Consider the following 55063-nt stretch of genomic DNA (forward strand, 5'->3'; position numbering starts at 1 on the left):
CCGGACGGCAATTCCGCCCTCATGCTGGTCTGTGCTCGGCTTCGCCATGTCGCTGACTCCCAGTGGAGCAATAAGAAATATATGAATATGAAGCACACGGAGACTTCCAACGAGGACGTTTCTATTGTCGGCTGACTTCTTCCTTCAAAATCTGCATACCTTTTTGCGCATAATTCTTGACACTACCGAACTTTTCTCCTGTGAAAATGCACCCTGTATAAAAATTATCAGCATTTGTCTAAGAAAAGCATCGAAACGTGTTTGTTTCGATGCTTTGTGCATTCTATATGGAGAAAACACTGAGTAAGTGAACTTTATAAAAAAGATTAATGATTCCTCTTAAAACTGGTTTAAAGAGACCCACTTGCTGTTTTGCTGGTTACTGGCGACAGCGGCATGAACGAATATTACGCCGTATAGGCCGTCTTCAACGCGTGGATATTTGTAATCGGCATCACATATTTCCCGTTTTTGATTTCGGTCACAAATATGACGGATAAATTCACGATAAAGATTTGCGGTTGCATCGTGATAACCTTCAATTTGTCCATTGGAAAGGCGGGTCATCTGCTGAACAGCGGGATACAAATAATCCCTGCCTGCTGTCAAGATTTGCACAGGCTGATCCAATGGGGCGAATTTTAATAGCTGCGGATGCAGGTGAGACCACTCCAGCGACCCTTTGGATCCATAGATTCGGACAAGGATATTACAATCCTCGCCGATTGCGGTTTTACAACCCCACATAGTACCTGTAGAGCCGTTTTCATATTGTACCAGCGCTGAAAAATCGGTCTCAAGTACACGGTTATCCGGATATCGGTCAAACAATGCGGAAAGCCTCTGAATATGCAGGCCGGTCATCGTCGAAACCAGATACTCAATATGGGTACCGATATTTGCCGCGCATGCTGACGGTCCTGCAATGGCGGGATTAAAATGCCACGGTTTAAAATTTTGTGCCCGGATGATCTGCCCGTCTTGTTTATATTCGCTTACCACTTTGAGGATATGGCCGATTTCCCCATGTTCAATCATTTTGCGGGCCTGATGAATCATGGGATAACCGGAATAGGAATAATTGACGCATAATAGCGTATTTGTTTCATGGACTAAGCGACATAGTGAACGAGCTTCTTCAACACTGTTTGTTAACGGTTTTTCGCAAAAGACATGAATGCCAAGGGATAAAAACGTGCGTGCAATTTCAAAGTGGCTACTATTTGGAGTGGCTATGACAACAAAATCAATTGGGTCGGGACGAGCAAGCTCGCGCTCGGCCATTTCCTCGAAAGAAGAATAGGTGCGATCATCAGGAACATGCCATGTGTCAGCCTGTGTACGGTTTTTTTCATCGTTACGCGAAAAACAACCAGCGCATAATTCCGCCAATCCATCGAAGCGAGCGGTACGATAGTGTACAAAAGCTATAGTGCCTCCACCAACAATTCCATAATGCAACATAGAGGTTCCGCCTTTCATAATTCTATCATTCTATCATAAAAGCATAGATTAAGATTAAAAAGTCATTATTTTGTTGAGGGATATCAGGATATTGCGAATATTGATCCTTTATATGCATTTTGTACAAAACACGATGTTGGTTTTTAGGGTTTAAAGATTGAATTCAAGATTGTTTTTAAATAAGAATTTTGCAATAATAGAATTAGAAAGTAAGAAAAGAAGGCGATTGGAATAAAAAGACACACTTTACAGCGTAGATTAGTAGTATATTTTATTCTGATTGCGCTATTGCCGGCAATATTTATTTTGACTTTTTATTTTCATACGACACGTGAACAAACGCGGAACTGGCTGGTTGCGGACAAGCAGCAACAGCTAAAACATTCTATGGATTTAGTGGAGCACCAAGTACAGCAGGTCAATGAATTTGCTATTTGGTTAGAGCAAAATGAGACGTTACAAAAGATACTCGCGCTATCCTCAGAGGAGGCGGCGAACTATACGGAGGATAATTATAGCTTTAAGAAACAGATCAGGACGCAAGTTTATGCCAGCCCTGTGGCCCAGAATATCTTATCACTATTTATTATTGGGGAGAATGGGCTCGATATCAGAAGCGGTTCAGAGGCCGCGTTGATCGATTTGAACGCACTCGTTGTATTAGCGCAGCCAGCGACAAATAGCACGAATGGCTGGTATATGCTGACGAACAATTTGACAGAGTTTTCGGAAAACGAATTAGTGATTGCTTATACGCGACGTTTGCCCAAACTGGAAAATGGGAAAGACAGCGGCACCTTGGTTATTCTATTCTCCGCAGATATGCTGTCAAATGCCATTTCAGAACTGGGTGATCCGGAAGAATATCAAATCATCTTGCGTAATACCTCAGGGAGTATATTGGCCGTGAAGGGAGGCGCACAAAAAGAAGAGACCTTTGAACTGAAGGCAAATTCGTTAGCCACAGGCTGGTCAATGACGGCAAAAATATCTTCGCGGATATTTGACCGCCAGTGGCAATCTTTGATGCAATCGGCAATGCTACTGATTTTAGTCGCCGTATGCGTTGTAGCTGGCTTTGCCGTATTTTTGTCGCGCGACTTTGCTCGACCAATCGAGCGTGTCATTGATACGGTGGATCATATTGCTCATGGAGAGTTTGTGCATGTAGAGCGTATATCCAGTAACAACGAAATCGCCCGGCTTGGCCGCCACATCAATACGATGACAGATAATATTCAAGAACTGATCAGGGAGCAGATACAGCATGAGCAGGAAAAAAAGCACATGGAAATGAAAATGCTGCAAACACAAATGAATCCGCACTTTCTCTACAATACGCTAAGCTCGATTAAGCTTATGGCAAATATGCAGGGCAAGAGCGGTATTAGTAAAATGATCGAAATGCTGGGACGAATGCTACGAGCCAATTTATCTATTGAGACGGAGTTGATCCCACTTCGGCAGGAGCTTGAGCTACTGGACAGCTATGTATATTTGCAGAATATTAGGTTAAACGGAAAGATAGACTATGCGCGAGACGATATCCCGACAGATGTCTTGGAGCTACCTGTTCTTAAATTCCTGCTGCAGCCGCTGGTTGAGAACGCAATACTGCATGGAATTAGCCCCCGCGCACAAAAAGGCAAGCTTTCCGTCTCAGCAAGAATGGTCGGGGGGGATCTGATCATTGGCATTGAAGATAATGGTGTAGGAATGAATACTGAAGAGCTGGAGCGTGCGCGGGGTATTTTGTGTGGTTCACTGAGCGAGTTGGTCGCAGAAGGCGGCGACGGCCACGGGATTGCACTGGGCAATGTCCTTGCACGTTTGCGACTACAGTACGGGCCGGATTGCGAAATCGTGTTGCATAGCATAAAAGATCAAGGAACGACAGTGATCCTGCGTCTGCCGATTGAAAAAGAAAGGGATAAAGATGCGTAGAATTGTGATTGTGGATGATGATGCGACACTTCGAATCGGCCTTAAAACGCTGGTGGATTGGCCGCAATATGGATACGAGATTGTGGGAGAGGCAACGGATGGGGCGCAGGGTTTAACGCTAATTCGAGAATTAAAACCGGATATTGTCATAACGGATATGAAGATGCCCAAAATGAATGGCGCTCAATTGATCCGCGCGTTAAAAAAGGAAGCCGAGCCCCCAGCGGTTATAGCACTCAGTGGTTACGATGAATATGCCCTTGTCAGAGAAGCAATGAAATATGGCGCGGCTGATTACTTATTAAAGTTGGAGCTTTCGCCACAATTACTTTTGGATACGTTATCCGATGCGGCGCCGGAGCACGCAAAAACGATAGATAGAACGCCTCAGGCAGACCAAGGGCTCTTGCGAACACGCGTATTACGCGATCTGGTGGCAAATTTCTATTTGCAGGAGACAGAGCTGCGAGATCATATGCAGGCGGCGGGCATTGTGATGAATACTGACCGATCTGTGTGTTTGCTCATAAAAGTTGGTGATGCGTTCCGCTTTGAGGAGGTCCCGGAGGAAGAATATCATACGCTGAAGTTTTCTGTGATCAATATTGTAGAAGAAATTGCCGGAGAAGCGCTGCAGGCATATTGCATAGAGAATAAAACAGGGGAGTTTTATGTACTTGGCTGTGTGCGGAAAGAACTAATGAATGTGGATCGGGAAGCATTAGTTACTGAAACCGCGGAACGGATCCGCGATATGTTACGGGAGTATCTCGATATTGTCTGCACGATTGGAATTGGGCTTGGCGATGGCGGTATCGCAGGACTGCAGGAGGCACGCAAACAGGCATTTGAGGCAGTACGCCTGCGTTTTAGCGTACAAGACAGTGATATCATCCTTCGCAGCCACTGTCCGGTACAAGAGATCCAGTCGAAAAATCTGACTGGGCAAATGTTTGAGATCAAACATAAATTGCTTAAGGGATTGTCGGGGTTAGATACGCATATTGCGCAAGAAGCGTTTGCAGATATGCGGGGTCATTTAAAATATTTGCGTGGGAGGGAAGAACTATTTGTAGCGGCGCTGGAAGTGATTGGCGCTTTACACGAATTCTGCGACCGTTGCGGAATCAAGGTCGATCAGGTCTTACAACAGTCTGGCGGTGAAGTGAAAACCGTGTTTTTATTAACGGGTTATAAAGACTTTACCGAATGGCTGAATACGCTGGAACAGGATATCCTCGCCTATTTAGAGAGGGAAAACAAAAAAGGATATCAGAGTATCGTCAATCGAGTACAGAAAATTGTGCAGGAACGGTTTAAAGACGAGCTAACGTTGCAGGAAGTTGCGGATGAATTGCACGTGACGCCTGGCTATTTGAGTACGCTTATGAAAAAGTACACTGGAAAGACATTTGTGGAGTGCATAACAGACACGCGACTAAAAATCGCAAAAGAAAAGCTGACGAAAACTGACTGGAAAGTGTATGAAATTGCAGAACAGGTCGGCTATCAAGATCAGTTTTATTTCAGTAGAATTTTTAAGCGCGTGACTGGCGTATCGCCGGCAGAATTCAGAAAACGGTATGGAGGCGAAGCATGAAGCGTATTTTAGCGGCGAGTCTGCTAGTATCAACTGTGTTCGTCAGTATACTGATATTTTGGTTTAGCCAAGAGGGAAAACAAACGCAAGCGAACGCCGAAAGCACGATTCGGGTTGTGCTTTGGAACTATGACGTTGTCGCCTATGACCGGAGAATGATTGAGGCTTTTGAAAAAACGCATCCCGAAGTCCATGTGGATGTGATTAGTTATAACTCCCTTTACTATAAAGATAGTTTACGAACATTGCTGGATAGCAATCAACGCGTAGACGTCATCTATGTCAATCAACTGGAGCAACTCAGTATGTTGACAGACCGGAATATCCCACTGCAACTCGATTCCTTAGCAAAACGTGATGGTGTTGATCTGAGCAGGTACCGGGCGCTTGATATGCTGCGAAATGCAGATACGGGAGAGCTCCTTGGTCTTCCTTACCGCAATGACCGGTTTTTGCTTTACTACAATAAGGATATGTTTGACTCGGTTGGATTGTCTTACCCATCGGCATCTATGACTTGGGAGGAGTATTATAATCTGGGTCAAACACTCTCTACACGGCTTGATGCCGGAGAAAAGGCGGTATTTTTGTTCAATACATCAGGACGGCTTATGGCGCAAACCTGCTCTCGGCCGTTTGATATTTGGCAGGATCCTTTTGAAAACCTAAAGCCGGGATTGACCATGCTTCGGAATTTACAGGAACATGGAATTTCCACGGATCTGACACAAATGGATAATCGGGAAGTGATGCAGAGGGAGTTTGATCGCGGCGGATACGCGATGTTTATCAATGGTGACTGGCAGATTAATCAACTGCATGAAGATACGAAAAACGGACTGGTCTCTTTCCGCTGGGGCGTCACCGAACTGCCTTATTGGTCAACGGATCATCCCAATCAAATCCCAATTTGGCAGACTCCGCTCTGTATTAATCGTAATACCACGGAAAAAGAGGCGTCATGGGAATTTGTTAAATTTGTCTGTGGTGCAGACGGCGCGAAAATGCTGGCGGAGGATTTGATCGTACCCGGATATGTTTCGCCAGAAGTTGAGTCGGTTTTTGAGAAAGCGGCGCGCCAATATGGAATTGACGCACAGCTGTGTTTAAATTCTTTTGATATGCCGCTCACGCCGCCGACCAGCAAAGAGCAGTTGTTAACGGAAAAGATATATGCCGAATACGAACGTATCCTGCTTGGCTTGGATACCATAGATTTGGGTTTGGCAAAAATGGAGCAAATTAGAGATACCTTTATGGAAGACTAGCATATGGGAAACGGGCTCGCTGATGCGAGGCCGTTTTTTTATGCACTATTTCAAACTGTCGGGAATAGTACATGAATTTCGAAATCCGTCCATGGTTTCTAAAAATAGAGAATGGTAGAATAACTACAACAAAAAGGGCTACACCCGCAAAGATATATGAAAGGAGAATGGTAAATGGGAAAGTACATCGGCAAACGGCTGCTGTCTATGATACCGGTATTGTTTGGCGTTGTTACCTTGGTGTTTTTTATGCTGCATTTTGCACCGGGTGATCCAGCGCGTACGGTTCTTGGAGAATCGGCAACAGAAGCGGATTTGGTACAGCAAAGGGAGGAAATGGGGCTTAACGACCCGATCTTGGTGCAGTACGGTCGTTTCCTTACAGAAATCGTACACGGTGATTTTGGCACATCTTATCTGACTGGCCGCCCTGTAGGGGACGAAATATTGCAGCGTTTTCCGACGACCATGCTGCTGACGATATTGCCGATTCTGGTCATGATTATCATCGGCATACCGACCGGGATTATATCGGCAATCAAACAATATTCTTGGATGGATAAAACCTGTATGGTGATCGCACTGACCGGTATCTCCATGCCAACATTTTGTACAGGCATGTTGCTTACCCTTGCGTTCTCGCTCAATCTACATATCTTTCCTCCATCCGGCTTTTATGGTCCTATCTACTGGGTGCTTCCGTCCATCACCATTGGTTTTGGCGCGGTCGCGCTGCTGACCCGTATGACACGGTCTTCAATGCTGGAAGTTATTCGGCAGGATTATATTCGCACCGCGCGGGCCAAGGGACAGACGGAAAACAAAATTATTATGCACCACGCGCTTAAAAATGCATTGATTCCAATCATAACAGTTATTGGTCTGCAGGCTGGCGTACAACTTGGCGGCGCAATGGTAACGGAATCGCTATTTGCAATTCCGGGACTCGGGAACTTTATGCTGGAGGCAATCAAGGGCCGTAATTATCCGGTTGTACAGGGCGGCGTTTTATTCATCGCATTTACGTTCTGTATTCTAAACTTGCTGATTGATGTGATTTATGCGTTTGTTGATCCGCGTATTAAGGCACAGTATAAAGCCGGCAAGAAAGTGAAGGTGAAAAAGCAATGAGCGCAGCTGCAGGAATGATGGATGCGAAAGGCGCATCTACCGCACATACGAAAAAGAGAAGTCAATGGGCAGATGTTTGGCGCCGCCTGAAACGTAACAAAATGGCGGTGGCAGGTTTGATAATCCTTACGCTTTTGGTGTTGCTTGCAATTTTTGCCGATGTGATAGCACCGTATGGATTTGATGAACAAGATCCGGTAAACCGGGCATTTCTCGCCCCTTGCGCTGAGTTTCCATTCGGTACTGATAATTTGGGACGTGACATCCTCAGCCGTGTGATTTATGGCGCGCGCGTTTCGCTGCAGGTCGGGTTGATCGCGGTTGGTATTTCGGCTGTTTTAGGGGGGCTGCTTGGGGCAATTGCTGGTTACTATGGTGGCCGCTGTGACAACCTGATCATGCGGTTTATGGATATTCTGCTTTCCATCCCCGGCATCCTGCTGGCGATCACGATTGCCGCGACGCTTGGGCCCGGGCTTGTCAACGCCATGATTGCCGTAGGTATTTCAGGTACACCGGGATTTGCACGCGTGGTACGAGCATCGGTTTTATCGGTGCGAGGTAATGAATATATCGAAGCTGCACGCGCGATCAACGCATCGGATGCCAGAATCATAGCAAAACATATTCTCCCTAACATTTTAGCGCCGGTTATCGTTCAAGCTACGCTTAGCGTGGCTACAGCAATCATGACAGCCGCGTCTCTTTCCTTTCTTGGTGTCGGCGTTCAGCCGCCGATTCCAGAATGGGGAGCCATGCTGTCTCAAGGCCGAACTTTCCTACGAGATAGCCCGCATGTCGTGCTGTTCCCCGGTCTTGCCATCATGATAACGGTGTTCGCGCTTAATCTGCTGGGCGACGGCTTGCGAGATGCGTTGGATCCGCGTATGAAACAGTAAAAAGGAGGTAATGAAATGAGCGAAAACTTGCTGGAAGTAAAAGACCTAACCGTTCACTACATTACCGACGAGGGAACGGTGCATGCTGCTAACAAGATCAGTTTTACATTGGGGCATGGAGAAACTTTGGGGCTGGTTGGTGAAACCGGCGCTGGAAAAACAACGATTGCACTCAGTCTGCTCGGTTTAATTCCTAATCCGCCAGGGAAAATTATAGAAGGATCTATTGCGTTTGAGAACGAGCAACTGATCGGCAAAAACGAGCGGTATATGCAAAAAGTGCGAGGGGAAAAAATCTCAATGATTTTTCAAGATCCTATGACCGCGCTAAACCCGATTGACAGCATTGGTGATCAAATATGTGAAACAATCCGATTGCACGAAAAGATTTCGCATGTAGATGCAATGAAACGCGCTTGCGATGTTTTAGAGCTAGTAGGTATTCCCGCAGAACGCTATGGAGATTATCCACATCAGTTTTCCGGCGGTATGAAACAACGTATTGTGATTGCGATTGCACTGGCGTGTCATCCTCAACTGTTAATCGCTGATGAGCCGACCACCGCATTAGATGTCACCATTCAGGCTCAGGTGCTTGAAATGATGAACGATCTCAAAAAAGAACTGGGTACCTCTATGCTGATGATTACGCATGACCTTGGGATTGTAGCTGAAATGTGCGAAAGAGTCGCCATAATCTATGCTGGGGAACTCGTGGAAGTTGGTACGGTAGAACAGATTTATGATAATCATAAGCATCCCTATACAGAAGGGCTGTTTGGCTCGCTGCCTGCAATTGATGATAGCCGTGCACGACTGAATCCAATCCCGGGATTAATGCCGGATCCTAATAATTTGCCAAGCGGCTGTAAATTCCATACGAGATGTCCGCACTGCACAAAAGAGTGTGAAACAATGGAGCAACAACTGAAAGAAATCGAGCCTGAACACTTTGTTCGTTGCTTTAAGCAGGCGCCGTAAGAAGGGAGGACGAAATGTCGACTTTATTAGAGGTCAAGGATTTAAAAAAGTATTTTCCTACACCAACCGGCGTGCTCCATGCGGTGGACGGTGTCTCTTTCAAAATTCAGCAAGGAGAGACCCTTGGTGTGGTTGGAGAATCGGGATGCGGCAAATCGACACTGGGGCGTTTGGTTTTACACTTACTTGATATTACGGGGGGACAGGTATTCTTTGAAGGAAACGATGTAACGAATGTAAATAAGAAAAAGCTTAGAGAGTTACGCGCCCAAATGCAGATTATCTTTCAAGATCCCTTTTCTTCATTAAATCCGCGTATGACGGTTAGTCAGGCAATCGCCGAACCGCTGCAAATTGAGGGAAAGCTCAGCAAACTCCAAATAGACGAGCGCGTTCGAGAACTGATGCAGACCGTGGGGCTGGCCGACCGCTTGACGAATACTTACCCGCATGAGCTGGATGGAGGACGCAGACAGCGTATCGGTATAGCGCGTGCGTTGGCGCTCGATCCGAAGTTTATTGTCTGTGACGAGCCGGTTTCCGCGCTGGATGTGTCTATTCAGGCACAGATTCTGAATCTGATGCAAGACCTGCAGGAAAAAATGGGTCTGACTTATATTTTCATCACGCATGATATGTCGGTGGTAAAGTACATTTCTCATCATATCTGTGTCATGTATTTGGGGCAGCTCATTGAAAAGTCTCCCTCAAAGGAACTTTTTGCAAAGCCTTATCACCCCTACACCAAAGCACTTCTCTCTGCTATTCCGTTACCCGATATTCATCATGAAAAAAAACGAATCATTTTAAAAGGCGAATTGACTTCGCCGATCGACCCCAAACCCGGCTGCCGCTTCTGCCAGCGTTGTAATTACGCAAAGGAGATTTGCGGGTCGCAGGAGCCGGAACTGCAAGAAGTAGAGTCTGGGCACTTTGTTGCGTGCCATTTTGTCAAAGAGATCAATGGCCTGTAAGATTTCGGGGATAGAGTCAAGGGCATCCCGAACCACAAAAGAACGGAACAGGAGGACATTATGAAGAAAACAATTGCGGCAATGTTGGCGGCGGTCATGGGTATGTCGTTACTTCTCAGCGGATGCGGCGGTGGAAACGCAGGTGCGGCCGGGGGAAAAGATACGCTGACGGTTGCTACCTCGCAGGACCCGAAGGACTTGCATCCATACAAACGTGTCAGCAGTCAGATCCTACGCATCAATAATCAAATTTTTGAACCGCTTGTCAAGCTGGGCGAAGAGAACAATACGTATGAACCGGGGCTGGCAACGGAATGGGAGTATGTGGACGACGGCATGGCCATGCAGTTCACATTGCGACAGGATGTCAAATTCCATAATGGAGAAACGATGACAGCGGAGGATGTTGTCTATTCCTTCAAATCGATGAGCAAGGAAACGGCGTCGTCAGGCGGCATTGATTGGCTAGACTGGGATGGTGTGAAAGCACTTGATGAAAAAACGATTTATATGCCGTTTACCTATGCAAACTCGATCGCGCTCGGGTATCTGTCCACAACGAATATGTATATCGTCAACCAAAAAGCAATGGAAGAACTGGGCGATGACTTCGGTGCAAAGCCGGTAGGGACCGGCGCCTATATGATCGACGAATGGGTGCAAGGTGACTATATCAAACTCAAGGCGTTTGATGATTACTGGGGTGGCGCGCCGAAAATCAAAACGTTAATGTTCCGTATTATTCCGGAATCCTCGCAGGCGATGATCGAGCTAGAGACAGGCGGCGTCAATTTAACACTGGATATATCGGGCAAGGATATTGAACGCGTTGAAGCCTCCGATTCGCTGAAGATGATTCGTGGCAAGTCGGTAACCAATGATTTCTTGTGCTTCAATACCGCTAAGGAACCGTTTAGCAATAAAACACTGCGTCAAGCCGTTGCATATGCGTTGGATAAAGACGCAATCTTACAGGCGGTATTCCAAGGGCAGGGACAGGTTGCGTACGGTCCGCTGACCACGGATACGTGGGCATTTGACGAATCCTTGAAGACCAACCCGCCGTATTCTCATGATTTGAACAAGGCGAAAGAACTGATGGCGCAGGCTGGCTATCCCGACGGTGGACTGACGATTGAGCTATATATCGACGATAAGGCGGCTCGTGTTTCTGCGGCAGAGGTCATAAAGAATCAGCTTGCACAAATCGGCATTACCGCCAATATCCATTCGTTTGACTACGCAACATGGTTCAATATTTTGTATGAGGGTGTGGAAGATGACATTTACCTAAACGGCATCAACGCTTCTACCGGTGAACCGGATAAGTGCTTCTATCAGTACATGCATAAAAACTTTGCAAAGCCGGGTGAACCAAATACAATGCGGTACGGCAATGATGAATTCAGCAAGCTGTTAGATGATGCGCGTACATCTACAGACGACGCTTTTAAGGAAGAATGCTATATCAAGGCCCAGCAAATTTTTATGGATGATGTTCCTGGCATAGCATACTATCAGCGCAATCAGGAGTGTGCTGCGCAGTCTAACCTACAGGGCGTTCGTCTGATTGGCGAGAGCTTTGATCTGACTGGCTGCTATTTTGAGTAAACCCACAAAACTATTATATTATTAGGAGGCTATCCCAATGAAAATCAGCGCAATTACCAATGGCATCAGCCAAGATTACGAAACAGCATGCCGAATCATGAATGAGACTGGCGTAAAATACGCGGAACTGCAGGAGGCGTATGGAAAGCGTGTCGAGCTGCTGTCGCTGGAGGATGCTCGTAAAATTAAAGCACTAAACGACCAATATGGAATCGAAGTTTCATCGGTTACAACCCATGCTTTTGTTGGAATCAGCGTTGGTGGTATCGAGGTAGGTGATGCCAAGTATGAAGAGCAAATGGCATTGCTCAAAAACGGCATTGCGATTGCAAAGATCGTAGGCGCAAAACACGTGCGCGCCATGTGCTTTGCCCGCCAGATCGTTATGTGGGGGAAGAATGGTGCTGATCAGTGGAATGCGGGCGGCAATAAGGCATGGCCCAAGTTCATTGAACTGTTTAAACCGATTGTAAAGGTTGCGGAAGAAGAGGGTGTGAGCTTGATCGTTGAAAATGGATTTAACGGCATGCTTACCTCGGCTTATACTTCGCGCCGCTTCATCGAGGATCTGGGCAGCAAGAATGTCTCTATCCTGTGGGATCCCGCAAATGCGGCTTGGGTGGGTGATATTGCTTATCCCGATGGATATAATGAGGTGAAAAACTGTCTGGGCCATGTACATATCAAGGACATGTTGTTGGATCCGGTTCGCTCTACCGCGGAGGTTGTGCCGATCGGTCGCGGCGATCTGGCGCCATACCTGACGCGTATCAAGGCAGCACTTGAGGCGGACGGTTACGACGGCTTTGTATCTCTGGAAAATATCTACCGGCCGGAGGGAAAAGATTACGTCGATGGCTATCGTATCGATATTGCAACGCTCAAGGAAATTTTTGAGTGAGTCATTCAATTAATAAATTAGATAATCAGGAGGAACTTATTATGAAAACAGTTGGTGTGATCGGTCTTGGCAACATGGGTATGGGGATTGCCAAAAATTTAATTAAAAACGGATTTACAACCAAGGGTTATGATTTGTTTAAGGTTAAGCGCGAAGAATTGAAGAGCAATGGCGGTGTTCCGTGCGCTTCACCTGCAGAGGTTGGTAAGGAGGCGGATGTGGTTTTTGTCATGGTCATGAATGGCCAGCAGGCGCTTGACGTCGCCTTTGGCCAGAACGGGCTTGCGGAAACTATGCAACCGGGCTCGGTTGTGTTCCTGACCGCGACCATCGGCATGGGATTCGCACAGCAGCTGGCAAAGGGACTGGCTGAAAAAGGCATTGACATGATCGACTCTGGTGTTTCCGGAGGATTGTCGGGCGCACATAACGGTACGCTAACATTGATGGCTGCTGGCAAGGATGAGGTGTATGAGCGCTGTGTGGATGTCATGCAGGCAATCGCAAAGAATCTGAACCATGTTGGCACAGAGCCGGGTCAAGGACAGGTCGTCAAGTCTTGTCTACAGGCGCTGATCGGTACAGAGTTTACAACTACCTTTGAGCTGCTGGTAATGGGCGCTAAAGCGGGCGTTGATCCGCAGGTGCTGCTAGATGTAATCAAGACCTCGGGCGGTGGCTTTAATAACTATGAGAACTGTGTCAATCTGATCATGGATCGCAAATTCAAGGATACCGGCTCGGCGATCACCACGATGCGCAAGGATTTGAATATTACGCTGGATCTTGCGCGTGAGGTCGGCTGCTATATGCCGACAACGGCACAGGCCAAGGAGCTGTTTCAGGCCGGCCTGACCAAGTTCCCGGATGAAGATAACTGGTGTATCGTTAAGCTGTTTGAAGATATTGCCGGCACAATCGTCGAACGAAAAAAGTAAAGCGCTGAAACTATCTTTCTCTCTTCTTTCTCTTTAGCAAAAGCCGTCAGGAAACTGACGGCTTTTGCTGAAGTTACAGAAATACAGTGGAATGAAGGATGCCTTCAAAACGAGTTTTAGCAAGTTTTAAGTATAGGCAGCTGATCGAACGGAGGGATGTTTTGAGTAAGCTTTCTTTTAACGAGCTGGAACAGGATGAACTGTTGCCACTACCCAAAGTACTTAGTTTAAGCCATGTATCTAATCATAAAGAGTGGTCTTATAATTTTCATATACATGATAACTGCTGTGAAATCATGTTTGTTGAAGATGGTGCGGGCATATATCGTATCGATGAACAAGAATATGCTGTAGCGGCTGGCGATCTTATCGTGGTCAATCAAGGCTTAGTGCATGCGGAACGCTCTGACAGCGAAATTCCGCTTTCTGTTTGGACATGCTCTGCATGCAATATTTTACTGCATGGATTATCGGAGAACTGTGTTATACCTGCCGGGAAAAATCCGGTATTAAAGACGACGGATATGGAAAGTGAAATAAAATGTTGCTTTCATATGCTGGAGCGCGAATATCTTGCGCGGCAAGCTTATGCAGGCGAAATGGCACAACTGGAATTGACAAAATTGATCATGCTGATCCGGCGGTTGACGGCTGCGCATAGACTTTGCACCATACAGCGAAATGCAAAATCATTATCCCATACGGTAAAAGAATATATAGACAAACACTTTAAATATAAAATTACACTTCAGAGCTTGGCAGAGGTGTTTCATGTAAGTCCGTATCATTTAAGCCACGAAATGAAACGCGATTTAGGAATTTCTCCCATTGATTATCTAATCAGCCGCCGGATTGGCGAGGCGCAACGCTTACTCCTTTCAACAGAATGGAACGTAACCAGCATTGCACAGGAGGTGGGGTATCAACATATAAGCTATTTTATTAATTTATTTAGGTGTAGAGTCGGAGTCACACCACAGCTGTTTCGTGCGTTGCATACAACTGGTGTAGAATAGAGTTTATTAAAAATGTTGAGCTAGCCAAAGGAGTTGCCGTCAGTGGATTCATATGTCCCGCAAGGAATTATTATATGTTTGTCATCCTTCGTCACTACGTTCCTCAGAAAGACAATCCACTCGTCTACCAGTTCATAGACAGGAAACGCGCCGAGGGAAAGCCTTACAAGGTCTACATGATGGCCTCCGCAAACAAGTTTCTGCGCATCTACTACGCCTCCGTGAAAGCCTACTTGGATTCTTTAAATACTGACTGAGCATTTCCTCCATATCTGGATTGGCCGCCGTTAGACAAAAGCCATCTGCGCTTTGGTTCAAAGAATTTATACTACGCTTAGGTCAATTCCGGGCTGAACAGCAACTCTATAACCTCGTTGCCTTTGGCTGCTAAACCAACGCCCTGTAAACCGCCCTTATATTTCACTCCACCTACGGTTACATTTGTACTCCAGTTGCTTTTTTCCCAACGGTCGGCACCGCATAGCAGATACGAAATAGACTCGGTGGGTTTGCGTTTTAGCGTGAAGGTGATTTCACCGTTCCTATCCGATCTAATTGGCATGACAAAATATACATTATCAATATCAGCATTATCATATGCCCAAATATAAAGGGTGGCATAGGGAAGCGGCTTTTGTGTTTCGGCATCAAGAAGTCGATAATGCATGGTATGGTTCACAAACTCTAGCCTTGGAAACCACGCATCCATAAAGGCCAGATACTGCTCTGTATGCTCTCCGAGCTCGGGCATACGAGTCGGATATACTCATGCGAGATTTGCCATGCGCTGATATTCCGCTAAAAATTCATCTCGATCATAGGGCGGTTCGGTTTCCGCCGACTTCAGTAGTCGCTCTACAACCACCGCCGCCTGCGCGCGGGTCATATTTTCGCTGCCACAGAATCTGCCGAACCCATCTCCTGTCAAAAGCCCTTTGGCGTAGGCTTGTTCCACAAAATAGCGATACGGAATAGGGATCTCCATATAATCAGTAATAGTCGATTGATCCGCCGTGAGCGCGGGGTTTTTGTTGACATTTTCATCAGCACGCACCAAAAGCCGTGCCATTTCATAACGGGTGATGTTACCGGACATAAATCCAACGGTGTTCGGCGTTTCGTCCTCTCGAATCAGTTCGGCATCTAAAGCGACCTTGTAATTCGCAGCATACCAAGGCTCTTTCACGACGGCATCAATCTGATCAGAAAGTATCGCGCGGGTCACCACGGTAATAAATTCCGCGCGAGTCAGTGCATTTTCTGGCTTGAATAGGTTATCGCCTACGCCCTTTATAACTCCCTTTTGCGTCATTGCCTCAATAGAGGCATAGGCCCAATGCGACGCGGGCACATCTGTGTAGGCGGCAGAGCTTATCATCACTAGAAACATGCTTATTATGCATATGCTCACCGACAACTTAAAAATAGATCTTTTCATAGTTATGATATTCCTTTCTAACTGCGCGGCAAGGCACAAAAGGGAATGCGATCGAGATACCTATACGCAGCATTACGAAACTTAATAGTTGTATACTTGTTTAGTCCTTTGCTCGCTTGACTAATTTATAGATGTATTTAATGATTTGATACAAGAAACAAGGTATACCAAGAAACATCGAAAGCATCAATTTGACTACAAGGTAAAACAAGAATACGATGCCATCCATCAAAAATGCGGGGAGCCATTGTTCAATATAAGTGAGCACTGCCCAACCAAATGGAACAAAGAAAAAACCGATCCCCATAGGGGCTATTCGCATAATATTGCCGCCACCCAACAGTCCGAACAGCGCGGTGAGTCCAACGGCGCCGAGCAGGCCCTTTAAAAGTGCACCTACAAACTCCGCATGCGTATCAATAATTGCATCTTTTTTGGCTTGTGCTTTTGCTGCTGCGAGCGTTGTCTGACAAGCATCAAAACACTCATCGCACAAACAAGGAGTATGCTTGCCTGCGCATTCCTTACATAATGCTTTGCCGCATACTTGACAAGTCCCGACAGCAACGCGATCTTCATGATGATAGCAATTCACTTTATTTCTCCCGTAAGACTGCTTTATCGTAGCTGCATATTGCCAAGGGCAAATGTGCTGGCGGAGTCAGCTGTCCAATTCTTTCGCTCGGTATCCGCAGGATCTATGCTGATAGTGATACGCTCTGCGCCGCTGATATCTGCTTCAATAATATTGTTTCCTGCCAAAAGCTCACACTGCTTGTATACGACATTAGTGTCGCTATCTGTGATGGACAGCTTCGTGATTTCTCTATCAACAGCTGTTGCGATATATACCTCCGCAATTTCAAAGCGAATATTGTGGTAATTCTTTTTGATTGGCAAGGCGATAGAGCAGCCCTGATTTCTAGCATATGTGTCACTGAAAGCAAATCCTGAAACATAATCTTGTCCGCTCAATTTTTTGAGTAATGAGACATCTGTGGTAAAGTCACAAAGATAAGTGGTTACGCCAAGAAAATCCGCTTTGTTCATATCTCGAATCCACTCGCTATCCACAGCTATCCACTCGCCATCCTCGCGGTTGCTTAAGCTGACCGTATACGTTTCCCCATTCCAGTCAACGTGGAAGCCGGCCGCCTCGGCGACGGCACGCACCGGTAGATAGGTCGTGCCATTAACGATCATGGGTTCGACCGTTTTGCCGTTCACGTCTGTCGGGATAAAGTTTTTGCCGTTTAATTTGATGCTCACGCCAAACTGTGCATTGATTGTACGTACAAATAGCGAAGCCGCTGTCGCCGAAAAGGTGAGCGTACTAATGAGCAATGTTACCGCAGTCATGCACACGATCCGTTTAATTAAGTAATTTCTTTTCATTTGTATTATCCCCTTTCATTTGTGAGAGCACGTTCTGTTAATGCTGCATCCAATGATTACATTATCTGATGTAAAAGTCTATATGGGGTCAAGTATAAACCTCGCATAATATCTAATTATTACATTAGGCATTGTGGAGGTTGGATATGATTCGTTTGAATGTGTTACCACTTTTAGAGCAGGCCGGGCATACAAAGTATTGGCTGTATAAGCAACTCGGAATGAGCTATCAGAATTTTAGCCGCATGGTAAATAACCAAACGGCATCCATTCGGTATGAAAATATCGAAACGATCTGCCGATTACTGAAATGTACGCCGAACGAGTTGTTTACTATCACAGATGAATTGCCGGAATAAGAAGAAGTCTCGACGAGTTTTCGTCGAGACTTCTTACTATTTTGCGTTATGCGCTTTGGCATGCTCTATGGTATTTTTGATGGTTAAGTGACATTCCACCACAATAAATAAATGCTTTAAGGAGGAATATACCTCGATGCAACCGCCATCATCCGTGCCTTTGACGATTACATTTGTTCCATATATGTCACTCTGATTGATCAAAGTGCTTGCAAAATACACCCAGTAGTATAGCCGCCCTATTTAATCAAATTTCCATCTTACACTTATACCAAACCCATTATCTGTAATGATAGCAGCGCGTAGCGCTATCCCTCTTTTTACTTTTGTGTCCACTGTATCTGATATCCGATAATATCTGCGATTTCTTTGATCTCGCTGTATTTAATCGTTCCGCGAGAAAGCTTATTGGATATATTCTGTGTTGTGGTTTGCTCGCTGTGCCGTGCGTTCCACTCTTTTACAATATCGGTTAATGTCCAGCCGCTTTGGGCGATATAGGCTTTTACTTCATTACGAATATTCTCGCTTGTCATTTACGCCACCTCTTTTATTATAGAATACCATACTGAAACAATATATTCAAATCCAAATAAAATTATTTATTATAGTGTTGACATGCGTTTCGCTATGGTGTATGATAACACCATAGCGAAACATCATACACTATATTGTTTCAAAATGTGTGAGGAGGAACAAATAATGACTATTAAGGAATTCATGCATCTACCCGAAAAGCTGGACGGTGCCCGCTACATTTGCAGTATTGAGCGCGACAGTGTTAAGGACAACAGCTCGTTGTTGTCGTTTCTGGACACGCAGGATGCGCCATTTTACAACTATGTGCTCTGTGCGCTAGACGATGACATGGGACTGCTGCCCTTCTATGTCGGCTACACTGCTGATGTGGCGCACCGCATGAGCACGCACGCTGCGCGTGTTTCATTTGATGTGGCTTTTCTGTACCATTCGCCGAGCAAAGAGATCGCGCTCGCCAACGAGCAGGCGCTCATGAATCTGCTTGGTACGCGCGGCCTGTTCAACGGCAGCCTGTCCCAGCTCAGCAGCATTAGCCGCGAGATGATCCTACAGGCTGTCGCTGGTCTCGATTTGCCTATAGACCGCGTGCATAAATACGCTGAAGCGGATATGATCCGGCGCACCTACTACTTAAACAACGTGCTCATCGCCGCTTTGAAGGCCTACGCCTTTGATCACGACACCGAGGTGTCCGAAACTCTGCGCCTGTGCTTGCTGGACGGTATTCCGGAGAAATACCTCGAATCCGCCTACGAAAAGACGCATGGAGGAAAGCAGGCGGCGATATGAGCCGCGCGCGCCGTCCCAAGCAGTGTGCGGTCTGCAAGGTGGCAGCATTGCCGGGTATGGGTAATCTAGTGGAGTGTGGAAAAGACATCTATCTGTGCAAGTCCTGCGCAGAAACCGCGCTTCGCTGTTTTTCCGCTAAGCCCGTTCCAGCTGCAGTGCAGCCAGCCATGTCCGCTCCCCAAACCCCGCGTGAATTCGCGGAGGAGTTGGACAAGTCGGTCATCGGTCAGAGAGAAGCGAAGAAGGCGCTGTCCGTCGCGCTTTGGAAGCACGCGCAGCGGCTGCGCGGCAACACCGCCGTACCACCCGCGCATGTGCTGCTATACGGCCCGACCGGTTGCGGCAAGACCTATCTCGCGCAATGCGCAGCAAAGCTGCTGGACGTGCCCTTCGTCCGCGTGGACGCGACAACGTTCTCTGAAACCGGCTATAAGGGGCGTGATGTGCAGGAGATTGTTTTCAATGTACTGCACGCCGCCAAAACCCGCAGCCAAGCAGAACACGCGGTCGTGTTCGTGGACGAGTTTGACAAGCTGTCCGCGCACGGCGGCGGCGACCGGCAGGCGTACCAGCGCGGTACGCAGCACGCCTTTTTGACGATGCTGGAGGGCGGCGTGGTGACGGTGGAAAACAAGCAGGAAACTGCAGAGCTTGACGTGTCCGGCCTGCTTTTCATCTTCGCGGGTGCGTTTCCCGGGCTGGACGAGGTGATCTCCACGCGGCTGCACAGCGGTGAGCGCGCGATCGGTTTCGGCAGTCAGCCGCTCGGCAAGGCGCAGGAAAACACGAAAAACTTGATTACGCAGGCCGTTTCCGCTGATTTCATGACCTACGGCGTTGAACCAGAGCTGATTGGCAGAATCTCAGTGCTTGCACCGATTCTTCCGCTGGGCGCTCCCGACCTCGTACGCATCCTGACGGAAGCAGACGGCTCAGTAGCGGCTCAGTACGGCGCGTTTTTCAGTCAGCTCGGCATAGATTTCACCTTAGAGCCCGCCGCCGCCGCGAAATTAGCTGAACTCGCCCACGAAACCAGTACGGGCGCGCGTGGTCTGCGCGGATGGCTGGAACAGCTGATCGCAAGCCAGCTGTTCGATATGTCGGAGAGCAAGAGCATTCGCATCACCGTCGAGCAATTGGAAGGGGGCGGATCGCGTGGACGTAAGCGTGGTTGAGAACCGTATAGAACTGGTGGATCGTTTACTGGACAAGCTGCGCTGCCGTGCGCTGGGCGGGGATACCCCCTGCGTGCTGCCGCTCGGCGAGAGCACACGCGCCGAACAGACGGATCATATCTGCTCGCTCGCCGCACGACTGATGTTCTGCTACGCGGGGGTGAACCCGGAGGCTGGCCCGGGTGAGCTGCGCGTGTGCAAGGTGCGCTCACTCGCATCCCTGACGTTTTTACAGTACGAATGTAACCCGGATGATCAAACCTTCGGCAATCTGCTGCGTCTCGCCGCGCTGCCGCCGGATAGCTTTCGCTGTGTGCTCCAAGCCGCCCGCTACACGCCGCGACGCTTCCGGCAGCGCTACCGCCCGCTAGCAGGCGATTCCCCGCCCGCGGAACACATGGCCCGCGCCGTCTTGCTCTTCCTCGTCAACGAAGGGCAACTGCCCAACGCTGAATCGCTGCGCAGTCAGCTGCGCTAACGCTCCTGTTCGATCTTCTGGCGGCGGGTTAAGCGGCTTGCTTCGCGCGCCGTTTTCTTGCTTTCTGCCGCGCCGATCAAATCCCCAAGTCCCGGCTTGCGCACCGGCACCTGCTCGGCCTGCACGCACCGTGAATTCTCATGGAGCGCGATATCCACCGCTTGCGGCGTATAGGCATCGCCCAGCTTATTGCCGCGCACCGCCTTGTGATTTTTGTAGATATAGGATATCGTCTGTACCGTGTTGCGGGACAGAACGACCTCGTTTTGCGCAAGCGTTTGTTCAAACGCCTTGCGGTCTGTGGCACCTTGCTTGGCTTCATCAATGATTGCACGCAGCTCATCCTTCCAGCATTCCCCGCCGCGTGCGCGGATGCGCTCTTCTGCGACGGTTTGTGCGTCCTTTGTTGAGTCGGTGCGTTCTTTCTCTCGCTTCTTGCGAGTAGCTTCGCGCCAATCCAACGCGGACAGACCGCATTTTTTCGCAAATTGATTGACGTAGTCCTTTTGAAAGCGATAATCTTTATCGCTGATGTGCAGCATCTTCCCGGTTTCGATACTGACGGCGTTGACAATAAAATGCACATGGATGTGTGTCTTATCAATGTGCGTTACAATGACCACCTCGTGTCCCGGCCAGAAGCGCCTCGCCAAACGCCGGGCGATTTTATCCGCAAGAGCTATCGTCAGCTTTCCACCGTTTTCTGGGTTATCTCCAGGGTCAAAGGATAATTTTGCATGGTAGTACTTCCGGCTTTCATAGGTGGGTAGTTTGCCCCATGCGCGCACTGTTTCCGTAAACTGGCGGGCGTAACTGCGGTTATCGTCTAAGTATTGAGAGCTGATCGCGCCAACTTTTTGTTTATCAAGTACATATTTGACTACCTTATACGGCGTGGATTTACAGGCGGTGCATTTGAAAAGCGGCATTACAGTTCCTTCTTTCTGGGCGGCGTTCCTTTTGAAAGCAACTGCATGAGCTGTCGACTGCATTCTCGGTTTTCTTGGAGTGCAGCGAGCAACTCACGTTCCGTCCCTGAGGAGCACTGGTGCATGTGACGCACGGCCTGATTGAGATTATTTCCTTGGCGGCGCAGTTCACCTAAGACTGCTTGTAAGTCCAAAACAATAATTCGATTGCCGTCAATCAGCCGCATGAGCAGCGCCGCATTTGAAATACCGCTGCGCGCGCAGACGGCATCCCACCGGGCCTTTTCCTCTGGGGTCAGGCGAAAGGCGAGTTGCTCGCTGCGAACGCGCTTTGGCTGTGTTTTGAGTGGATCGGTCATTTCACCGTACCTCCTTTCCGAGGGGTGCAGGGGACGCGCGCGACCTCTGCCGGGGTTTGGGGTGTCCCCCAACGAGGGGCAAGTGGCTAGCCACTTGCGTTCCTCGCTATATACCTGCTCCTGTCCCGATCCGCAACGCAATGTGGTTGCAGATCGGAACAGGAGCGGGCGGCGGGCGTTATGCCGTTTCGGTAGGGTTTGTAACGCTGCGCATTTGCCGCCATGCGGTATAATCTGCACATCCGGCATCGGTGCTGAAATAGGCAAGGATTGCGGGCGCGGCGGCGCGTGCCAGCGATGCGATCACATCATCTGGGATATGCTCTTTGGTATCGATCTCCACGGCACGCACCTCCTCTCCGTTTTTCTGTTCTAATCATAGCAGAAAGGGGTTGACATGTCACGAGTATTGATATATAATCAAGCGATAATCGTTAAACAAATAAAACGAGGAGAGTCATATCATGCAAATCGGTTACGTTCATGTGCTTGAAAGCAAAGAATTGTTGCTTAACCTATTGCCGGATTTTCAGTTGCTGCGTGAACCCATACAAGTTGTCTTCGCACCCGGCGCATCGCTATTGGAGTATGCATATATGGATGCAGAAGGATTGCGCGCTATATTTGACAGTATGACGATGGAAGAATGCACATTTTCACATTCGGATGAGCTTCAGGCGTGGATTGACGCATCTGCGCATATACATGCCAAACTAAATGTTTATCTTTTTCTGTTTGCGCAAACTGTGCGTGCAGCTCAACAATACGAGAACTTTTATGCGGCTCTAAATTATTTACGTAATGTGCTACCCGATGCCAAAGTATTTCACGCAGAGCTTACAATCCCGTCCGATTGGAAGCTATGGATCGGTCGAATCGTGTTGGACGCAATGCTAACGGCTCAGCGGCGGTTGCGTAAAGATCTAGATAGGCTCTTTGAAGCCTCGCGCGAGCAATACCCCAATAACACTTGTCTGCAGCGGTACTATTTACTGGGGACCTCCGAGTTGCATCACTGCGCGCCCCCCGGCGGCTTCGCCTTTACCGTTCAGCCGGACAAGTTGCTTGCGGGCAGAGACAAAGATGAGCAAGCCGAAGCGCTGTCTGCCGGACAGACGCACCTGCTTCCGGCCTATGCGTTGACGCGCGTGACCGATCTCATTGCATTCGATATTTTTATGTTGGCCATGTCCAATTCTGTCGTTAAACGCTGCCTGCATTGCGGACGTTGGTTTTCTCCACGCGGTCGTTCGGACACGGAATACTGCGACCGCTTTACTGAAAGCGGCAAGCGGTGCTCTGAAATTGGTGCAACACTACGTTTTGAAGCGTTGCATAAGGACGACGAAATCCAGCAGCTTTATTTGAAAGCTTATCGCCGCATGGATTCTCGCAAGCGGCAGTTAAAGCACCTTGCTCCCAAAGTAAAAAACTGGGGAAAAGAAGCAAGGGCCATGCGGAGAAAATGCTACAATGGTGAAATTACAGTAGAAAACTTTCGTCATTGGTTGGATGAAACAACACAAAGGACGTGAAAATATGGGCGAAAAAGTCGTGATATACGCGCGTTATTCCTCGGACAAGCAACGCGAAGAATCGATTGAGGGACAGTTGCGTGAATGCTATGCTTATGCGAAGCAGCACGATATGTGCGTCATCAAAGAGTACACAGATCGCGCCTTTTCCGCCAAGACAGATGCGCGGCCTTCTTTTCAGCAGTTGATAGCGGACAGCGCGCAGGGACATTTCGATACCGTTTTAGTTTGGAAGCTGGATCGTTTTGCGCGAAACCGATTTGATTCGGCTCATTATAGGCATATCCTACAAAAAAACGGCGTAAAGCTTATTTCTGCAACCGAAGCCATTTCGGACGGTCCTGACGGAATTCTGCTTGAATCCTTGCTTGAGGGTATGGCTGAATACTATTCAGCGGAACTTGCGCAGAAAATTCGACGTGGGCAGCACGATAATGCAAAAAAATGTCGTTGGAATGGTGGTGCACTTGCGCTCGGTTATCAAATCGATACGGATGGACACTATCAGATCGATCCCGTGACCGCTCCCATTGTACAAGAAATTTTCACTCGCTACGCTGATGGCGAATCTGCTGCTCTGATTACCAATTCTCTCAACGCACGTGGCTTGACCAGTGCGCGCGGCTGCAAATTTAACAAAAATAGCTTACATAGTCTTTTACGTAACCGTCGCTATATCGGCGAATACCATTATGGTGATGTGATGATACCGAATGGCGTTCCCGCGATTATCGAACCTGTGCTTTTTAACCGTGCGCAAAAACGGCTTGAAAAAAACAAACGTGCGCCTGCGCACACGAAAGCCAAAGAAGAGTACTTGCTGACGGGTAAACTATTTTGTGGACTGTGCGGTAAGGCGATGGCGGGTGAAAGTGGAAAAAGCCATACAGGCGTAATCCATTACTACTATAAATGCATGGGAAGAAAACGCGGTAAGCACTGTTACAAAAAGACTGTTCACAAGAACTGGATAGAGAAGCTCATTGTGCAGCAAACCGTGTCTCTCGTTATGTGTAATGATGTGATCGCCCGTATCGCAGATGCAGTAATAACGGCTCTGGCACAGGAAAACACGACATTGCCAAAGCTGAATGCTGATTTAAAAGATGTTGATTCCCGCCTAAAGCACCTGCTAAGCGCCATTGAGCAAGGGCTGTTTACGCCTGCAACCAAAGAACGGCTTGGTGAACTTGAGCAGCGGAAATCACAATTAGAGGCCGATATTGCGCGCGAATCGCTTCGGCGGACCGTGCTCACCCGTGAGCAGATTGTTTTCTGGCTTATGCAATTTCGGCAAGGTGATGTCAGCGACAAAGGCTATCAGAAGCGCCTGATCGACTGCTTTGTCAATGCACTTTATCTTTATGATGATAAACTCGTTTTGATCTTCAATTATAAAGACGGTAGTGAAACCATCTCCTTCGATCTTTTCCAAGGTTCGGATTTGTGTAAAAGCAGTTCACCAAGATAAATCCCGTCCAAACAAGCGTTTGGACGGGATTTTGTTGTTTTCCGGGATAGGGTTTCGTGTGGCGGCTTTTTTGCTGATCGTCCCGAAAAACACGTCGTTTATCCTTTCGGCAGATGGGACGGGGGACGGCGTGATAAGGTTATCGTAATTCAATGGCGATATGTCTGGGGCTATGGATGAGACGGGCGCGAAGATACATAAGGAGGAAAAATATGTTAAAACATTGGCTTGGAAGATTAGCCGCAAGGGGTAACGCGCGGTACGGAACCAAGGCGCGGCGGGCTGTGGCGCTGGGGCTGACCCTGTGCATGGCGCTGGGTATGCTGCCGGTGCGCGCGCTAGGCGCGGATGATCCGGAGATGCCCACGGGTACGTGGCCCGAATTTGGTGCGGGCTGGGACACCGTGGCGGATCAAGCCGAAAAGGGAACGGACTATGAGATCAGCGAGGATACCACTGCCATTCACATTACGATTAAAACCGCGTGCGGTTTGGCGTGGTTCGCGAGTAAGATTAACAATACAAGTGATATAAACTACGAAAAATCGAATGTAACACTTGCAAACGATATTGATCTGTGGAGTTTCTCGTGGACACCAATCGGCGATTCTACGAGGGCGTTTAACGGTACGTTCGATGGGAACGATAAGAAAATAGAGGGCTTGTACATCGAGGACTCGAAAAGCGTCGCGGGATTGTTTTATCAGCTTGCGGATTCCGCCGAAGTGAAGAATTTAAAACTGGTTGGATCGATCGAATCGACGGCGAACGTTTATGCGCGGGTCGGCGGCATTGCCGGAACAAATAAGGGCACGATTAGCAATTGCACCTTTGACGGCGGCATCATTCAAACAACGGGAGATAATCAGTGTGTCGGCGGCATTGCCGGATTAAATGATGATAAAGGCACCATAACCGGCTGCACTAATAACGGAACGATCGAGGGCAAGGGCGCTACTGAGATATATGTGGGCGGCATTGCCGGGTCCAACCATGGCACGATCACAAACTGCACAAATAACGGCGATGTTTTCGGTGGGGTCACATATAACACCACTTCTGTAGGCGACCTCTGGGGCAGCACCCAATGGCAGACCTACGGCGGCTATGTGGGCGGTATTGCCGGTGATACCCAAAACGAGAGCGTCGACGATCAAACCGGGAACACCAATAACGGTACGGTGACAGATTTAATCAGCAGCGCAAACAACGTATCCGTTTTGGACGTGGCGGGCACGCTGCGGGCGGAATACGACACGCTGACCGCCGCCTTTGCCGCCGCGCAGGACGGGGACACGATTCGGGTGGATAATGACTACGCCGATTTGGATTGGGGGGAGATAGAAGTAGCAGACCCCGCCCGGACGCTGACGCTCGACCTGAACGGCAAAACCGTTAGTTCAAGCATTAACCTTGCATTAAGCAAGGGAGACCTGACCATTACGGGAAACGGGGTTTTCAGCGGCTCGATCAGCCAGTATGGCGGCAAGCTGACGATCAAAAACGGTACGTTTGGCGGGCTGCTTGCGCTGGGCTTTCAGATGGATGAGTTTGACGAACCCGTGCTCTCCATAGAGGACGGAACATTTGGAATCGGCGGTATCGTTTACGAGACCAACCTGACCGACCGGGAGGCGGCCAAGGCGGCGCTGCTGGCTACCTTACCCGAGGGCAAGACCTTCAGCGCGCCGCTGGAGACAGCAAATTCGGCAATCACTGGAAATGACGGGATCGTAGTTTATTGCTCCGGACAATCGATCAGCGTCGTCGACGCAGGCGGCACGCCGCCCGTGACGGGCACGATCAGCGGCACGGTGTACGCTACTGGCGACCACCCGATAAAGGGCGTTACGGTCAGCCTGAAGCAAGGCGGCACGCTGGTGGCGGAGACCCAAACGGGTGAACGCGGCGCTTACGCCTTTGACGGCGTTGCTGCCGGTGTTTATAACATCGTGGTTACGGGCTATCAAGGCGCTAAGACCGTTATGGTGATGTTGACCGACAGCGGGTCGGTGGTGAAAGACATCTTTCTGTCCGGAACAAACACGGAAAGCATTGTCGAAGTAGCGCCCGATCTGCCCGCCGTGGTGGTCGGCGGCGTGGACGCTGTGGCCGAGGCGGATGGGGCGAACGTGACCTTCGCCGTGGGCAAGCAGAAAATGCCGGAGGAGCGGGAGGCTATTCAAGCCATCGCCGTGGGACAGATCGTTGAACTATTTCTGGATCTGAGCCTTTCCAAGCAAACGGAGGGCGGCGAAGCTTCCGCTATTACCGATACCGGAGCGAATGTACTTGAGGTGGTCGTTCCCTATACGTTTACCGGCAGAACGGATGTGACGGTTTACCGCAAACACGGAGACGAGCCCGCCGGGGCGCTGAAAGCCTTGTATGCCGCGCCCGATACCCCGGAGGACGGCACCTTTTGGGCGGACACGCGAAACGGATATGTTCATATTTACGCCAGCAAATTCTCGACCTACGCGGTCGCCTATACTGCGGAGCCAACGCCGTCCAGAAGCGGCGGTTCGTCCACGACCTACTACACCCTGACCGCCACGGCGAAAGAGGGCGGCGCGATCTCGCCCAGCGGCAAGGTTCGCGTGGCCCGGAACGACGACAAGACCTTTACGATCACCCCGAACGAGGGCTTTGCAATCGCGGACGTGACGGTGGACGGCAAGAGCGTGGGCGCGGTGACAAGCTACACCGAAAAAAAGGTTACAAAGGAGCACACGATAGCGGCAAGCTTCCGCGCCAAGGACGAGAAAGCGGCGTGGAACCCCTTTGCGGATGTGAAGGAGGGCGATTGGTTCTATGAAAGCGTTCGGTACGTTTTTGAAAAGGGCTTGATGAACGGCACGGATAGCGACCGCTTCAGCCCCGAGCAGAGCGCCAGCCGGGCCATGCTCGTCGCTATGCTCTGGCGGTTGGCGGGCCAGCCTACCGTTAACGAGGCCGCGCCTTTCACCGACGTGACGGCGAACGCTTATTATGCGGAAGCCGCGGTTTGGGCCGTGGAAAACGGCATTGTCAAGGGGTACGGCGACAACCTGTTTGGCCCGAACGACCCAGTCACGCGTGAACAGCTCGCGGCCATCCTATACCGCTATGCACAGGTCAAGGGGCAGGATACCGCGATGGCGGGCGACCTGTCTGGGTTTGCCGACCAGCCTTCCGGCTGGGCCTCGGAGCCGGTGCGTTGGGCCGTGGGCGCGGGGCTGCTCTCCGGCAAGGGCGGCGGCGTACTGGACCCGACTGGCAACGCCACCCGAGCGGAAACAGCGGCGATGCTGATGCGATATTTGGAACTGTAAAATTGGGAAAAAGCCGCCTCCATGCGATTATGGAGGCGACTTTTTTCGTTTTGATCAAGCGGGAATGGCTACAAACTGGTTTCTTTCTTTAATCTGCAATAAGCCAAGCAAAAGCTCAGCACGCACATGATGAGCAATAAGAAAATGACTTGCAGCAAGGGAACAACTTCAATGGTTCCCTGCAAGAGCAGTGTGCGCAGGGCATTGATCACGTGTGTGAACGGGTTGAGACCGACAGCCGCTTTCCAAGCGCCTGTTAACGATTCTGACGGGAATAACGCTGTGCTAAGGAAGAAAACCGGGAGCACGATCGCGTTCATGGCGGTTTCATAGACGACTTCGTTGGGCAGTATCAAGCTGACGGCGAAGGCCAGCCCCGCCATGAAAAAAGCGCATAAAAACACAATGACTATGATCAGAAAAGCGCCGACAAGGCCGGCAGCGATTTTAACGGAAAAGAAAACGCTGATACCGAACATAATCCCAACTTCGAGAAACGTACATAAAACGGCTTCTAAAAGCTGTCCTAAGATCATGGAGCTTCTTTGTACCGGAGCGATTAGCACGCGGTAAAAGCTGCCGTCGGTTTTCATCAGGTAATTCATCATACCGCTGCTGCTGCAACTGCCGAACGATACCAAAATGATAAGCCCCGGCAGAATAAAGGCCGTGTAGTTGGATATGCCGGTGGCTTTCAAGGATTGCCCCGCAACGGCGCTATATAAAACGAGCCACAGCATAGGCTGCAAAAGGGTAATGATAATGGTGAAAGCATGATGGAAACGCCACTTCATATTGCGCCAGAGAAACCATACAACACTCATGCGGCGCCCTCCTGATCGCCCGTCAGGCGGAGAAAAACATCTTCCAACGTGGGCTGCAGGACCTCCAACGCGTCAAACGGAATTTGCTCACTGCATAAAAACTGTCCCGCGCGGAATAGATCTTCTTGCCTGCCGAAAACCGGGATAATGAGGTATGCGCCCCGCAACTCGGTTTTCCTGCCTGCGAAAAGTTCAGCAATGCGGCTGAAATGATGCTTGGCAGAGCCTTTGTCTAAAAAGGTTATTCGGAGCATATCCTGCCGCAAGTATTTTCGCAAGGCGGCCGGCGTGTCTTGAACGACTGCCTTTCCATCCTTCATAATGCAGACGGCGTCGCTCAAATGATCGGCTTCTTCCATATAGTGCGTGGTAAGAAAAATGGTTGTGCCGAAATCCGCGCGTATATTTTCCATCATGCTCCACATGGCGCGGCGGGACTGAATATCCATGCCTACGGTAGGCTCGTCCAAAAATAGGATTTTGGGATCGGACATCATATGCAGCGCGATATCAAGCCGCCTTTTGACACCGCCGGAATAGGAAGCCACCGGATATTTTAAATACGGTTTCAAATCAAAACAGGATATGAGATGCTCCATGCGCCGTTTGGCCTCCGCATGCGGAATCTTGTAAAGGCGGCTTTGAAACATCATGTTTTCCGCAAGGGATAAATAGGCGTCTATAGAGATATTCTGCGCCACGCAAGCGATCGCGGCGCGGATGGCGGAGGCTTCTCTGCCAATATCTTTGTCAAGCATTTGGATCGTGCCGGCGGTAGGACGAAGATACGTCGTTAAAATGTTGATAAGCGTCGATTTTCCCGCTCCATTTTGACCCAGCAGAGAGAAGATATCGCCCGCGTTTACTGTTAAGGAAAGGCCGTTTAATGCCCGGACCCCATTTTGATATTGCTTGACAAGGTTTTCGACCTGAATGACCGCCATGTCAATTCTCCTTTTCTTTTTTTATCGCGATCCATACTTCGGTGCAGCCATCACACGAACCTTTGTGATAAGGATAGACCTCTATATCGGGCAGCTCCGCGTAAGCGTACCCGGAAAAAGGGAGCCACTCCGTTAAAAAACGTTTGAAAATACGCTGGACGGATTCTTTGAAAGGCCCGCGGCATTCAAAGACGACCCATGTCGCCGCCGGAATCTCATACGCGAACATATTTGGCGGAACAGGCTGGTCTGTGGCCGCGGCGATAAAATAATCAATCGCGTTGGGCGCTTTGCAAGCGGTAACGCCCAAAAGCCCCGCTGGCGGCTGATCGACTAAGCCACAGATAACCGGTAATTCTGTGCCGCGCCACGCCCTTTCCCAAAACTGGGGAACAATATTTTGATTGTGCTCCATGTTTGCCGTAAGCGGAATACGGATACCCACAATCCGCATAGCCGCCTTGTTTTCGATGCGATAGTGCATCGCGTCACCTCCTGTCACCTGTACCGAAAGCCGAATGGGTAAATACGCGTTGAGCGCGCTCCCTTTAATTTTGGCCGCGGCCGGTGAAATGCCGTGCACGCTTTGAAAAGCTCGATTAAAAGCCGTTGGGGAGGTATAGCCGAATTGCAACGCAACATCTATAACCTTGACATTGGCAGCTTGCAATGCAAAACCGGCCTGTGTCATTCTGCGGCGGCGAATATATTCCGATAACGATATTCCGGCGACATAGGAAAACATTCTTTGAAAATAACAGGTCGAGCAGCACGCTATACGGGCGGCTGCGTCATACGAAATGGTTTGATCAAGGTTGCGTTCCAAATACTCAATGGCATTGCTCAAATTTTTTAGCCACTCCATGTTTTTACCTCCCTGTGATAAGCATACGATAGAAAAATAATGGATTCCTCGCTTTTGCTGTCCTCCTTTGTAAACTTTATCGCAATAAAAATGGAATCGCAAGAGTGATTATGAAAGGACACGGGCGCGCAGCCAAGGCCATTGGCCCAGTGCGAAAGGCAATGTCGTTATGTTAAGCTTTATTGCATGTCATTCTGAGGAACGTAGTGACGAAGAATCTCGCGCGAACACGCGATTGTACGGTAGGACCGCGCGTTTGCGCGAGGTCCTTCGCTCCGCTCAGGATGACAAACATATGAAAAGTCCTTAACTAAATGACATTGTTGCGAAAGGGCCTTCTTTCCTTTTGCTATTGAATTGCGGCGAAAGGTGTATTACAATGATTTTAACAGCTGTTTCTAACGCTTTCGGGGAATATGAGGGGCTTTATGATCGATCGTGCCATAATCGATAAATTGTATAAAGGGGTCAAGCTGTCGCAGACGGAAAACGAAGTCATGGAGTACCTCGTCAACCACATCGACGAGGCAATTAAAATCGGCATTCGGGGCGTGGCCCAAAAGGGCTATACCTCGACCGCGACGGTGATACGCTTATCCAAAAAGCTGGGCTTTGACGGCTTTAAGGAAATGACCTACTCGCTCAAAAACACGCTTTCCTCCGCGTCCGGCCAACTGCCGGACGCGTTGCGCGAGGAGATGCATTTTGTGTTCGACAGAAAAGATGTAGCGCATTTTTTCGACATTCTGGATCGCAAGGGCTTTATTTGCGTGCATGGGCAAGGCTACTCCCGCCTGATTGCGGAATATTTGGAGAAAAAGCTGATTAGCAGCGCGTGCACCGCGATCTCGCAGGACTATTTAGAGGCCGACACCATCGTTCGCAATTTCCATCACAAGCTGGATACGATGATCATCATCTCGAAATCCGGCAACAATCCGTTCGCACTCGAGGCGGCCAAGCTTTGCCAGCAGGCCAAGATCCCGACGATCGTGTTCACGGGCAACCCACAGAGCGATCTGAAAAAGTTTTGCAACACGGTTTTCGTCATCAAGGACAACCACCCGTTTGACATTGAAAACGCGCAGTCCAATTACTTTTTCGGTTACTGCATTTTAGCGTTTGAAGAGATGTTCGAGATCTACCACAACCGAACCTAACCGGGAGAACAAAAAGATGCAAAGCGACGATATCCGTATCCGCGCGGCAACGACGGCCGACGCGGAGCAGCTATTGGCGATCTACGCGCCGTATGTCAGCAAGACCGCCATTACGTTTGAATATGAGACGCCGAGCCTCGCCGCATTTCAGGAGAGAATAGAGAACACGCTTAAGCGGTATCCTTACATCGTGGCGGAGAAAAACGGCGAGATACTGGGTTATGCCTACACCGGCGCGTTCGTCGGCAGGGCCGCCTACGATTGGGCCGCGGAGGTTTCCATTTATCTGAAAGAGAGCAGAAGAGGGATAGGACTTGGACGAATGCTGTACGGGGCGTTGGAGGAACTATCGAAAGCGCAGCATATCCTGAATCTGAACGCGTGCATCGGCTATCCGGAACACGAGGATACATACCTGACCCGAAACAGCGTGCAGTTCCATGCGCATTTGGGATACGCCATCGTGGGAAGGTTCCACAAATGCGGCTACAAATTCGGCACATGGTACGATATGGTTTGGATGGAAAAGCTATTGGGCGAACATCCGGACGTTCCCGCGCCCCTGATCCCCTTTCCGGAGCTGCGCGGGAAAATGGGGGATAAAGCATAGGAAAGCGTTTTACAGGAACACCGCTCTTTGGATCGCGGCCATTCTTTGCGCGTGTACCGTCCTTTTAACGATGAAAAAGAAATAGAAAAATCAGCTGCGGGCTTTGCAGCTGATTTTTTTATTCCGATAGCGGCTTGTGAGGGTTACTTTAATTCGTTCCAGTACCCCTTGTTGGCCTCTATCAGTTCGTCCAAAACAGCCTTGCCGACCGCATAGGAGGGGACCGTACGGTTGAGCAGGACCGCTTCGAGCGCCTTTTGGTAGGAACCGGTGAGCGCGGCTTCGACCGCGAGCTTTTCATAGCCCTTCTGCGCTTCCATCAGGGACTTATGAAACTGCGGGATATAGCCGACCGATACCGGTTCGATGCCGGCCGAGCCGACATAGCAGGGGATCTCTACCACCGCGTCGTGGTTGAAATTGCCGATCGCGCCGCGGTTCATCGTATTGATGATGAACCGTTCGCGGGTGTTGTTGATGATCGCATTCGCGATATCGACGATGTAGTTGCCGTGCACGCCGGTGTGCAGCGCGCTGTCCTTCGTGGTGCCGGCCTCGATGCAGCGCTCGCAGTCGTCAAACACAACCTTTTCACGTACATCGAGCACGTAATTGGCGCGGGTATAGCCCTTATCCATATGGGAGACGATCTCGTTGTGGAAGTAGTAATAGGACATGTAGACCAACGGGAAAAATTCGGGGAAGGCGCGGAAGCCGTCGATCGCATGCTCGTACATTTCGCCCCAGTAGTTATCGTGCTTTTCCTCAGCCTCCGCGTTGACCAGACTGATCTTTTCGCCGGAAAGCACCCGCTCGCGCAGGGCGGGCAGCAGGTCGCGCCCTTCCTTATCGTAAATATGGGTGAACCAGCCGAAGTGGTTCAGGCCGAAGTACTGAAAGGTCAATTCCTGATGGGGCACTTGCAGGAAGTCCGCGATGGTCTCCTCCTGCGAGATCGGCATATCGCAGATGCATAGGGCCTTGGCGTTCGGATAGGTGCGGTAGATCGCTTCCGAGATCATGGCCTCCGGGTTGGAGTAGTTCAGGATCCACGCGTCCGGGCAGATTTCCTGCGCCTTGCCCACAATATCGAGAATAGCGGGGATGCAGCGCAATGCGAACGAGAAGCCGCCGAGGCCGCAGGTCTCCTGACCGAGGATATTATGGCTGAGAGGGATCTTTTCGTCCTTCTCGCGCTGCTGGTTGCAGCCCGGGCGGATCTGTACGAAGAGGAAGTTCGCGCCGCGAAACGCCTCTTCCATATCGGTGGTGTAGGTAACCGGCACGCCGTCCGCGCGCTCGGCGGCGTACATCTCGCAGAAACGGCCGGTGCGCTGCACGCGCTTTTCGTCAATATCATAAAGGGCGATCTCGCTGAGCTTCAGGTCGTCCTTGCGGGACAGCAGCACGGCCACGATCGCGGGGGTGTAGGACGAACCCGCGCCCACGACTACAAATTTATTCTTTTTCATACTATATGCCTCCTAAACAGAAAGGAAAACGGTTGTTTAAATGATCTGCTCGATCTCAGCCATGACGTTGTGCACCTCGGAGCCGATGATGATCTGAATGCTCGTATCCGAAAGCGTGACCACGCCCTTGACGCCCATCTGCTTGATCTTGTCCAGATTCATCAGAGAAGCGTCGCGGGTTTCGACGCGCAGGCGGGTCATACACTTGCCGATGTTTTCGATATTGCCCGCGCCGCCAAGGTTTTCGAGGATCTTCTTGGCCATGTAGGCGTAGTTCTTGTTGGACAGGGTAGCGGTCTTTTCTTCCTCGGTGATCTCTTGCGAATCGATGAAATCATCCTCGCGGCCAAGCGTTTTCAGATCGTACTTGTTGATGAGAAAACGGAAGGTGAAGAAGTAGAGCAGGAAGAAAACGACGCCGACCGGGATCATTAAGATCACATTGCTGCCAAGGCCCCAGTTGAGCGTCATATCGATGATATTGCCGCCCGAGGAAAAGCCGAGCCGGATATGGAGCAGATAGCACACCGCGCCCGCAAGGCCGGTATACAGCGCGTGCACGAAATAAAGCTGCGGCGCGACGAACATGAAGGAAAATTCGAGCGGCTCGGTGATGCCGGTGACGAACGAGGTGATCGCAGACGAGGTCATCAGGCCCTTTACCTCGCTTTTGCGCTTTTTGGCGCACTTGTACATGGCGAGCGCCGCGCCGGGCAGGCCGAACATCATGACAACGAAGAACATGGACAGGAACAGGCCCGCGGTTGGGTCGCCCGCGAGGAAGCGGGTCATTTCGCCGGTGACGACGGTGCCGTCCGGCTGGGTGTAGGAGCCAAGGTTGAAGTAGATGTAAGAGTTGAACACGTGGTGCAGGCCGACCGGAATGAGCAGACGGTTCAAGAAACCGAAGATAAACACGCCGATTGCGCCGAGTCTGGCAATACCGATGGCGAAGCCGTCGAGCAGCAGCTGGATGGGCGGCCAGATATAGCTGAGCGCATAACCGAGCGCGACGGTGAAGATGGGCGCTAAGGTAATGACGAACTTTTCACCCGTAAAGAAGTCAAAGATCTTAGGGGTGTTCCATTCCTTACTGTGGTTGAAAATCCACGCGGTGAAGCAGCCCACGACGATGCCGGCGAAAATACCCATGTTGATGGTATCATCCAGCGAAGCGAAGGTGGCCTTCAGTACGAGAATGGACAGCAAGCTCGCCACCATGGGAGAGACTTTGTCCTTTGCCTTGGCAAACGCAACCACCGCGCCAAGCGCAAACAAGATATCCATATTGCCGAATACGATGTCGCCCGCCGTCTTGAGCAACGGAATGTTTAGCATATCGTCGGACGCGATGCGGGAAAGGATGCCCGCGACCGGCATAGCCGTGACCGGGACAAGCATGGAGCGCCCGAGCTGCGCTAATTTCTTTTTTAAACTGTTCAGTGCCGCTTTCATTTCTGTTCCTCCCATAATCCTTTATAGCTTGCAAGGGATACGCCCAACCGCTCCACATAGGCCCGGGTATCGGGGCTTACGAGCAGGTCGACCTCGCACATACGGTGCAGGTTGAAGGACGAGGTGAGCATTACGTCCGTATCGAGGTAAGCGGGATGGCACATGACCTCCACCGTGTCCATGGTTTCAAACGCTTCGCGGACGATGCGCTGCATGCAATCCCAAATGCCGACCGCATATTCGGGCAACGGGGTATGAAAATGGACGTTGGAGTTTTCAATAAAATCGATCAGGCAGTGCGGACACGGCACGCCCTCGATATCGCCATCCGTGCGGCCGGGCTTGGAATTGCGTACCGGCAGGCCGTATTCCTTGGCCAAGCGCACGAACACGGATTCCAGCCCCTTGAAAATGTGTACGTGGTGGTGCGAATCGAAGTGAGTCGGTTCAATACCGGAGGCGAGCACCTTTTCGATCTGCGCCTTCCATTCGTCGTAGACTTCGTTTGGGTCCAGCACCGTGTCCTCCTGTTTGTAGAAGGAAAGGCTGTGGAAGGTCCCGTTTGCTTCCGTGAGCGTTTTGTGGCCGCCAAGCACCGGACGGCCGCAGGTGAGCGTCAGGTGTACGCCGATACCGAGCGTCGGATGGGCTTTCGCGAGTGAAACCGCATGGTCAAACCCCGGCATACCCGCCATGAGTGTGGTCGATGTCAAAATACCGCGCAGATGACTTTCCAGAATACCGTAGTTGACGCCGTAGGAATAGCCGAAATCATCCGCGTTGAGTATCAGTTTCTTCATACTCTTTCTCCCTTTCTTTTGTGGTGCTCTCAGTATATCTTGTTGCCGACGCAGCGTAAATATAAAATATAAGTTATGAAACAGGTTACGCAAATCTGGCGTTTGTAACTATGAATTCTGTCTAAATAAAGCCCATGCGTTTTGTATATATGGTTGACAGAGCGGCGTTTTCGCAAAAAAATAAGCGCGTTGCAGCGGAAAGCAACGCGCTCTTACTCTGTATTTGGTTTACTCGGCGATTTTTGCAATATCATACATGCAGCCCTTACATACATTTTTGTTCTTATAATGGATGACGTTTTTTGCATTTCCGCAAAAGACACAGGCGGGCTCATACTTTTTCAGAACGATCTGGTCGCCGTCCACATAAATTTCCAGAGAATCCCTCACACTGATATCCAGCGTTCTGCGCAATTCCATAGGGAGCACGATTCTGCCAAGTTCATCTACTTTCCTAACAATACCGGTACTTTTCATCATTATCACTCTTTCATCCATCTTTTCTCAAATTGTACCATGATTCGACAACTGAATCAATAGATTATAATTGCATTCTATTGATTATTTCACTTGTTCTTATGGAAATATACTATAGTAATAATGATTTATTCGATAGGTTAAATAGGTGTATAAAATGGCAGAATTTTATCAAATTGTAGGTGGACGCGTCCGTGCGCTGCGCGAAAAACGAAATATGACGAGGGAGGAATTGGCGGAAGCCGCGAACATATCGCCCCAATTTTTGGCTAATGTGGAGAATGGTGCGCGGGGGATATCGGCAAAGACCGCGCTCGGTCTGGCGCAGGGGCTGCAAGTGAGCACCGATTACCTGCTGACTGGCACCGAGCGGCTCGACCCGGTCATGCTGGCCGCGGAAGCGATCGCTTCGCTCAATGCCGACCAGCGCGAATTTGCCGCGGAATCGCTATACGCGATCGCGAATATCATGCTGAAAGCCCGCGAAGAGAAATAAGGAAGCGCCCGGACTTTGCCGTCCGGGCGCTTTTATGCGCTTGAAAATACAGCGCGCTGTGCTATGATGAAAAAAACAGAAAGATGGGGTGGCATAGATGGAGGAAAATAAGGGCATGTGCTTTGTCATTATGCCGATCAGCGACCCGTCGGGTTATGACGAGGGCCATTTTGCAAGCATTTATCGCGACATTTTCCGGCCCGCGATAGAGTCAGCGGGCTATGAGCCGCACCGAGTGGACGAGGATTCCAGCAGTGGACTGATTCAAGCCAAAATCATTGAAAATTTGATCCAAGCACCGATGGCGGTTTGTGATCTGAGCACACGCAACCCAAACGTTTTGTTCGAGCTGGGCATCCGTCAGGCGTTTGATAAGCCCGTGGTGCTTGTGCAGGAAAAGGGGACCGAGCGCATTTTCGATATCAACGGCATTTCCTGTTTGGACTATGACCCCCGTTTGCTATATAGCGAGGTGCTGAAAAGTCAGGACTGCATCCGGCGGGCGATCTTAGAGACCGAGAGTAAGCCGCGCTACAACTCACTGATCAAGCTACTTAAATTATCGAGCGCAAAAATGCCCGAGGAGGGCTTAAGCAAAAATGAGATGAACGAAGTAATGCTCAACAGCATCATGGGCGCGGTACGTGAACTGAAAAAGGAACTGTCTGATGTAAGACAATGCTATTTCTTGGCGGACAAGCGGGAGACGCAGGATGCGCGGGACACGGCTGCGACGCCGGAAGAGCGCGCAGAGCGGGAAGCGATTCAAAATAAATTGTGGAAAACTTATATGGTAACACAGCAAACGCTGAAATCGTTACCGCCACTCGATGAGAAGCAGATGAAAATATTGAAGGACGCGATCAAACAGGCCAAAGAGATCAATCAGTTTATTCCAACGCCGGACGAGTAAAGCGTCGAGGCGATGTCGCTGCGCGGGATACTATAGTTCGTTTGTGAAGCGGTAGCCCTTTTGGCCGGTGTAGTAGGCGACGGTCCAGTTGAGAAAGGACTCGGTTACGCCGAAGTGCTCGGCAAGCTCCCACGGGTCGGTAAGGCCCGCAGCGACCGCCGCGCGAAGCTGGGGCCAAGGGATCAGCCGCCGCGCCGCCCATACGTTGGCGCGGTGTTCGTGCCGGCCGCGGGTCTCCAACGGGCATAGCTCCGTGTAAAACGCGCCGCGCATGCAGTGGCCCAGCTCGTGCGCGAGTTTGACCGTTTCATCCGCCTGCGAGCGAAGCATGGCGGGATCGAGCGCGATGGCGCACGTATCCCCCACTTGGGCGGCCAGCGCTTCCGCTTTTTTCATGGGCGTTTCATAGATGTCGATCTCTTGCGCGCGCGCCAGCGCGCGAAGCTTCTCCCGCTGGGTCATGAGCTATTTTCCTTTCTTTTTCCGCTGCTCCATCATGGTGCGCGCTAGCGCCATAACGTCTTCCATTAGGTCGTCGTCCACATCCGGGTCACCGAAGACCGCGAACTTGATATCTTCCCGCCGAAGGCCCGCCGGTTTACCGGCGGGCTTCTCTTGTGCCGTGCCGCAAAGCAGTTCGTCCGCCGTGACATGCAGAAATTCAGCGATCCTTGTGAGCGTTTCCGAGGTGAGCGATTTCTTTCTGCCCGCCTTTAGATCGGACATGGTGCTTTTGCTCATGCCAAGCCGCAGGCACATGGCGCTGGGCGATATGCCCTGTGCCGCGCAGGCGGCTTTAATATTTGTGTACAGATCGGTCATAAACGTATGCTCCTTTTTGTGCATAACGCTGAAAGTACTGAAAAGCGTTCTTTTGCATTGACAAGTACTGAAATAAGTACTATCATGAATACAGCAAGTACGAAATAGCGTTCGTGCAGTTGGTATAACCTTATGATAGTACGATTATGCGTACCTGTCAACGGATTTTGACCAAAAGAAGCACAGTATAGGGGGATAATTCCATGATACCACAGAACAAGTCCGTTAATCGGGACTTGCAGAACAGCGAGGCGATAAAAAACCGCCCCCGAGGGGGCGGTGATTTAAGGGGTTGCGTCGCCGACGGAGCCGTCGCCCTTGAGCTCATGAAAGACCTTGAGCGGGGTTCGGTCGCCGTTTTCTATAATGGGGCGAGCCTTTTCGTGTCCATGCTTTGCATGCCCCTGTAATTCCGGAACGGGCGCGGTAGCGTTCTTTGCAAAATGGTTGCGCTGGTGCGCTTCCGTGCCGTGCGGCGCCTCCGGATCGGGACGGCGCATACCTGCTTTAGCCATAGCGATAACCTCCTGTTTTAGCTCTGCATGCGGTAGTTTTCATTGTTCAGGCATGCTTCGATGCGGATGTTAGACACGCGAGTGTCGTCATACAGGACATCGACCGCGTGGCTCTTGGCGTCGATATCCATTTCGACAACACCCGGGATTGAGCTGAGCTGAGTTTTCAGCGCGGGGTCGTCCGGCGTGCCGACGCATTGGAAATGAACGTTTTTCAAAGACATAAAAATCACCTCATCCCTAGCGTTTGCCAAAGAAAGGGTAAACATGCATGACAAAAGAGAGGAGAAAAACAAAATGACCATGAAAACGAGCGGCCGATCACGGCCCCGTGGGGAACGCGCCCCGCCTAGGCCGGCCGGCGGCGGGACACGCGGAAATATCCCCGACAGAAAAACATGCGCGGCAGTTTTGGGAGGCGGTAAATGAACATCACACAGAAAATCGCGGATGCGATCCGCACGGTTTATCCGGCGGAAAGCTGCGGCCTGTACACCGAGGAACCGGAAACGGGCTTTGCAAAGCCTTGCTTTGTCATTGCGCCGATAAAGGGCGGCGCGCAGCCGTATCCCGGGGAGCGGCTGTTGCTGGAAGAGCAATTCGCGGTGCGGTACTATCCCAGCGAGATGGGCCCGTATGCGGAATGCGGACAAGCGGCGCAAACGCTTTTCGGCCTGCTTGGCGCGCTGCCCGGTGTGCGTGCGACGGCGATGAGCTGGGAGGTGACCGAGGGAACGCTTCACTTGACAGCGGTCTTTTCCCACTTTGTCCGCACGGCTCGCGAGGTGGAGCCGATGGACACGCTAAACCAGACGCAGGGCGTGAAAGCATGAAAAGCATATCTCGGATCGGAAAACAACAAAACAACAGGAATGGTTTGAAAGGAACGGTGAAGTAAACATGGCACTTGGCGGCGGAACTTGGCAGACGCAGAATAAGCCTCTGCCCGGCAGCTACATCAACTTTGTATCGGCTTCCCGCGCGACGGCGGCACTGTCCGACCGCGGCGTGGCGGCCATGCCCCTTGCATGGGGCTGGGGCCCGGAGGGCGAGGTTTTCGAGGTGACGGCGGAGGCTTTCCAGAAGGATTCGCTTTCGCTCTTCGGCTACGATTACACGCATGAAAAAATGAAGGGACTGCGCGATCTGTTTTCCAATATTCGCAAGGCGTATTTTTATCGCTTGGGCGCGGGCGTGAAGGCGGCGAACGATTTCGCGACCGCGAAATACACCGGCACACGCGGCAACGATATCCAGATCGTGATCGCGAAAAACGCGGCGGATGCGGACAAGTTCGACGTTTCCACCCTGCTTGACGGCCGCGTGCGCGACATGCAGATAGTGGCGGCGGCGGACGAGCTGAAAAGCAACGAGTTTGTCTCTTGGAAGACAAGCGCCACGCTTGCGGTAACGGCGGGTACGCCGCTGGCTGACGGCGCGGACGCGGCGGCATTAACCGGCGACGATTATCAGGCGTTTCTGGATAAGGTGGAGCCGTACAGCTTCAACACGTTGGGCTGCACGGCAACGGACGAGGCGGTAAAATCGCTGTTCGTGCAATTCACCAAGCGCCTGCGCGACGAGCAGGGCGTAAAGTTCCAGACCGTGCTATACCGCCCCGGCGCGGTCGATCACGAGGGTGTGATCGGCGTGCAGAACGCGGTGACGGAGGAAGGCTGGCCGGAATCGTCCCTTGTTTACTGGGTGACCGGCGCACAGGCCGGCTGCGCGGTGAACAAGAGCGTGCAAAACGTCAAATACAACGGCGCATTTACAGTAGACGCGTCGCTCAGTCAAGCGCAGTTGGCCGACGCGTTGGCAAAGGGCCAGTTCGTGATGCACCGCGTGGGCGACGAAACACGCGTGCTGGACGATATCAACACCTTTGTCTCCTTTACGGAGGGCAAGGGAGAAGATTTTGCGGCTAACCAGACCGTGCGCGTGCTCGACCAGATCGGCAACGATGTGGCCGTGCTGTTCAGCGATAAATATCTGGGCGCGATCCCGAACGATAACGCGGGCCGCGTGAGCTTCTGGAGCGACGTTGTATCGCTTTTGGAGAAGTTGCAAGCCATGCGCGCAATCGAAAACTTTGTTTCGGACGATGTGACGGTGGCGCAGGGCGAGAGCAAAAAGGCGGTCGTATGCGGCGCGTCGGTGACCCCGGTCAACGCGATGAGCAAGTTGTATATGACGGTAACGGTAAATTAAGGAGGGACAGAAATTGAACGATACGGTACTTGACGCAAGAGACGCGATCTCCGGTTCGCTGGCAAGCTGCTTTGTCACCATCGACGGCAGCCGCTATAAGTTTTTGCAAATGACCGAGTTTAGCGCGACTTATAAGCCCAACATTGTTGACGTGCCCATTCTCGGCCGCGTCAACAAGGGCCACAAGACGGTGGGCGGCACAGGCGAATTTTCCGGCAAGGCGCACTACAACCAGTCCGTGCTGCGCCGGGTGATGAAGACCTATCAGGATACCGGCTATATGCCGGAGCTTGAGATCCAGATCGAAAACGAAGACCCCTCGGCGGCGGTGGGCCGCCAGTCGACCATCCTAAAGGGCTGCCTGCTGGACAGCGTGGTGGTTGCCAAATTCGCGGCGGGCGAAAACCTGTTGGACGAAGAGCTATCGGGCACCTTCGACAAGTTTGAACTGCCCGAGACTTTTGACGAATTGGAGGGCATGCGATAATGGACTTTCAGGAATTTATGCTGGGCAACGCCCTGCCGGTGGAAAACCGCAAGGTGACGGTATCAAAGCGCTTTGTGAAGGATGGCAAAGCCATCCCGTGGGAGATCCGCGCGATCACCAACGACGAGGACGAAACGCTGCGCAAGAACTTTATGCGCCGCGTTCCGGCCCCGGGCAAGGCGGGCAAGCGCGGCCAGTATGTACAGGATTTTGACGGCCCGGGCTATATGTCCGCTTTGTGCGCGGCCTGTGTGGTCTACCCCAACCTGAACGACGCCGCGTTGCAGGACAGCTACAAGGTGAAGGACGCGGAAGCGCTCCTGCGCGCCATGCTGACCCCCGGCGAGCTGGGCGACCTTGCCGCCGAGGTGCAGGAGCACTGCGGCTTTGACGTTTCGATGGCGGACAAGGTGGAAGAAGCAAAAAACTAATAGAGGGGGGCGACAGTGATGCGAACCTTGCTTACTATTGCCTCCACAAGCTCCACCTGTTGCCTTCTCAGTTCCTTGCACTGCCTGTAAACGAGCGGGCCTTCCTTACCGCCGCCATCGAGCTGCGGATCGAGGCCGAGCGCAAAGCGGAACGGGAGGCAAAGCGAAAGTAAGGGGCCGCGCCGCCCAGCGGGGCGGCGCGGTTACCTTGGAGTTTTTTTAGGAAGGAGGATTCTGGTGACACTGCTACAGAACTATCAAATGTATACCGGGATATCAAACACGCTGGTGCAGGTCAATCAGCAGCTGAATCTGACAAGCATTCATATTCAGAATGCAGCGGCACATACCAGTAGCTTCGGGGGCAAGCTGAAAAAAGTGACGGAAGATCTAGGTCTGGTTGCCAAGGCCAAGGCTTTTGTGGGCATGGAGGACGAGCTTTCGCAGACGACATCGCGACTGAACACGATGAACGATGGTCTGCAATCGACAGAACAGCTACAGGACATGGTGTTCGCGGCGGCGCAACGCTCGCGCACCGCCTATATGCAAACAGCGGATATGGTTGGCAAGCTGGGACAAAGCGCAGGCAATGCGTTTTCCAGCAGCGCAGAGACTGTAGCCTTTGCCGAACAGATGAACAAGCAGTTTGTCCTTGCCGGTACATCGCAGGATAAAGCGGCGGAAGCTACAAGTAAGCTAACGCAGGCGCTAGGTGCGGGCGTACTGCGCGGCGAGGATTTCAATACGCTAATGGAAACCGCGCCAAACGCGATACAAACCGTCGCGGATTATATGGGTAAGCCTGTGGAAGCGGTGCGCGATCTGGCAACACAGGGACAGCTTTCGGCAGCGGTCTTTAAGAACGCGCTGCTATCGGCTACGGCAGAAACGGATGAGAAACTAGCGGCCATGCCGATGACGTGGGGGCAGGTATGGCAAACCTTTTCGGATTATGCCTTGCACGCCTTCGGTCCGATCATGCAGGCGCTGAGCGATCTGGCGAATAGCGATATGGTACAAAATATGATCTCCGGTGTAATTGGCGCATTGCAGGTAGTGGCGCCTCTAGTGACCGAGACGTTCAATACACTGGTAGGCTTGGCCGAATGGGTCACTGATAATTGGAGTTGGCTGGTACCGATTATTTTAGGCGTTGCGGCGGCAATCGGAATATATAAAGCGGCTACCTTGGCTTCAGCCGGCATCGAAGCAATATTGACGGGCGCAAAAAAAATAGCCACGGCAGCACAACTACAGCTGAACGCGGCGATGGCGATGTCCCCAATCACTTGGATCATTATCGCCGTTGTTGCATTAATCGCGGTGTTTTATGCGGTCGTAGCGGCGATCAACAAATTTAAAGGAACCTCTGTCAGCGCGACTGGTCTGATCGCAGGCAACTTTATGAGGCTGTTTGCTTATCTATACAACAACTTTGCCCTGCCTATTTGGAACCTTTTTGCTGATATTGCAAACTTTTTTGGGAATGTGTTTAAGAATCCGGTAGCATCTATTTATATTTTGTTTTTACAGTTGAACCAGAAGGTAGTCGGCACCATGCTGAAGATGGCGCGGTCCATTGAAACCCTGATCAACAAGATTCCCGGCGTAACGATCGATATCACATCGGGACTAGACCGTTTTTATGACGGTTATACCGATCAGATCAATAAGGTGAAGGATGAGACCGGCTGGACTGAGTTTGTACAGCAGGGACATGCGCTAGACACCGAACAAGTATATAAAAATGGCTATGATGCGGGTGCGAATTTTGAGAACGCCTTTAGTACAGATAATATTTTTGGCGGCGCATCAAATCCGCTCAATGGCCTGCCTTATGACGAGTTATTGGGAAACAGCTTGCCCGGCGGCGCGACGGGAGAGGTGCCAGATGGAGTGTCAGGCATTGCTCCCAGCGGACTATATAATGGCATGTACAGCGGGAGCGGTTCTTACGACCCTGCGCAGGATATTAATACAACTGCGGAAAATACCGGTATCATGGCTGAATCGCTGGCCATGTCGAGCGAAGATATCCAGTTGCTGCGTGATATCGCGGAACGGCAGGCGATCAACCAGTTTACCACTGCCGAAATTAAGGTAGATATGGTGAACCATAACTCGATCGCCTCCGACATGGATATTGACGGCGTTGTGAATGTTCTCGAGGCTAAGGTCGCGGAAAAGATGGCGGTATGTGCCGAGGGGGTGCATAGCTGATGTATCAATTCTTTTTGGACGGCGTGCTGTTGCCTGTTACGCCTTCGTCCATGACGCTAAAGGTTGCAAATCAGAACGACACGATCACCTTGATTAACGAGGGGGAGGTGAGCGTACTCAAACGGCCCGGCCTGAGCAAAATCTCTTTTGAAGCGCTGCTGCCAAATCGGAAGTATTCGTTTGCACAATATCAAAGCGGCTTCCAAAGCGCCCAGTACTTTCTATCCCTGCTGGAAAACCTAAAGACCGGCTGTGCGCCGTTTATGTTTGAGGTGATCCGCATGGATGATAGGGGCACGGTGCTGATCGAAGCGAGATCCATGCAGGTATCGCTAGAAGCGTATGAGCTGCTAGAGGACGCAGAGCGGTATGGGACCGATGTGCTGGCAAAGATCGATCTCCGGCAATGGCGGGCCTGTAAGACCGCACGGGTGGAAATTCAGCAGGCTGAGGACGGGACGATCGCGGAAGTGACCGAGCAGCGCGAAACGACCACGGCGCCTTCCGCGCCCACGTACACTGTTCAGCCCGGGGACAATCTTTGGGAGATCGCGCGTATCAAATTGGGGGACGGTATGCGTATGAGCGAAATATATCGGCTGAATCAAGGCACGATCGAGGCGGAAGCAAAAAAACATGGGTTAGCAAGTTCATCAAACGGACACTGGATATATCCCGGCACCGTTTTGATGCTGCCGGGATAAGGAGGATATAACAAATGGGTAAATACGTTTGGCCGTGTCCGAGCTACAGCTATGTTTCAAGCCCATTTGGGCCGCGTAATATCTCCATTCCCGGCGCGTCCCGTTATCATAAGGGCGTTGATCTGGCGGCCGCAGACGGCGTGCCGATCATTGCAGCTGGTAATGGTACAGTAAGTATCTCAGACTATGAAAAGCAAGGTTACGGAAACTGGATCGAGCTGGATCACGGCGGCGGTATTACGACGCGTTACGCGCATGCGAGCAAACGTCTGGTTTCAGCCGGTGCAAAAGTATCGGCTGGACAGACGATCGCACTCGTTGGTACCACTGGAACTTCGTCGGGGTGTCATCTGCATTTTGAAATTCGGGTTAACGGGAAAGCCCGAGACCCCTTGAATTTCGTCAAAGACAGCGACACGGTATCCAACTACACCGGCAAGGCGGGTGCCGGCGCAAAAAATGTTGTCAAGGCCATGTTTACTGCTTATTATCCGGCGAATAACGCCATGGAAGGCGGTTTCCTAGATGCGCTGGGCAACCCGCTGGATACGTCCAAGCGGACCTGCGCGGCGCCGGCGAGCGTGCCCTTCGGCACCAAGATCACGGTGCAGGGGACCGGCAGCGAGCAAGATGGCGTGACCTATACGGTGAATGACCGGGGTGGTGCGATCAATATTCAAAACGGCGTCTATCACTTCGATTTGCTGATGAGCACGAACGAGGAATGTAACCGCTGGGGCGTCAAATATGGCACGGCGATCATAGACGGCGACGGTGAAGGAATAGATGCGGGACAAAGCCCCAAAGAGATAACCAGAGTTGTGGTCAAGTCGATCACTGGTGCGGCGGGCACGCGCAAGGAAATTTTGCGAAAGACCGAACCGCATTTGTCAGCAGGCGTTGAATTACTGTTGCAAAACAGTAGAATGGAGCTGCAAAATCCGATGGTGGAGGGCGACATCGTTTGGGAAACAACGCGGACCGGCTCACCCGCCTCACTCAAATTTACGGTGGTCAAGGATGATATCCTGAGCTTTCATGAAGGAAATCCGGTATCGTTCCGCTTTAACGGCGAGCCGGTGTTTTACGGATATGTGTTTAAAAAAGAACGCAGCGACAGTCGCTTGATCCAAGTGACCTGTTACGACCAGCTACGTTATTTCAAAAACAAAGATTCGATCTCCTATGCGGATTGGACGTACAGCGAGTTGCTGAGAGTGCTGGCAAAGGATTACGGCCTGACCTGCGGGACAATCGCGGATACCAAGTATAAGATACCACAACGCATAGAGGAAACGACACTGTTCGATATCTGTGGAAACGCCGCGGATGAAACGCTGGTAAACACCGGGAAAATATACGTGTTGTACGATGACTTTGGAAAGTTAACGTTGAAACCCTATGAGAGCATGCTGCTGCCCATCTGGATCGATGAGAATACCGCGCAGGAATACAGCTATGCATCGTCCATTGACAACGAGGTTTATGATCGTGTCAAGCTGGCCTATGACAACGGAGAAACAGGCGAGCGCGAGATATATGTAACGAACGATACAGCTTCACAAGGCCGATGGGGCGTGCTGCAATATTATGCGAAACTGGACAGCGCTCTTTCATCGGCGGATATGCAAACAAAGGCAAAGGTGCTTTTGGATTACTACAACGTGAAGCAGCGCGAACTGTCGATTAAAAAGGTATTCGGTGACGTGCGCGCCCGCGCGGGGGCGTCAGTCGCGGTCGGCATGGGGCTGGGGGACATCAATATCTCGAACTACATGTGCATTGAAAAAGCACGGCATACTTTTTCCTTTGGGCTGCACACGATGGATTTGACGCTGAGCGGTATAAGGGGGGAGTTCCATGCCTGATCTGTTTGAACTGATTAAAACCATTGCCGTAAGCGCGGTGGAAGCGCGGAGGCCGGTTGAGATATGCTTTGGCACGGTGCAGTCGGCCATGCCGCTGACGGTCCGGCTGTCACAAAAGCTGGTACTGGGAAAGGAGTCGTTTATTGTACGGCAGGGAGTGACCGCGCAGTCGTTCGAAGAGGGTGACAAGCTGATCTTATTTCGTATGCAGGGCGGACAACAGTATTTGATCTATGACAAAAAAGGAGGATTATAATGCTACCCAACGATTTCAACGACGGGCTGAAAGGTGATTTTACGATTGCTGAGCAGCCGACACAGACCTATCGTCTGGACTTTGACGGCGCACCTGCATCCGGTAAGATTGACGGAGTGGAGGCGATGCGACAGGCGATCCTTCTGGCGCTGAACACCGAGCGGTTCACCTATGCCATCTATTCATGGAATTACGGCATCGAGCTGCGGAGCCTGTTCGGTCAAGGCATAACGCCGTACTTGCAGGCGCGCTTGCAGCACGTAGTAGAGGAGGCTCTGTTACAGGACGATCGTATTTTGCAAGTGACCGGTTTTACCTGTGTGCGAGCCGGGCGGGACGGACTACGGACAAGCTTTATCGTGCACACCACGCAAGGCGAGGTCCCATCAGAACTAAATTGGGGAGGTGAAGTGGCGTGATCGGAAGATATGCGGACCGGATGACGTTTGACGTGATCCTGAAACGAATGCTCGCACGGGTGCCGAATTCTGTCGATAAGCGTGAGGGATCGGTTATTTACGACGCGCTGGCGCCAGCTGCCGCCGAGTTGGCGAAGACGTACATGGAACTGGATGTGGTGATGGACGAGACTTTTGTTGATACAGCGTCGCTGCAATATTTGATACTGCGCTGCAAGGAGCGCGGCGTGCCCGTGCTAGGTGAATCGGCTGCGATCATTCAAGCGGAGACCAGACCGGTCACGCTTGAATTACAGGTGGGCACACGCTTTCGCTGCGGCGCGGTAAATTACGCAGTAAAGGAAAAAATATTGCCCGGCTTGTATCGGCTGGAATCAGAAACGCCGGGTACGGAAGGGAACCAATATACGGGCACACTGATCCCTATTCAGTCCGTGAACGGACTGCAAAGCGCTGAAATCAAGGGCGTGCTTATCCCCGGCGAGAATGGAGACACGACAGAGACGCTGCGCGAGCGCTATTATGCTTCTATCAATGGTGAATCATTTGGCGGCAATGTGGCCGACTACAAAGAAACGGTTAATGCCCTGCACGGTATTGGCGGTGTTAAGGTTTACCCGGTGTGGAACGGCGGCGGAACGGTAAAGTTAACGGTTATATCCTCTGATTATACGGTGCCATCCGAGGAGCTAATCGCGGCGGTACAGCAGGAGATTGATCCACAGGCAAACCAAGGGGAAGGGCTGGGGCTGGCGCCGATCGGGCACTCCGTAACGGTGGCGGGCGTCAAAGACGAACCCGTGTCTATCACAACACGTCTTACCTTTATTGACGGCTGGAGATGGGAGGACGCGCGGGAGCAAGTCGAGTTGGCTGTGAGGGATTATTTTGCCGAGCTTGCCGCCGCATGGGCCGATGCGGATGCAACAGTCATCCGAATTGCGCAAATTGAGACCCGAATCTTAGCGCTTTCCTGTGTGCTGGATATTGCGGATACGGCGCTGAACGGTCAAACCAAAAATGTGCAGATCACAACTGACCACATTCCGTCGCTTAAGAAAATCGAGGTGGTTGTATGAGAAAGGAACTTTCGCTCTATTTACCGCCGATTTTATTGCAAACGCAGGCTTTTCAGCTGCTTTGTAGTGTGGAGGATCCCGAGTTAGATACCCTGTTTGTCTGTGCGGACGAGGTGTTGGATGCACAGTTTATTCACACCGCGCCTGAGCGGGCAGTGGAACGCTATGAAAAAATATACAAGATCGTGCCAAAGGATACAGAAACGTTGGAGGAGCGTCGCTTTCGCGTGCTATCTAAAATCAACGCCCAACTACCGTATACAGTACGCATGCTGAAGAGACAGTTGGAAACGCTTTGCGGCACGGACGGATATGATGTGGAGTTGGATAACTCGGCGTATCATCTTCTTGTCAAGGTCGCTTTGACGGCAAAAAACAATTTTCAGGCAGTCGGCGATCTGTTGAAGCAGATCGTTCCGGCAAATATGGATACTTTATGTATGCTCAAATATAATCAACATCAAACAATTACGAGATTTACGCACAGTCAGCTCGCGAATTATACGCACGCGCAGCTGCGAGAGGAGGTTTTACCCTGATATGGCAACGACAACAGATAATTATGGATTGATTAAGCCGGGTATAGATGATTTTTACGATATTGGTGTGCAGAACGAAAACTGGGATGCGGTGGATACCGCGTTAGAGGAACACGCACAACAACTTTCACCGAGTGGAGAAAAAGAAAACCCTGCGGATTCGGACAGCCTGATCCTAACGGACAGCACGGCAAATGGCATAAAAAAGCGGCTGTCGTGGACCGGTGTCAAAACAGCGCTAGGTAAAGTGTTCGCTGGGCTGCAACATACGCATTCCATGGAGGAAGTCGACGCGCTTGGTGCGGCTTTGGCGAATAAGGCGGACACGTTTATTACAATGAATATCGTTCCGGCATCAATAGAAGAAATATGGGCGCTTGGGCCGGGGCAATATTCATGGGTGCAGTCGGAACCATTGACATGGCAGCCATCGGATACACCAACAGGTGCGTTACGCGTTTTAATTACTGTATCCGCTTCTGAAACTGCGGCTGGCACAAGAACTGTTGATTTACGTTATGTTGACGGAGCAATAGACCGGGTATCGTACATGGGCGAAGACACTGGCACAGGTATTCGTTGGGTCAAAATCGCCACCGCCACCCCGCCGCAGGTGTACGATCTGCCGCTGGCGGCGGGGGTGAAAAAATATTCCGAGGATTGGAAAAACTGCTACAGCAAAGCGCAAGACGGATTGGTTTTGGTGCATTTGGCGGCAGAAACGATATCGGGAGAACCACCTGCGCGCTTTGCTACAATCGCAACGCTTCCTGTGGGTTACCGTCCCGCCAAAAACGTTGCAGGATTGCCGATCCAAGGCGGTACGGGCGTTAACGGATTTATTAACGTCAGGGGAGACGGAGTGATCGAGGCGGCATTTTGTACGGGCCACCAAATGTTTGGCTTTATCACGTTTTATGCAGCTTAGAGCTCTAAACTGCTACAAATGAAATATTTGCATACATCATCTGACCTTGTGAAATATCCGCTCCGTAGTTCTGTAAACTGCCGTTGGTATCTATATATAAAGCGGCTGCGCTCGCAGGGTTTTTGAGTGTGGCGGATGCTTCGTAACTTTGCATCGGGCGATACCCTTCAGGCAAAGTAGCAATTATTTCTCCGCTATGATGAACCGCCGTCGCGTTAATTGCCACATTCACGGTAACTACGTTATCCTGTGTTTTAAAATAGCATGTTTTTTGCTGATATCCCCATCCGCCCGCCAGCGGCAGATCGTACATGGCGGGCGGGGTGGCGGTGGCAATGGGCTTCCAGCCACTCCACACACTCCATGACAATATATTGTACTGCGGGGCCTGTTCAGAGGGGTAGACAACCACAACTTTGTAGTTGTCAGTCGCTCCAGCTTGATTTACGCAAGCAAGCACGCTGATTTCATAATGCCAAACATGTACAGGCAGATTCATTGCCCGCATTTGCTCATTGGTGATTTCTTCGACGCTATATCGTCCCGGAGGAAGCGCAAGCACATTTTGCCCTTTCGTAATTGGCGTTGGCATTACATCCATCTTATTCGCCTAAGGTGTACTAACCGCTAAAAGATTATTGCATATAATTGCATAAATGAGCAATTATACATGGTTTTAGCAATCCTATAATTAAAGAGGCTATAGCAGTAATTAAAATTGATGTGTTATTAGATAATACCCAAAAGCGTTAAAATATATCTACGCCTAAAAATATTCGCCCTTGGCGAATAAGGTGGCCGTGACGAGCGAAAACTGCCCTGATCTGGACGCATTTGTTGAGGTCAACAAATACATGTCCGTAGACGGTAGCACGCGCAACCGACCTGCCTTAATACCTTTAGATTTCGGACGCGTTATCAATATAGGCGCGAATGAAACCACATTTTTGCAGGTGGTCTATTCACGATATGGTGCTACTGCATATCGTGGATATGCCGCTTGGGAAAGCCCCAAGTTTGCCCCATGGAATACCGCCGCCACCGCCACCCCGCCGCAGGAATACGATCTGCCAGTTGGATATGGCCTGTCAACAGTCGGAATTTCAAAATACTTTAAAACACAGGAGAATATTGTGACCCTCAACGCCCGTTTGGTGGCAGGCATTGCTTTAGCGACAGATGCCACACTGGTGATGCTTCCAGCGGGGTTTCGCCCATCTTTTGACCGATATATCAATGCTGTGGTAAACGATACGCCCATAAACGGCACGGTAATTCGCACGGACGGCAGAATCTCACTGCCTTGGACTCCGTTGTCTGCGAATGATGTATTAGCCTTTGCGTCTACTTTTGTTGCCGAGAATTAAGTATCGGCTTGCTTAGAGCTCTAATCTGCCCAAAATTCAGCATCAATCATTAGCCAATTTGCGTTTTGCGGCAACCCTGCTATTGTGATACCGCCACTTGGATATATATGTGCGTGGCAATATCCATTTGGTACACCATGGCTGGCACAATCAGCATGACGTACTATTTCCGTGCTAGGCCTATATCCTTCTGGCAACGTGGCAACTATATCGCCTTCTTGAAAATCTCCGCTTGCCCGAGTAACCCATGCCATTATATATACTCGACCCGTTTGTGATTTCCGGTACTCACAAGGTTCAGGTAGCGCGCGCTGAACCCCCGCCGCCAGCGGCAGATCGTACACGGCGAGCGGGGTGGCGGTGGCGATTTTAACCCAGCCTGTCCATTCTTCACCTGTAAATGTTCTATAATAACTACTACCCGAATAGTACCAAAACAACGTTTGTTTAATACCGAGGGCATAAGTTTTTTCAACTTTTAGGCCGAATGCAGTTTCGCCAAAAGGGTTGGGTGGAGTGTTGGTTGCATCTAAACCTGCTCCGCAATACCATTCTCCAGCTACTTTGCAGTTATTAAGGTTCGATCCAAATGGGATATCTCGTGGCACATCCGCCTTATTCGCCTAAGGCGAACCGACATCTCTTTGCCGCCATGATATAATGGCGGTAAGGAGGTGTTCGATATGGATGCAAAAATGGAACTGAAAGAAAGATTGTGTGCTGTTTTTTGTGCTAATGCGGAACAAATTGAATCGGTAATGGATGGGTTTGTTATTCAACGGGAAACGGATCACCGACGGAGCAACTTGAAAAAACGAATTTTATCATTTCTATCGGCAAAGAGGATCGACGGATTATCGCCTAAAACGTTGAAAAATTATAAGGAAATGCTTATGTGCTTTGCAAAGCAGGTGGATAAGCATGTTGCGCAAATCAATAGCGATGATATCAGAAGCTACGTGGGCTACTTATCTGATGAGCGAAAGCTGAAAAACAGCAGCATTCAGACCCATCTGACCACGCTGCGATCCTTTTTTTCATGGCTGGATGTCGAAGACATTATTAAGAAAAATCCCATGCGTAAAATAAAATCCTTCAAATTGGACCGTAAAAAGACGCGTATGCCGCTGACACCGGAAGAACTGGAAAAGCTGCGAGATGGCTGCCGCACCTATAAAGAAAAAGCGTTGTTAGAGTTTTTGGTATCAAGCGGTTGCCGTTTGGGAGAAATCGTGCGGATCAAGTTGGATCAGATCGATTGGCAGGGCCGCAGTGTCACGGTGCTCGGCAAGGGGAACAAGGAGCGGATCGTTTATTTTTCCGTGCGCGCAAAGCTAATGCTGCAGGAGTACTTAAATAAGCGGAAGGGTGGAGATGCTCTGTTTGCCAGTTCACGAACGCCATATGGCCCAATGAAAGCGCGGGCGGTGCAAAAAGCGATGCAGAAGATCGGAGAGCGGGCAAAAGAACCGCGTAGGGTGCATCCGCATTTAATGCGCCATACCTTTGCGAGTAATGCGATCAATGGCGGTATGGATCTGGCGGTGATCCAGCGTCTGCTGGGGCATACAGATCCCAAAACAACGCTGATTTACGCGGAGCTGTCACCAAGAACCGTGAAATATGAATACGAGAAGATCGTAGCCGTAGCTTAACGGATACAAAGGAAAACAGACATCTGGGTGATTGTAAAGGGCTCAGGTGTTTTTGCTATGCGTGTATATAGGGAGTACGACTGTCCCCTATACAAAAAACGCCGAATGTGCTATATTGGGTACAGATTTATGAGCGGCGGGGGTGCGAGGGTGTATCGGGTGGCGATTTGTGATGATGTGGAGCGGGATTTGGAGCAGATGACGGGGCTGGTGGTCTCGCTCCTGAAGGAGGAGCGGGTCGAATGCGCGGTCGACCGCTTTCACGCGGCGCGGGAGCTGCTGCGCGCAAAGCGGCTAGGCGGGAGCTGGGACCTGATCCTGCTGGACATCATGATGGATGGGCAGGACGGTATTGAGTTGGCCGATGCGCTGCGCGAGGCGGGGGACGAGACCGATCTTGTTTTCATCACCGCAAGCCCGGAATACGCGCTTGCGGGCTACCGGAGCTATCCGGTGAGCTATTTGATGAAGCCACTGACGCGGGACGCGCTGCGCCCGGTGCTCCGGCGCTGTCTGGAAGCGCATCGGCGCGTGCCTACGCTGACGCTGGACGCGATGGAGGGCGGCAAAGCGGCTTTTCCCCTGCGGGATATTTCCTTTATCGAAGTTTTTCGGCGTGAGCTGGTCGTGCACTGCGGCGCGGACCGCGTATCTTGCGCGGGCAGTTTGTCGGCGGCGCTGGAGCGGCTGCCGGGGGAGTGTTTTTACCGCTGTCACCGCAGCTTTGTGGTCAATCTGGCGTATGTGAACGGCATTCGGAAATACTGTTTTTTGCTCCGCAGCGGCGGCACCGTGCCCGTAGCGATGCGGGAGTATCCGGAGGCGCAAAAACGCTGGCTCGCTTATGTGGAAACAGAATAGCATAGGAGCTGTAAAAAAACTGTTGCAAACAGAAGAATACCCAAATGTCATTCTGAACGAAGTGAAGAATCTCGCGCGATCGCGCGGAATTTACGCTGGGAACGCGCGTTCGCGCGAGATTCTTCGTCGCTTCGCTTCTCAGAATGACAAAATTGGTAGCATTCTTCGCTTTG

General features: G+C 50.7%; 60 protein-coding genes and 2 pseudogenes. 40 read left to right on the top strand and 22 right to left on the bottom strand.

Annotated features, from left to right (window positions below; genetic code table 11):
- A pseudogene (locus NE562_RS13020) lies at nt 1-135 on the top strand (IS256 family transposase); the annotation flags it as partial.
- A gap of 204 nt (nt 136-339) precedes the next feature.
- Here the strand turns inward: NE562_RS13020 and NE562_RS13025 are convergent.
- The gene (locus NE562_RS13025) at nt 340-1482 is read right to left on the bottom strand and encodes a Gfo/Idh/MocA family protein (protein ID WP_280962866.1); all 1143 of its coding nucleotides are present in this window, start codon (nt 1480-1482) and stop codon (nt 340-342) included.
- A 369-nt stretch (nt 1483-1851) separates the two neighbouring features.
- Between NE562_RS13025 and NE562_RS13030 the strand changes: the two genes are divergently transcribed.
- From NE562_RS13030 to NE562_RS13085, 12 genes and pseudogenes are all read left to right on the top strand, one after another.
- Nucleotides 1852-3408, top strand: a complete 1557-nt coding sequence (locus NE562_RS13030; RefSeq protein ID WP_280962867.1) for a sensor histidine kinase — start codon at nt 1852-1854, stop codon at nt 3406-3408.
- A 10-nt stretch (nt 3409-3418) separates the two neighbouring features.
- Complete coding sequence (locus NE562_RS13035) at nt 3419-5008, top strand: response regulator transcription factor (RefSeq protein ID WP_280962868.1); 1590 nt, start codon at nt 3419-3421, stop codon at nt 5006-5008.
- A complete protein-coding gene (locus NE562_RS13040; protein WP_280962869.1) occupies nt 5005-6276 on the top strand; it encodes an ABC transporter substrate-binding protein in 1272 nt (423 codons plus the stop codon). The genes NE562_RS13035 and NE562_RS13040 overlap by 4 nt, the downstream gene beginning before the upstream one ends.
- A gap of 174 nt (nt 6277-6450) precedes the next feature.
- Complete coding sequence (locus NE562_RS13045; RefSeq protein WP_280962870.1) at nt 6451-7407, top strand: ABC transporter permease; 957 nt, start codon at nt 6451-6453, stop codon at nt 7405-7407.
- Nucleotides 7408-7421: 14 nt separating this feature from the next.
- On the top strand, nt 7422-8306 hold the full coding sequence (locus NE562_RS13050; protein WP_280962871.1) for an ABC transporter permease: 885 nt from the start codon (nt 7422-7424) through the stop codon (nt 8304-8306).
- Between the two features lie 15 nt (nt 8307-8321).
- On the top strand, nt 8322-9287 hold the full coding sequence (locus NE562_RS13055) for an ABC transporter ATP-binding protein (protein WP_280962872.1): 966 nt from the start codon (nt 8322-8324) through the stop codon (nt 9285-9287).
- Nucleotides 9288-9301: 14 nt separating this feature from the next.
- Entirely contained in the window at nt 9302-10261 is a 960-nt protein-coding gene (locus NE562_RS13060; RefSeq protein WP_280962873.1) for an ABC transporter ATP-binding protein, read from the top strand.
- 60 nt (nt 10262-10321) lie between these two features.
- Nucleotides 10322-11872: an ABC transporter substrate-binding protein gene (locus NE562_RS13065; RefSeq protein ID WP_280962874.1), complete on the top strand. Its 1551-nt coding sequence runs from the start codon at nt 10322-10324 to the stop codon at nt 11870-11872.
- Nucleotides 11873-11909: 37 nt separating this feature from the next.
- Nucleotides 11910-12773, top strand: a complete 864-nt coding sequence (locus NE562_RS13070) for a sugar phosphate isomerase/epimerase family protein (RefSeq protein WP_280962875.1) — start codon at nt 11910-11912, stop codon at nt 12771-12773.
- The gene (locus tag NE562_RS17835; RefSeq protein WP_280962876.1) at nt 12770-13711 is read left to right on the top strand and encodes an NAD(P)-dependent oxidoreductase; all 942 of its coding nucleotides are present in this window, start codon (nt 12770-12772) and stop codon (nt 13709-13711) included. Before NE562_RS13070 ends, NE562_RS17835 begins: the two co-directional genes overlap by 4 nt.
- A gap of 161 nt (nt 13712-13872) precedes the next feature.
- A complete protein-coding gene (locus tag NE562_RS13080) occupies nt 13873-14727 on the top strand; it encodes a helix-turn-helix domain-containing protein (protein WP_280962877.1) in 855 nt (284 codons plus the stop codon).
- A gap of 110 nt (nt 14728-14837) precedes the next feature.
- Nucleotides 14838-14984, top strand: a pseudogene (locus NE562_RS13085) (IS110 family transposase); the annotation flags it as partial.
- A 77-nt stretch (nt 14985-15061) separates the two neighbouring features.
- On the opposite strand, the gene NE562_RS13090 reads toward NE562_RS13085, so the two are convergent.
- The 4 genes from NE562_RS13090 to NE562_RS13105 form a co-directional block, all read right to left on the bottom strand.
- On the bottom strand, nt 15062-15478 hold the full coding sequence (locus tag NE562_RS13090) for a hypothetical protein (RefSeq protein WP_280962878.1): 417 nt from the start codon (nt 15476-15478) through the stop codon (nt 15062-15064).
- A 15-nt stretch (nt 15479-15493) separates the two neighbouring features.
- Nucleotides 15494-16165, bottom strand: a complete 672-nt coding sequence (locus tag NE562_RS13095; protein WP_280962879.1) for an S-layer homology domain-containing protein — start codon at nt 16163-16165, stop codon at nt 15494-15496.
- A gap of 100 nt (nt 16166-16265) precedes the next feature.
- The gene (locus tag NE562_RS13100) at nt 16266-16760 is read right to left on the bottom strand and encodes a hypothetical protein (RefSeq protein ID WP_280962880.1); all 495 of its coding nucleotides are present in this window, start codon (nt 16758-16760) and stop codon (nt 16266-16268) included.
- A 23-nt stretch (nt 16761-16783) separates the two neighbouring features.
- A complete protein-coding gene (locus NE562_RS13105; RefSeq protein WP_280962881.1) occupies nt 16784-17560 on the bottom strand; it encodes a copper amine oxidase N-terminal domain-containing protein in 777 nt (258 codons plus the stop codon).
- A gap of 146 nt (nt 17561-17706) precedes the next feature.
- Here NE562_RS13105 and NE562_RS13110 point away from each other — a divergent pair, with 146 nt between their 5' ends.
- Nucleotides 17707-17919, top strand: a complete 213-nt coding sequence (locus NE562_RS13110) for a helix-turn-helix domain-containing protein (RefSeq protein WP_280962882.1) — start codon at nt 17707-17709, stop codon at nt 17917-17919.
- A 320-nt stretch (nt 17920-18239) separates the two neighbouring features.
- On the opposite strand, the gene NE562_RS13115 is transcribed toward NE562_RS13110, so the two are convergent.
- Nucleotides 18240-18455, bottom strand: coding sequence for an LLM class flavin-dependent oxidoreductase (locus NE562_RS13115; protein WP_280962883.1), 216 nt, complete (start codon nt 18453-18455; stop codon nt 18240-18242).
- A 166-nt stretch (nt 18456-18621) separates the two neighbouring features.
- On the opposite strand from NE562_RS13115, the gene NE562_RS13120 reads away from it, so the two are divergent.
- Genes NE562_RS13120 through NE562_RS13130 form a run of 3 tightly spaced genes read left to right on the top strand, consistent with a single transcriptional unit; the run spans nt 18622 to nt 20901 of the window.
- On the top strand, nt 18622-19248 hold the full coding sequence (locus NE562_RS13120; RefSeq protein WP_280962884.1) for a hypothetical protein: 627 nt from the start codon (nt 18622-18624) through the stop codon (nt 19246-19248).
- A 56-nt stretch (nt 19249-19304) separates the two neighbouring features.
- On the top strand, nt 19305-20423 hold the full coding sequence (locus NE562_RS13125) for an AAA family ATPase (RefSeq protein WP_280962885.1): 1119 nt from the start codon (nt 19305-19307) through the stop codon (nt 20421-20423).
- Complete coding sequence (locus tag NE562_RS13130) at nt 20404-20901, top strand: hypothetical protein (protein WP_280962886.1); 498 nt, start codon at nt 20404-20406, stop codon at nt 20899-20901. The genes NE562_RS13125 and NE562_RS13130 overlap by 20 nt, the downstream gene beginning before the upstream one ends.
- Here the strand turns inward: NE562_RS13130 and NE562_RS13135 are convergent.
- The 3 genes from NE562_RS13135 to NE562_RS13145 form a co-directional block, all read right to left on the bottom strand.
- Nucleotides 20898-21830 (bottom strand): relaxase/mobilization nuclease domain-containing protein, encoded by a 933-nt coding sequence (locus tag NE562_RS13135; RefSeq protein ID WP_280962887.1) that lies wholly within the window; start codon nt 21828-21830, stop codon nt 20898-20900. The two genes, NE562_RS13130 and NE562_RS13135, sit on opposite strands and share 4 nt — an antisense overlap.
- Nucleotides 21830-22189, bottom strand: coding sequence for a plasmid mobilization protein (locus NE562_RS13140; RefSeq protein ID WP_280962888.1), 360 nt, complete (start codon nt 22187-22189; stop codon nt 21830-21832). Before NE562_RS13140 ends, NE562_RS13135 begins: the two co-directional genes overlap by 1 nt.
- A 178-nt stretch (nt 22190-22367) precedes the next feature.
- Nucleotides 22368-22532 carry a hypothetical protein gene (locus NE562_RS13145; RefSeq protein WP_280962889.1) on the bottom strand — a complete coding sequence of 55 codons (165 nt, stop codon included), beginning with the start codon at nt 22530-22532 and terminating at the stop codon, nt 22368-22370.
- Nucleotides 22533-22653: 121 nt separating this feature from the next.
- On the opposite strand from NE562_RS13145, the gene NE562_RS13150 reads away from it, so the two are divergent.
- The 3 genes from NE562_RS13150 to NE562_RS13160 all read left to right on the top strand — a co-directional run bounded on the left by NE562_RS13150 (nt 22654) and on the right by NE562_RS13160 (nt 28509).
- Complete coding sequence (locus NE562_RS13150; protein ID WP_280962890.1) at nt 22654-23724, top strand: DUF6076 domain-containing protein; 1071 nt, start codon at nt 22654-22656, stop codon at nt 23722-23724.
- A 4-nt stretch (nt 23725-23728) separates the two neighbouring features.
- Nucleotides 23729-25195: a recombinase family protein gene (locus tag NE562_RS13155; RefSeq protein WP_280962891.1), complete on the top strand. Its 1467-nt coding sequence runs from the start codon at nt 23729-23731 to the stop codon at nt 25193-25195.
- A 212-nt stretch (nt 25196-25407) separates the two neighbouring features.
- Nucleotides 25408-28509 carry an S-layer homology domain-containing protein gene (locus NE562_RS13160; protein ID WP_280962892.1) on the top strand — a complete coding sequence of 1034 codons (3102 nt, stop codon included), beginning with the start codon at nt 25408-25410 and terminating at the stop codon, nt 28507-28509.
- Between the two features lie 68 nt (nt 28510-28577).
- On the opposite strand, the gene NE562_RS13165 is transcribed toward NE562_RS13160, so the two are convergent.
- From NE562_RS13165 to NE562_RS13175, 3 genes are read right to left on the bottom strand one after another with little or no spacing between them, the layout of a single operon-like run.
- The gene (locus NE562_RS13165) at nt 28578-29333 is read right to left on the bottom strand and encodes an ABC transporter permease (RefSeq protein WP_280962893.1); all 756 of its coding nucleotides are present in this window, start codon (nt 29331-29333) and stop codon (nt 28578-28580) included.
- Nucleotides 29330-30277: an ABC transporter ATP-binding protein gene (locus NE562_RS13170; protein WP_280962894.1), complete on the bottom strand. Its 948-nt coding sequence runs from the start codon at nt 30275-30277 to the stop codon at nt 29330-29332. The genes NE562_RS13165 and NE562_RS13170 overlap by 4 nt, the downstream gene beginning before the upstream one ends.
- Before the next feature lies 1 nt (nt 30278).
- Nucleotides 30279-31142: an AraC family transcriptional regulator gene (locus NE562_RS13175; RefSeq protein ID WP_280962895.1), complete on the bottom strand. Its 864-nt coding sequence runs from the start codon at nt 31140-31142 to the stop codon at nt 30279-30281.
- A gap of 428 nt (nt 31143-31570) precedes the next feature.
- Here NE562_RS13175 and NE562_RS13180 point away from each other — a divergent pair, with 428 nt between their 5' ends.
- Complete coding sequence (locus NE562_RS13180; protein ID WP_280962896.1) at nt 31571-32302, top strand: MurR/RpiR family transcriptional regulator; 732 nt, start codon at nt 31571-31573, stop codon at nt 32300-32302.
- Nucleotides 32303-32318: 16 nt separating this feature from the next.
- Entirely contained in the window at nt 32319-32912 is a 594-nt protein-coding gene (locus tag NE562_RS13185) for a GNAT family N-acetyltransferase (protein WP_280962897.1), read from the top strand.
- Nucleotides 32913-33055: 143 nt separating this feature from the next.
- On the opposite strand, the gene NE562_RS13190 is transcribed toward NE562_RS13185, so the two are convergent.
- From NE562_RS13190 to NE562_RS13205, 4 genes are all read right to left on the bottom strand, one after another.
- Nucleotides 33056-34384, bottom strand: a complete 1329-nt coding sequence (locus NE562_RS13190; protein WP_280962898.1) for a 6-phospho-alpha-glucosidase — start codon at nt 34382-34384, stop codon at nt 33056-33058.
- 36 nt (nt 34385-34420) lie between these two features.
- Entirely contained in the window at nt 34421-35839 is a 1419-nt protein-coding gene (locus NE562_RS13195) for a PTS transporter subunit EIIC (protein WP_280962899.1), read from the bottom strand.
- Nucleotides 35836-36639 (bottom strand): carbohydrate deacetylase, encoded by an 804-nt coding sequence (locus tag NE562_RS13200; protein ID WP_280962900.1) that lies wholly within the window; start codon nt 36637-36639, stop codon nt 35836-35838. Before NE562_RS13200 ends, NE562_RS13195 begins: the two co-directional genes overlap by 4 nt.
- Before the next feature lie 228 nt (nt 36640-36867).
- Nucleotides 36868-37116: an AbrB/MazE/SpoVT family DNA-binding domain-containing protein gene (locus tag NE562_RS13205; RefSeq protein WP_280962924.1), complete on the bottom strand. Its 249-nt coding sequence runs from the start codon at nt 37114-37116 to the stop codon at nt 36868-36870.
- 157 nt (nt 37117-37273) lie between these two features.
- On the opposite strand from NE562_RS13205, the gene NE562_RS13210 reads away from it, so the two are divergent.
- Nucleotides 37274-37612: a helix-turn-helix domain-containing protein gene (locus tag NE562_RS13210; protein ID WP_280962901.1), complete on the top strand. Its 339-nt coding sequence runs from the start codon at nt 37274-37276 to the stop codon at nt 37610-37612.
- A gap of 97 nt (nt 37613-37709) precedes the next feature.
- Nucleotides 37710-38525 carry a hypothetical protein gene (locus NE562_RS13215; protein ID WP_280962902.1) on the top strand — a complete coding sequence of 272 codons (816 nt, stop codon included), beginning with the start codon at nt 37710-37712 and terminating at the stop codon, nt 38523-38525.
- A gap of 30 nt (nt 38526-38555) precedes the next feature.
- Here NE562_RS13215 and NE562_RS13220 read toward each other — a convergent pair whose 3' ends face one another.
- The 4 genes from NE562_RS13220 to NE562_RS13235 form a co-directional block, all read right to left on the bottom strand.
- Entirely contained in the window at nt 38556-38987 is a 432-nt protein-coding gene (locus NE562_RS13220) for an ImmA/IrrE family metallo-endopeptidase (RefSeq protein ID WP_280962903.1), read from the bottom strand.
- Nucleotides 38988-38990: 3 nt separating this feature from the next.
- Complete coding sequence (locus tag NE562_RS13225) at nt 38991-39347, bottom strand: helix-turn-helix domain-containing protein (RefSeq protein ID WP_280962904.1); 357 nt, start codon at nt 39345-39347, stop codon at nt 38991-38993.
- Nucleotides 39348-39631: 284 nt separating this feature from the next.
- The gene (locus NE562_RS13230; RefSeq protein WP_280962925.1) at nt 39632-39862 is read right to left on the bottom strand and encodes a hypothetical protein; all 231 of its coding nucleotides are present in this window, start codon (nt 39860-39862) and stop codon (nt 39632-39634) included.
- A gap of 17 nt (nt 39863-39879) precedes the next feature.
- Nucleotides 39880-40086: a hypothetical protein gene (locus NE562_RS13235; protein ID WP_280962905.1), complete on the bottom strand. Its 207-nt coding sequence runs from the start codon at nt 40084-40086 to the stop codon at nt 39880-39882.
- Nucleotides 40087-40287: 201 nt separating this feature from the next.
- Between NE562_RS13235 and NE562_RS13240 the strand changes: the two genes are divergently transcribed.
- The 12 genes from NE562_RS13240 (at nt 40288) to NE562_RS13295 (ending at nt 51007) form a co-directional block, all read left to right on the top strand.
- Nucleotides 40288-40695, top strand: a complete 408-nt coding sequence (locus NE562_RS13240; protein WP_280962906.1) for a phage tail terminator family protein — start codon at nt 40288-40290, stop codon at nt 40693-40695.
- 67 nt (nt 40696-40762) lie between these two features.
- Nucleotides 40763-42073, top strand: a complete 1311-nt coding sequence (locus tag NE562_RS13245; RefSeq protein WP_280962907.1) for a phage tail sheath family protein — start codon at nt 40763-40765, stop codon at nt 42071-42073.
- 13 nt (nt 42074-42086) lie between these two features.
- On the top strand, nt 42087-42560 hold the full coding sequence (locus NE562_RS13250) for a phage tail tube protein (protein WP_280962908.1): 474 nt from the start codon (nt 42087-42089) through the stop codon (nt 42558-42560).
- Entirely contained in the window at nt 42560-42991 is a 432-nt protein-coding gene (locus NE562_RS13255; protein WP_280962909.1) for a phage tail assembly chaperone, read from the top strand. Before NE562_RS13250 ends, NE562_RS13255 begins: the two co-directional genes overlap by 1 nt.
- A 237-nt stretch (nt 42992-43228) precedes the next feature.
- A complete protein-coding gene (locus NE562_RS13260) occupies nt 43229-45214 on the top strand; it encodes a tape measure protein (RefSeq protein ID WP_280962910.1) in 1986 nt (661 codons plus the stop codon).
- Nucleotides 45214-45918, top strand: coding sequence for a LysM peptidoglycan-binding domain-containing protein (locus NE562_RS13265; RefSeq protein WP_280962911.1), 705 nt, complete (start codon nt 45214-45216; stop codon nt 45916-45918). The genes NE562_RS13260 and NE562_RS13265 overlap by 1 nt, the downstream gene beginning before the upstream one ends.
- A 14-nt stretch (nt 45919-45932) precedes the next feature.
- Complete coding sequence (locus tag NE562_RS13270) at nt 45933-47786, top strand: XkdQ/YqbQ family protein (protein ID WP_280962912.1); 1854 nt, start codon at nt 45933-45935, stop codon at nt 47784-47786.
- Nucleotides 47779-48042, top strand: coding sequence for a DUF2577 domain-containing protein (locus NE562_RS13275; RefSeq protein ID WP_280962913.1), 264 nt, complete (start codon nt 47779-47781; stop codon nt 48040-48042). The genes NE562_RS13270 and NE562_RS13275 overlap by 8 nt, the downstream gene beginning before the upstream one ends.
- Entirely contained in the window at nt 48042-48461 is a 420-nt protein-coding gene (locus NE562_RS13280) for a DUF2634 domain-containing protein (protein WP_280962914.1), read from the top strand. Before NE562_RS13275 ends, NE562_RS13280 begins: the two co-directional genes overlap by 1 nt.
- Entirely contained in the window at nt 48458-49540 is a 1083-nt protein-coding gene (locus tag NE562_RS13285; protein ID WP_280962915.1) for a baseplate J/gp47 family protein, read from the top strand. The genes NE562_RS13280 and NE562_RS13285 overlap by 4 nt, the downstream gene beginning before the upstream one ends.
- Nucleotides 49537-50079 (top strand): YmfQ family protein, encoded by a 543-nt coding sequence (locus NE562_RS13290; protein ID WP_280962916.1) that lies wholly within the window; start codon nt 49537-49539, stop codon nt 50077-50079. Before NE562_RS13285 ends, NE562_RS13290 begins: the two co-directional genes overlap by 4 nt.
- 1 nt (nt 50080) lies before the next feature.
- Entirely contained in the window at nt 50081-51007 is a 927-nt protein-coding gene (locus tag NE562_RS13295; protein ID WP_280962917.1) for a hypothetical protein, read from the top strand.
- A gap of 4 nt (nt 51008-51011) precedes the next feature.
- Here NE562_RS13295 and NE562_RS13300 read toward each other — a convergent pair whose 3' ends face one another.
- Nucleotides 51012-51608, bottom strand: coding sequence for a hypothetical protein (locus NE562_RS13300; RefSeq protein ID WP_280962918.1), 597 nt, complete (start codon nt 51606-51608; stop codon nt 51012-51014).
- A gap of 181 nt (nt 51609-51789) precedes the next feature.
- Between NE562_RS13300 and NE562_RS13305 the strand changes: the two genes are divergently transcribed.
- Complete coding sequence (locus tag NE562_RS13305; RefSeq protein ID WP_280962919.1) at nt 51790-52374, top strand: hypothetical protein; 585 nt, start codon at nt 51790-51792, stop codon at nt 52372-52374.
- A 20-nt stretch (nt 52375-52394) separates the two neighbouring features.
- Here the strand turns inward: NE562_RS13305 and NE562_RS13310 are convergent, their stop codons facing one another.
- The gene (locus NE562_RS13310; RefSeq protein WP_280962920.1) at nt 52395-52982 is read right to left on the bottom strand and encodes a pyocin knob domain-containing protein; all 588 of its coding nucleotides are present in this window, start codon (nt 52980-52982) and stop codon (nt 52395-52397) included.
- A 75-nt stretch (nt 52983-53057) separates the two neighbouring features.
- Between NE562_RS13310 and xerA the strand changes: the two genes are divergently transcribed.
- From xerA to NE562_RS13325, 3 genes are all read left to right on the top strand, one after another.
- Nucleotides 53058-54029 (top strand): site-specific tyrosine recombinase/integron integrase, encoded by a 972-nt coding sequence (gene xerA, locus NE562_RS13315; RefSeq protein WP_280962921.1) that lies wholly within the window; start codon nt 53058-53060, stop codon nt 54027-54029.
- 159 nt (nt 54030-54188) lie between these two features.
- Entirely contained in the window at nt 54189-54890 is a 702-nt protein-coding gene (locus NE562_RS13320) for a LytR/AlgR family response regulator transcription factor (RefSeq protein ID WP_280962922.1), read from the top strand.
- Nucleotides 54874-55063, top strand: a 190-nt coding sequence (locus tag NE562_RS13325) for a hypothetical protein (protein WP_280962923.1), incomplete at its 3' end; no start/stop codon positions are given. The genes NE562_RS13320 and NE562_RS13325, both read left to right, overlap by 17 nt.

Origin of the sequence: Butyricicoccus faecihominis (genome assembly GCF_024462775.1) — a bacterium.
GTDB lineage: Bacteria > Bacillota > Clostridia > Oscillospirales > Butyricicoccaceae > Agathobaculum > Agathobaculum faecihominis_A.

Coding starts and splice junctions, on each gene's coding strand:
- NE562_RS13150 (WP_280962890.1), top strand. CDS start 22,654: ATGCAAATCGGTTACGTTCATGTGCTTGAAAGCAAAGAATTGTTGCTT.
- NE562_RS13200 (WP_280962900.1), bottom strand. CDS start 36,639: ATGAAGAAACTGATACTCAACGCGGATGATTTCGGCTATTCCTACGGC.
- NE562_RS13155 (WP_280962891.1), top strand. CDS start 23,729: ATGGGCGAAAAAGTCGTGATATACGCGCGTTATTCCTCGGACAAGCAA.
- NE562_RS13110 (WP_280962882.1), top strand. CDS start 17,707: ATGATTCGTTTGAATGTGTTACCACTTTTAGAGCAGGCCGGGCATACA.
- NE562_RS13220 (WP_280962903.1), bottom strand. CDS start 38,987: ATGACCCAGCGGGAGAAGCTTCGCGCGCTGGCGCGCGCGCAAGAGATC.
- NE562_RS13290 (WP_280962916.1), top strand. CDS start 49,537: ATGAGAAAGGAACTTTCGCTCTATTTACCGCCGATTTTATTGCAAACG.
- NE562_RS13040 (WP_280962869.1), top strand. CDS start 5,005: ATGAAGCGTATTTTAGCGGCGAGTCTGCTAGTATCAACTGTGTTCGTC.
- NE562_RS13180 (WP_280962896.1), top strand. CDS start 31,571: ATGATCGATCGTGCCATAATCGATAAATTGTATAAAGGGGTCAAGCTG.
- NE562_RS13140 (WP_280962888.1), bottom strand. CDS start 22,189: ATGACCGATCCACTCAAAACACAGCCAAAGCGCGTTCGCAGCGAGCAA.
- NE562_RS13255 (WP_280962909.1), top strand. CDS start 42,560: ATGGACTTTCAGGAATTTATGCTGGGCAACGCCCTGCCGGTGGAAAAC.
- xerA (WP_280962921.1), top strand. CDS start 53,058: ATGGATGCAAAAATGGAACTGAAAGAAAGATTGTGTGCTGTTTTTTGT.
- NE562_RS13065 (WP_280962874.1), top strand. CDS start 10,322: ATGAAGAAAACAATTGCGGCAATGTTGGCGGCGGTCATGGGTATGTCG.
- NE562_RS13215 (WP_280962902.1), top strand. CDS start 37,710: ATGGAGGAAAATAAGGGCATGTGCTTTGTCATTATGCCGATCAGCGAC.
- NE562_RS13235 (WP_280962905.1), bottom strand. CDS start 40,086: ATGTCTTTGAAAAACGTTCATTTCCAATGCGTCGGCACGCCGGACGAC.
- NE562_RS13125 (WP_280962885.1), top strand. CDS start 19,305: ATGGGTAATCTAGTGGAGTGTGGAAAAGACATCTATCTGTGCAAGTCC.
- NE562_RS13095 (WP_280962879.1), bottom strand. CDS start 16,165: ATGAAAAGATCTATTTTTAAGTTGTCGGTGAGCATATGCATAATAAGC.
- NE562_RS13170 (WP_280962894.1), bottom strand. CDS start 30,277: ATGGCGGTCATTCAGGTCGAAAACCTTGTCAAGCAATATCAAAATGGG.
- NE562_RS13210 (WP_280962901.1), top strand. CDS start 37,274: ATGGCAGAATTTTATCAAATTGTAGGTGGACGCGTCCGTGCGCTGCGC.
- NE562_RS13175 (WP_280962895.1), bottom strand. CDS start 31,142: ATGGAGTGGCTAAAAAATTTGAGCAATGCCATTGAGTATTTGGAACGC.
- NE562_RS13060 (WP_280962873.1), top strand. CDS start 9,302: ATGTCGACTTTATTAGAGGTCAAGGATTTAAAAAAGTATTTTCCTACA.
- NE562_RS13045 (WP_280962870.1), top strand. CDS start 6,451: ATGGGAAAGTACATCGGCAAACGGCTGCTGTCTATGATACCGGTATTG.
- NE562_RS13160 (WP_280962892.1), top strand. CDS start 25,408: ATGTTAAAACATTGGCTTGGAAGATTAGCCGCAAGGGGTAACGCGCGG.
- NE562_RS13295 (WP_280962917.1), top strand. CDS start 50,081: ATGGCAACGACAACAGATAATTATGGATTGATTAAGCCGGGTATAGAT.
- NE562_RS13205 (WP_280962924.1), bottom strand. CDS start 37,116: ATGAAAAGTACCGGTATTGTTAGGAAAGTAGATGAACTTGGCAGAATC.
- NE562_RS13050 (WP_280962871.1), top strand. CDS start 7,422: ATGATGGATGCGAAAGGCGCATCTACCGCACATACGAAAAAGAGAAGT.
- NE562_RS13090 (WP_280962878.1), bottom strand. CDS start 15,478: ATGCCCGAGCTCGGAGAGCATACAGAGCAGTATCTGGCCTTTATGGAT.
- NE562_RS13270 (WP_280962912.1), top strand. CDS start 45,933: ATGGGTAAATACGTTTGGCCGTGTCCGAGCTACAGCTATGTTTCAAGC.
- NE562_RS13165 (WP_280962893.1), bottom strand. CDS start 29,333: ATGAGTGTTGTATGGTTTCTCTGGCGCAATATGAAGTGGCGTTTCCAT.
- NE562_RS13025 (WP_280962866.1), bottom strand. CDS start 1,482: ATGAAAGGCGGAACCTCTATGTTGCATTATGGAATTGTTGGTGGAGGC.
- NE562_RS13185 (WP_280962897.1), top strand. CDS start 32,319: ATGCAAAGCGACGATATCCGTATCCGCGCGGCAACGACGGCCGACGCG.
- NE562_RS13280 (WP_280962914.1), top strand. CDS start 48,042: ATGCTACCCAACGATTTCAACGACGGGCTGAAAGGTGATTTTACGATT.
- NE562_RS13070 (WP_280962875.1), top strand. CDS start 11,910: ATGAAAATCAGCGCAATTACCAATGGCATCAGCCAAGATTACGAAACA.
- NE562_RS13120 (WP_280962884.1), top strand. CDS start 18,622: ATGACTATTAAGGAATTCATGCATCTACCCGAAAAGCTGGACGGTGCC.
- NE562_RS13275 (WP_280962913.1), top strand. CDS start 47,779: ATGCCTGATCTGTTTGAACTGATTAAAACCATTGCCGTAAGCGCGGTG.
- NE562_RS13195 (WP_280962899.1), bottom strand. CDS start 35,839: ATGAAAGCGGCACTGAACAGTTTAAAAAAGAAATTAGCGCAGCTCGGG.
- NE562_RS13105 (WP_280962881.1), bottom strand. CDS start 17,560: ATGAAAAGAAATTACTTAATTAAACGGATCGTGTGCATGACTGCGGTA.
- NE562_RS13240 (WP_280962906.1), top strand. CDS start 40,288: ATGAACATCACACAGAAAATCGCGGATGCGATCCGCACGGTTTATCCG.
- NE562_RS13055 (WP_280962872.1), top strand. CDS start 8,322: ATGAGCGAAAACTTGCTGGAAGTAAAAGACCTAACCGTTCACTACATT.
- NE562_RS13245 (WP_280962907.1), top strand. CDS start 40,763: ATGGCACTTGGCGGCGGAACTTGGCAGACGCAGAATAAGCCTCTGCCC.
- NE562_RS13300 (WP_280962918.1), bottom strand. CDS start 51,608: ATGGATGTAATGCCAACGCCAATTACGAAAGGGCAAAATGTGCTTGCG.
- NE562_RS13135 (WP_280962887.1), bottom strand. CDS start 21,830: ATGCCGCTTTTCAAATGCACCGCCTGTAAATCCACGCCGTATAAGGTA.
- NE562_RS13030 (WP_280962867.1), top strand. CDS start 1,852: ATGGATTTAGTGGAGCACCAAGTACAGCAGGTCAATGAATTTGCTATT.
- NE562_RS13190 (WP_280962898.1), bottom strand. CDS start 34,384: ATGAAAAAGAATAAATTTGTAGTCGTGGGCGCGGGTTCGTCCTACACC.
- NE562_RS13265 (WP_280962911.1), top strand. CDS start 45,214: ATGTATCAATTCTTTTTGGACGGCGTGCTGTTGCCTGTTACGCCTTCG.
- NE562_RS13230 (WP_280962925.1), bottom strand. CDS start 39,862: ATGGCTAAAGCAGGTATGCGCCGTCCCGATCCGGAGGCGCCGCACGGC.
- NE562_RS13115 (WP_280962883.1), bottom strand. CDS start 18,455: ATGACAAGCGAGAATATTCGTAATGAAGTAAAAGCCTATATCGCCCAA.
- NE562_RS13225 (WP_280962904.1), bottom strand. CDS start 39,347: ATGACCGATCTGTACACAAATATTAAAGCCGCCTGCGCGGCACAGGGC.